The following is a 56953-nucleotide window of genomic DNA, read 5'->3' as shown; positions in this document are numbered from 1 at the left end:
GCCCGGAATGCCGTGCGCGGACATGATGTCCAAGGCCTGATGGATCCAGCCGTCCAGGTTGTCCGGATAGCTCGGCGCGGGCGGCGGGGGCGGAACCGGCGCGGGCGCGGGCGGCAGCGGTGCAGGCATCGGTGCGGGAGCCGGTGCGGCGACGGCCGCGGGCTGCACCGGCGCGGCGGGCGCCGCGGGCGCGGCTGCGGCGGCCGGGTGGGCCGCCTGCTCGATCGTCGAAGCCAGGGCGACGGGCTCCACGTGCGCGGCGCCCTGACCGGCCGCCGAGGTGATGGCGGCGAGCGCGGCCACGGCCAACGTGGCGGCTCCGGCGGTGCGCGCGACCGACTTGACTCTCATGCTGTTGCTGGACATTCGAAGTGGGTTCCTACTCTGGGTTTCGGCCGTTGCCGACCTGGCAGCAGGCAGCGCGGAACAGGGCGAACACCGTTGTTTCTCGGTGCGCTCGCCCGAGCGCTGGATGCTGTTGGGCTCAGAAGAGGGGAGACGGGACTCCCCGCTGATGCGACGCGCCTCAGCGGTTGCCGGGTGGCGCGGCTACACGGCGGACGATCGCGGCCCCAGCAAACGCTGCGGCTGTGGCGCCGAGTGGCGCGACAAGCGCGGTCGTAACCTGCATAGCGTTGACAACTCCTCGTGTAATCCGGACACGCGGTCCGATAACCAACGAGGTCACAGGATGATTGCGGTAGGTTAACGTAAACCTAACCGAAGATGAACAGATAATGTTTCTCCGAGCGTTTACGCATGATCAACACTCGCTATCAAGCCCTGAGCGGGGAGTTTGATCGTTAGCGGCAAGTGCGCCAGATCACAGAAAAAGTTAGCGTGTCGTGATGAAAGAGCCTGTTTTGTCCGATTTACGTACCCTTTCGGACACGGCGGGATAACAAAAATTGCCGGACCCTCGAACCATGTCGAGGATCCGGCAACCGGTGGGCGATCGCACACTCAGTGCACGGCGGGAATCCCGGAGGCGCTCAGGAAGCCGAGCAGATCGTGCCGGGTGATGACGCCGATCGGCTTACCGTCCTCGACGACCATCAGCGCGTCGGTGGACTCCAGTTCCTTGGTCAGCGCCGAGACCGACTCGCCGGAACCGATCAGCGGGAACGACGGGCTCATATACTTCGACACCGGATCGGTGAGATGTGCGCGTCCCTCGAATACGGCCGAGAGCAGATCGCGCTCGCTGACGCTGCCCGCGACCTCACCGGCCATCACCGGCGGCTCCGCACCCACCACGGGCATCTGCGACACGCCGTACTCGCGCAGGATCTCGATGGCGTCGCGCAACGTCTCCTGGGGGTGGGTGTGCACGAGATCCGGGATTGCGCCGGATTTGCCACGGAGCACATCGCCAACGGTCGACTCGGCTGTGCTGCCGTCCAGCCGGGACTGCAGGAAGCCGTAGGAGCTCATCCACTGGTCGTTGAAGATCTTCGACAGGTAGCCGCGGCCGCCGTCGGGCAGCAACACCACCACGACCGCGTTCGGATCGCGTTCGGCGACACGCAGCGCCGCCACCACGGCCATACCGCAGGACCCGCCCACCAGCAGGCCCTCCTCGCGAGCCAGGCGGCGGGTCATCTCGAAGGAGTCCGCGTCGGAGACCGCGATGATCTCGTCCGGAACAGCCGGATCGTAGGCGCTGGGCCAGAAATCCTCGCCGACACCCTCGACCAGGTACGGCCGGCCGCTGCCGCCGGAGTACACCGAACCCTCCGGATCCGCGCCGACGATCGTGACCTTGCCGCCGGAGACCTCCTTGAGATACCGGCCGGTGCCGGTGATGGTGCCGCCGGTGCCGACACCCGCGACGAAATGCGTCACCGTGCCGTCGGTGTCACGCCAGATCTCCGGGCCGGTGGTCTCGTAATGGCTGGCCGGGCCACCGGGATTGGAGTACTGATCCGGCTTCCACGCGCCCGGGATCTCCCGGACCAGGCGATCGGAGACCTGGTAGTAGCTGTCCGGATGCTCGGGCGGGACGGCGGTCGGGCACACCACGACCTCCGCGCCATAGGCCCGCAGCACGTTCCGCTTGTCCTCGCTGACCTTGTCCGGGCAGACGAAAACACATTTGTAGCCGCGCTGCTGGGCGACCAGCGCCAGCCCCACGCCGGTGTTGCCGGAAGTCGGCTCGACAATCGTGCCGCCCGGGGCCAGCAGCCCCTGTTCCTCGGCGGCGTCGATCATCTTGACCGCGATGCGGTCCTTGGAACTGCCACCCGGGTTCAGATATTCGATCTTGGCCGCCACCAGGCCGGACTCGGGCCCCACCACCGAGTTCAACCGAACGAGCGGGGTGTTGCCGATCAGCTCGACGACATGGTTCGCGATGCGCATGACGCCCATCGTTCCAGAGATAGCCAACAGTCCTGCTGGGACCCCGGCCTACGCGTACGTCCCGAAGAGCCGGTTCCTGCTTTATCATCTCCGGCGTGAGGATGCCCCGGACTGCCCGCAATGCCGCAATTCTGCTCGGCTCCCTCGGAGCCGCAGCCGCGATCGCGTCGCCCGCCGTCGCGGACGCGCAGAGCGTCGAATTCCCCCAGACACCCAGCCTGTTCTACGGCGGGCTCTGTGCCGGAAATATCCGGACCTGGGCCGATACCAGCCCCGACTACGCTGGTCGGGCCGTGTTCAACGTCCAGGCTCTGGCCATCCAGGGCCTCGGCTCGGGCTCGTACCCACTGGCCCCGCTGTGCAATGTGGACACCACCGTCGCCTGGCGGAATCTGAACACCGGCGCCACCGGACAGTGGCGCGTGAACGTCGTTTCGGGCATCTACGGCAGCATTCTCTACGCCGTGTACCAGAACACCGGTCCGGGCCGCATCGACGTCACCGTGACGACCAACAATCTGAGCGTGCCCAGCCACGCCACCATCGACGTCCCGGCGCCTCCCGAACACTGACCAGACGGCTCCCTTTCGTATTGACGATTGACGCACCTCGTTCGGCTCGTCGAACGAGGTGCGTTCGGCTGGACGAGGCCCGGAGGTTACGTCATCGCTCGGGGCCGCTCGCTCGCGCCGCACATCCTCGCCGGCCGGCCCGGGGCGGCGCGCACGAGAATTCCTCGGACGGCCTGCTCGCTGATGCCGCCGGAGGAAGGATCTGCGCACACGGTCGCTGAATCCGCATCCGATACCAAGTGCTGGAAGGTGTGCGAGGCCGGGTAACGGGTGCGGCTGCCAATTCGAGGGGTGCTCGCGGGCGGGTGATGGGGCACCATGGATGCGAACGATCGAGCGGGCCGATGAACTGGGACGAATCGGATAACGAGGACGGAGAGGCACTGCCGTGGTAAAAGGCTGGCGCACATTCGCGGTGACGAGTGCCGCGACAGTCGTGGCGGGGTCCGGGGCCGGAACCGCCTCGTGGGCAACCTACCGCCTGCTGATGTCGCAGGCACAGGCCGCGCGCACGGTGATCGGGCGGGACACCTCCAAACCTCCGGAGGCCGACGGCGTGTACACCGCGGGGTGTATCGCACCCGAAACATGGCGCACCGGAACACCTTTCGATATCCACCTGATGATCTTCGGCGATTCCACCGCGGCCGGAGTCGGTTGCCGCAGCGCCGAGGAGGTGCTCGGCGTGCGGATCGCCCGCGGTGTGGCCGAGGCGTCCGGGCGGCGGATCCGGTTGAGCACCAAGGCCATTTCCGGCGCCACCTCCAAAGGCCTGGCCGGACAGGTGGATGCGATGTTCGTGGCCGGCCCGCCGCCGGATGTGGCGGTCATCCTGGTCGGGGCCAACGACGTCACGAAGAAACATTCGGTCCTGCAGTCCGCCCATCGATTGGGCAGCGCGGTCGAACGCCTGCACAAGGCCGGAAGTGTCGTCGTGGTCGGCACCTGCCCGGATCTGGGTACGGTGGCGGCGATTCCGCAGCCGCTGCGCGCCCTGGTGCACAGCTGGAGCGTCCGGCTCGCTCGCGCACAGGCGTCGGCGACCCGGGCCGCGGGCGGATGTGCAGTGCGAATGGGCGATCTGCTGGGTCCCGATTTCCGCAGCACCCCTGAGATCCTGTTCTCCGCCGACGGTTTCCACCCCTCGGCCGCGGGCTACCAACTCGCGGCCGGACATCTGCTGCCCGCGGTCCTGCGGGAGATCGCCGATCGCGAGGCCAACGCCATGGCCACGGTCTCGGACGGGTAATCCGCCCGTGGCCGACACGCCGGACCAGGCACGGCCGGATTACCGCATACCGGGTGTCGGACCTTCGATCCGGGCGACGTAAATTCGGAGGGGAATTCCGCACTCGAGTACCGAATGACCGGCCGGTCGTTCACTCGCCCGACAAAGGAGTCCTCATGCCAGAGGCCGTCATCGTTTCCTTCGCTCGCTCCCCCATCGGCCGCGCGGGCAAGGGTTCCCTCGTGAGCATGCGCCCGGACGACCTCGCGGCGCAGATGGTCCGCGCCGCCCTGGACAAGGTTCCGGCGCTGGATCCGACCCAGATCGACGACCTGATGCTCGGCTGCGGCCAGCCCGCTGGCGAGGCCGGTTTCAACACGGCCAAGGTCGTCGCCACCAAGCTGGGTTACGACTTCCTGCCCGGTGTCACCCTCAACCGGTACTGCTCCTCCTCGCTGCAGACCACCCGCATGGCACTGCACGCGATCAAGGCCGGTGAGGGTGATGTGTTCATCTCCGCCGGCGTCGAGACCGTTTCTCGTTTCCCGAAGGGCACCTCGGACGGTTGGCCCGACACCCACAACGGCCAGTTCGCCGAGGCCGAGGCCCGGACCGTCAAGCGTGCCGAGGGCGGTTCCGGCGGCTGGACCGATCCGCGCGAGAGCGGTGAGCTGCCCGATATCTATATCGCGATGGGCCAGACCGCCGAGAACGTCGCCCAGTACACCGGGATCTCACGCGAGGACCAGGACCACTGGGGCGTGCGGTCGCAGAACCGCGCCGAGGAGGCCATCAAGTCCGGCTTCTTCGAGCGTGAGATCAGCCCGGTGACGCTGCCGGACGGCACCGTCGTCTCCACCGACGACGGCCCGCGCCCCGGCACCACCTACGAGAAGATCTCCCAGCTCAAGCCGGTCTTCCGCCCGGACGGCACGGTCACCGCCGGTAACGCGTGTCCGCTCAACGACGGCGCCGCGGCGCTGGTCATCATGAGCGACACCAAGGCCAAGGAGCTCGGCCTGACCCCGCTGGCGCGCATCGTGTCCACCGGCGTGTCGGGTCTGTCCCCGGAGATCATGGGCCTGGGCCCGATCGAGGCCGTGCGCAAGGCGTTGAAGATCGCCGGTAAGACCATCGACGACATCGATCTCTACGAGATCAACGAGGCCTTCGCCGTGCAGGTGCTGGGCTCGGCACGCGAGCTGAATATGGACTTGGACAAGCTGAACGTCTCCGGCGGCGCGATCGCCCTCGGCCACCCGTTCGGCATGACCGGCGCCCGCATCAGCGCCACCCTGATCAACAACCTGCAGACCCACGACAAGCAGTTCGGTCTGGAGACCATGTGCGTCGGCGGCGGCCAGGGTATGGCCATGGTGCTGGAGCGCCTGAGCTAGAGCCACCGCCGGACTCGCGGTAATAAGCCGCGGCCGACAGCACATTCGACGAAGGGCGGTCGCCTCGAGCGAACGCCCTTCGTCATGCTCGAGCAACAATTCGTCACGCCCACGGCGGCGATCCAACCACGGCAGGACGCAGGGCGCCCGCGCCGGCGCCTGCTATGCAGTGCTCTGCTCGGGGCGTGCACGGGCGTATAGCAATCTCGGTGGCGGTGAATTCGCCGGCCAGGCAGGCGCGGCCGACGGCGACGGCGGTCGAGCCGGTGCGGGTCGGTCGCAGGCAGTGGATGTCGGCGCGAGCGGCGACCTCACGCGATGGCCGAGGCGAGGAAGTCCCGGACCAAAGGGCTTGCGGTGGAACGGAATTCCTCGAAGTAGGCATGACGTGCTCCGGGGATCAGCTCGAGGCGCGCACCCGGAATGCGTTCGGCGAGCAGAGGGGCGTTGGCTGCGGGATTGAACCGATCGTCCGCGCCGTGCACCACCAGTGTCGGCGCGATGATGGTGGGCAGCACATCCCACGCGTCGTGCCGATGACTCGCGATCAGGTGACGACGCAGCGCGTACGAGGGCATCGTCGGATCGCCGAGCGTCTGATACGGGCCGGCGGTGCGGGCCAGCCAGTCCGGCGTGTACATCAGATCCAGCAGCGCTCGTTGTGCGGTGGCCGGGTCGGCGAGCAGACCGCGGATATCGTTTCCGCGATCCACACCGTGCCGCCCGCCCGGTGAGGTACAACCCAGTACGAGGGCCCGCACCCGTCCGGGATATTCCGCCGCGATCCACTGCGCCACCCGACCGCCCATCGAGGTGCCGTACACATCGACCCGATCGACCCCCGCGCCGTCCAGCACGGCGATCGCATCTTCGGCGAATCCCCTTGTGCTGTAGGGAATATCGGGCTTGTCACTGTCACCGGTCCCGCGGTAGTCGAACGTGATGGTGCGGTGCGACCCGTGGAAGTCCTCGCGAATGCCGTCCCACCAGTGGTGGTTGTTGGACTGCCCGGCCAGCAGCAACAACGGAAATCCGTCGCCCTGGCTCTGATAGGCGATGCACACCCCGTCCCCGGCCTGTATATACGGCATCGCCGAACCCCTTCCTCACCCAACCGAAAATCGGCCGACCGCCAACAGTACTGCGGGTGACCAGCCGATCTCTCAGGCAGCCCCGGGGTCCCGACCGGCACGGCGAACACGCGAACGCTCACGCCGATGAGTTTGCGCACTCCTGCGGATCTACATCAGTGACCAGTACAGATCCGAAGGAGTTCGACGTGGACAGAACAGTGGTGGTGCGATATCGGACCCGCGATGACGCCAGGGCGGAGAATCGGCGGCTGATCGAGGAGGTATTCGCGCAGTTGCATCGCGAACAGCCCGCCGACGTGACCTATTCGGCCTTCGAGCTGGGCGATTCGGGGCAGTTCGTGCACACCGCGACCGCTACCGGCGACGTACTGTCGGAGCTCGACTCGTTCCGGCGGTTTCAGCGCGATATCGGGTCGCGGGTGGTCACCGGGCCCGAGGCGCAGGCGGCGACGGTGATCGGCGCGTATCGGCCCGTCCCGGCGAGCGTTGCCGTCGCGGTGACGTATGTCGAGGCATTCGGACGGCGGGATCTGCCGACCGTGACCGGCCTGCTGCACGACGATGTCGTATTCGACAGTCCCCGAACACATCTCACCGGCGCCGCGGATGTATCCGCCGCCATCGGGAAATTCGCCGAGGCAGTGACCGGGGTCGAGGTCATCGACGCGTTCGGCGACGAGGACCGCGCGGTGGTCGTCTACGACATGCACACCGGCCCGTTCGGCACACTGCGCGCCGTCGACCACGTCACCGTGCGAGGTGGGCGAATCGCCTGCGACACAGTAGTTTTCGATACGGCGCGGTTGCCGCGGTGACCACCGAACCGTTCGATATCGCCGCACAGTGATATCGCACCGAACTGTTCGCCTACTGCTACCGCATGCTCGGCTCGCCGCACGACGCCGACGACGCGGTTCAAGAAACCTATCTGCGCGCCTGGCGGGGTTACCACGGATTCCAGGGCCGCTCCTCGTTGCGGACCTGGCTGTATCGGATCGCCACCCGCACCTGTCTGCGGGCGATCGAGCGCCGAACGCATCGCGCGTATCCGTCCGGTCTGGGCGGACCCGTGACCGACCCGACCGGGCCGCTGCACGCGCGTCGACTCGAAATCGCCTGGGTGGAACCGGTTTCCGATACCGAGCTGGATCCTGCGGAGGTGGCGGCGGCCCGGCACACGCTGCGGTTGGCGTTCATCGCCGCACTACAGCATCTGCCCGGTCGGCAACGTGCGGTGCTGATCTTGCGCGAGGTGCTGATGTTCCACGCCGACGAGGTCGCCGATCTGCTCGGCACCAGCACGGCGGCGGTCAACAGCGCACTGCAACGCGCGCGAGCACAACTGGCCAAGACCGCACCGCACGGTTACGACCTGGCCGAACCGAAGGATGCGCGGCGTCGCACCTTACTCGACCGCTATGCCGACGCGTTCACCCACGGCGATATCGACGGATTGGTGGAAATCCTCACCGAGGACGCGGTTTTCGAGATGCCGCCGGTGCCGTCCTGGTTCCGGGGCCGCGAGCATATCGGCCGATTCCTGGCGACCCGGCTCATCGAACCCGATGGCCGGATTCTGGTACCCGCCGCCGCGAACGGCCAACCGGCCTTCGGCCTCTACACCCGCGGCCACGGCGGAGTACACCGCGCACACGCACTGCAACTGCTCACCGTCGGTCCGACCGGGATCGCGCGAATCGACATGATTCATGATCCCGCCCTGTTCCCCCGTGTCGGCCTGCCCTATCTGGCACCGGACGACACCGCATCGAATCCCGTTCCCCCACAAGAAAAGAGCACACCATGCATCTGCTGACCGGCGTCACCGGCCTGTCCGGGTATATCGTCGTCCGGGAATTCGCCCGGCAGGCGGTTCCGGTCCGCGTCCTGGTCCGCGATCCGGACGCCGCCCCCTGGCTGCGCGACCTGCCGAATGTCCGGGTCGTGCGCGGCGATATGACCGTGGCCGAATCGTTGACCACCGCATTCGACGGCGTCGACCGCGTGCTGATGATCTCCTCCCCGCGCGGCGATATGGTCGAAACCCAATGCCGTTTCATCGATTTCGCCGCCGCGGCCGGGGTGCGCCATATCGTCAAGTTCAGCGGCAGGGAATCGGGGACCACCTTCGATCCGCAGGCATTCCGCGGCACCCGCTGGCATCTGGAGATCGAGAACTATCTGGAGAATTCCGGGCTGGCCTGGACACATCTGCGCCCGAGCCAGTTCATGCAGGTCTATCTGCCCGGCACACTCACCGGAGTGGATTCGAAGCACCGAGCGTTGGTCATGCCGATCGGGCAGAGTCGGCTCGCGCCGGTCGACATCGCCGATATCGCGCGGGTGGCGGTGGCCATGATGGGAGCCGATGGCATCGAGGGCCGGGCGTTCGACATGACCGGCCCCGAGGGGCTGACCATGTCCGAGATCACCGCCCGGATCAGCGCCGCCACCGGCCGCACGTTCGGCTACGAGGAGGTGACGCTCGAGCGCAAGCGCGCGCTGCACACCGCCGAAGGGCTGCCGCCGGAGGTCGTGGATCTGCTGGACGAGATCTACCGCGGCCGATACGCCTCGCCGGAGTGCCGGGTGGATCTGTCGACCCATCGCGAGTTCGGTGTCGAACCGACCACCTTCGCGGATTTCGCGCGTCGGCACGCGGACGACTTCGTCGCGGAGGCTGCGGCCTGAGCGCCGAGCCGCGAACAAGTACCCGGACACGTCAACGGGCGGCCGCCGATTTCGGCGACCACCCGTTGTGTGGATCAGTGCGATACCGCGCTAATTGCGTTGCAGGTAGCTCAGCAGGCGCAGGATCTCGATGTACAGCCAGACCAGGGTGACGGTCAGGCCGAGGGCCACGCTCCAGGCCGCCCGCTCCGGCGCACCGGCGCGGATGAGCTGATCGGCGGCGTCGAAGTCCAGCAGGAAGCTGAAGGCGGCGATACCGATCACGATGAGGCTGAACACGATCGACAGCGGGCCGCCGTCGCGCAGACCGAAGCCGCCGGGGGTGACGAATCCGGCGATCAGGTTGCCGACCATCAGCACGAGCACGCCGATCATCGCGGCGACCATCATGCGGGTGAATCGCGGAGTGACGCGGATCGCGCCGGTCTTGTAGACCACGAGCATGCCGAAGAACACACCGAAGGTCCCCAGGACGGCCTCACCGATCAGACTCGCCCCGCCGACGCCGCCGAACTTCACATTGGTGAAGACGAACGACAGCGCACCAAGGAACAGCCCCTCGAAGGCGGCGTAGCTCAGCACGATGGCCGGGTTGTCCTGCTTGCGGCCGAAGCTCGCGATCATCACCAGCACGAAGCCGACCAGCGCGCCGACTCCGACGAAAACGCCCGCGAGGCCATTGTTCATCGAGGTCAGGGCATAGGAGATGATCGCCATGACGGTGACCACGCCGAGCGTGATACCGGTCTTCGTCACGACGTCGTCGATGGTCATCGGCTGGGTGGCCTGGGCCTGCTGGTAAGGCTGCTGCTGATACAGCTGCTGCTGATACGGCTGGCCGTACTGGTCGAATTGCGTGGCGCCGGCAGTCGGCGAGCCGAACCCCGCGTAGCCGCCGCCGCGCTGGGGTTGCGGCAAGTTTCTGAAGATCGGGTTGCTTGTTGTGCGCACCGTTCTCGTGCCTTTCCGGAAGTCGCGGTCCACGGCGATCGTGGCCGTTCTGAGTATCCAACGTGCCGCACGGAAGGCAAGTTCCCAAGCGGACAGAAATCGGACAAATCAGACTGTACCGTCCGGAAAATCCGCGTGCACGAACCTAGTCCGCGCGCCCGTCCCGGATCCCGCGCACCGAGCGGGTCACCGTGAACTTCCGGTTCCGCCCCACCACGTCGGTCATTCCGACGAAACGCTCGACCACACCCCGGTAGTTCAGATGTGAGTTGTACACCGTCCACAGCTCCCCGCCCGGCCGCAGCACCCGGCCGGTCTCGGTGAACATCTTGATCGCCGATCCGGTGTGCACCGCGGCCCCGACATGGAACGGCGGATTGCACAGCACCAGATCCGCACTGTTGTCCGGCACCGCCGACATCGCGTCGTCGCGTACCACCCGCACCCGGTCCGCGACGCCGTTCACCGTCGCGGTCGCCCGCGCCGAGGCCACCGCCGCCGCGGATTGGTCCGTGCCGATCACGGTCACGTGCGGCCGCGCCTTGGCCAGCGCCACCGCGAGAATTCCGGTACCGCACCCCAGATCGATCGCATCACGGGCATCGGGTTTCATCCGGCGCAGATGTTCGATCAGGAATCTCGTGCCGATGTCCAGGCGCGGTCCGGAGAACGCCGCACCGTGCGCGACGACCTCGAGATCCAGTTCGCCGAGCTGTTTGCGAATCGGATACGGCGGCTCGCCGACGGTTCTGGGCCCGCGCGCCAACAGAATCCGCGACTTCTGCCGCCCCCGGCTGGCCTGAACCGACGAAAACGATTCGGCCAGTATCTCGTTCATCGCCGGGGTCAGATACTTGTCCCGCGCGCCGGCGAACACCTGCACCTCGGGATCGGCGTAACGGGCTATGGCGTCGGCGATCTCGGCCAATCCGGACAGTGCTCGCGGCAACCGCAGCAGGACCACCCGCACACCGTCGAGCAGGTCACGATCGAGCGCATGGGTGGTGTAGCGGTCGGCGAGCGCGACCGTACGAGCGTTGTGCGACAACGCGAGTTCACCGGTGAGCAGATCCTGATGCACCCGCACATCGCGTAGATCGTGTGCGGCGATGGCGCCCAGCGTGAGCGCGCCGTAACCGTCGTCCACCACCGCGACCCGGCCGTTGCCCGCCGCGGCCAGCGCATCGGCCGCGACATCGAGAATCAGCCGGTCTGCGGCGTCGACCGCATACAGGTTCACCGCTTCCACGTCGGGGTATCGCCGCAACCGGCCCAATACGTCGTCGAACTCCTGCACCCCTACAGTGTGCTAGATCGTTGCCATGCCGTCACGCCGACCCCGTTGGTTGACCCGTCCACCATCCGTCCCACCAGTACCAGCCGAGGGTCGATCGGGGTCCGGCGGCCTGCGCCGAAACGAGGTTGCTGGCACGAAGCTGAACACCTCGAAACGCTCGCCACCCGCGTGCGAACCGCGCCTCTTCCGGCTCATCGCGGCCTTCGTCGCCGTTTTCGTCCGCTGTTTGCGGAGTCCGAGCCGTGACCGATCGCAACCCGGGACTCACCTCGGCGACCGACCTCGGATCCGGTCGGCGACACTTTGTCCGGGCCATACCGGCAGGGGGTATCAAAAGGCCGCTACACTGTCCGCGTGAGCCATCGGCCCGAACATCTCGCCACCGGATACGTCCGGGTGGCGGGTCTGCTCACGCTGTTGATCGGGATCGCGGTGATGCACGTTCTCATCGTCGTACATACGACGGGCCATACCATCGAACACGCTGCGGCGCAGTCGTTCACGCATCGGTCGACACCGCCCGACATCCCCCGCGGTCCCGCGATGCCGATGGCCGCCCACCGGACCCCGGACTCCCCCGGACAGCAGTCGATGACCACCGAAGCGGCTCCCCCCGCCGCGCCATCGATGCCGGACACGACCGCCACGCCCATTGCCCGGCATCATCAGCCGAGCATGTTGGCGGCGCTCACCCCGATGATGATGCGGGGCGACGGTATGGACCCCGGATGCGCCGACGGCTGCTGCCTGATGTCCGGCGGCACGCATGCCTGCGTATTCATCCTCACCGCACTGATACTGCTGCTGGGTCTGGCGTTCGTGGGCCGGGTCGGTGACGAAACAGACGCATCCACCCGAACGGTGCGCGCCTGGGCGGCCCGGCATGCCCGGCCGCCGCCCTGGACGACGCCCTCGTTGGCCGAATTGTCGATTCTGCGGATCTGACGGACCGCCGTGTCGGCGTGGAATCGCCACGCGGACACGGGCTTTCCGGACCTCAGTTCAGATCTTCACAATTCCCCAGGAGGACAACCATGTTCATCTCACGTACACGAATCACTTTGGCGGGTACCGGAATCGCCGTCGCACTGCTCATCGCCGGCTGCAGTAGCGACTCCGGGAGTTCCACCTCCGGCACGACCACCCCGATGGCCGATATGCCGGGTATGAACCACAGTGCCGCGAGCTCGACCGCACCCACCCGCACCGATTTCGACACCGCCGACGTGACGTTCCTGCAGATGATGTATCCACATCACGCACAGGCCGTGGAGATGTCGAAAATGGTGCCGAGCCGATCGCAGAATCAGCAGCTCATCGCGCTGGCCGCGAAGATCGAGGCGGCGCAGGCGCCGGAGATGACGAAATTCGCGGATCTGCTGCACAGCTTCGGCAAACCGGCCCCGTCGGCCACGATGGACCACCCGATGGGCGGTGTGATGTCGCAGGGGCAGATGACCGCGCTGGGGCAGGCATCGGGTGCGGCCTTCGACAAGATGTGGTTGCAGATGATGATCGAGCACCACAAGGGTGCGGTGACCATGTCCAACACCGAACTGGCCGATGGCAGCAACGCCGAGGTCAAGGCGCTGGCGCAGGGCATCATCACCGCTCAGCAGGCGGAGATCACGCAGATGCAGGACATGTTGCGGAGCTGATCACGTCGCGGCGCTGATCGGATGCTCGCAGGAAGGTCCCCCCGCAACCGGGACCTTCCTGCGAGCGGCTCGATCAACTGCCGATGACGGCGTTCATGATGGTTCCGGCGCTGGTGGCGACACCGCCGCCGACCATCGCGCCCGCCACCATCTTCGGCGATTCGAGGCTGCCACCGTTCCACTTCTCCCAGGCGAATTTACCGCCGCCGTAGGTGACGGCCGTGACGCCGGAGAGCAATACGAACCAGGTGAAATACCGGACGAGCTTGAGCAGCTTGTCCGCCGCCGGCGGTGTCTCCGGAGTGGGGTTGCCGACCTGGGCAAGCACAGTCATGTACATCTCGTGTGCGGCGAGAACCATGCTCACGTTCGTTGTCCTCTCGGATGCTGAGGTGATGCTGGTGTGACCACCCGCCCGAATGTCGCAGAGATGCGGCGGGAGCATGCAGGTAGAACTCGTCGATCTCTACTATTGAACCGCATTTGCCAGGCGTCGCGCAGGCGGACACACCAAATCACCCGCTAGAGCCGGCCGAGCCCGCCTCTCCGGGCGCGGCGGCGATTCCCACGGCCGCGAGGCGTACGGGCCGGCCTCGAAAAACCCCATGCGGCGACCAGCGCCGCCGCGGGTCGGAGCGAATCGGTCGAGCGGCGAGCAGGTGCGCGGTGAGGCGGGCCATGGCGCGGTGCCCGCGGAGAGCTCGGCGAGTGGCGGCGACCGAGCGGACCGTTCTGATGCCCGCGGAGGCGGGGACGGCGGCGAAGCGGTCGGCGATCCAGTCGAGCATGGCGGGAATGGCGATGAACTGCAGAGGGAAATGGAGGCTGAGGCGGTCGCGGAGATAGTGCACGTGGGCCCCCGCCGCGATGTAGCGGTCGACCAGGGCGTCGATATCGGCGACAGCGATGATCTCGTCGTTGACGCCCTGGACGATCAGAAGCGGCATATCGGGCGCCACCGCGCCGGGCCGGATGTCCGCGATGACGGGCAGCATCTCCGGCAATCGCAGCAGGGCCTCGACGTCGTGATCGGAATATCTGCCGACATCCCTGCGCGCCAAGCGGGCGAGAAGCGGAAGTGTCGCGCTCACCTCGGCTTTCGCGAGCATATCCAGATATCCGGCGCGCAGGTGCGTGCGGGCGAGCGGTTCCAGGCGCGGATACGCGCGCCGCAGCCCGGCCAGGAAGATCATGGCGAATCCGGCGAACAACGTGCCGTTCAAGCGCACGAATGCCGCACCCGGGTCGCCGACCGGGGATCCGGCCGCCGCGCCGACGATTTCGAGCTCCGGCGCGTACCGCGCAGCCACTTCGGCGGCCCAGACCGTCGCCAGCCCGCCACCCGAATATCCCCACAGCGCAACGGGTGTGCTCGTATCCAGGCCGAGCGGTTCGAATGACAGCGCGGCCCGAATCCCGTCCAGCGCACGGTATCCGGGCTCACGCGGTGCACCGAATCGCCCGGCCGGGCCGCCGTGGTCGGGCACCGATACCGCCCACCCCCGGGCCAGCGCCGCGGCGATGAGCGGCACCTCCAACTGCGGAATCGCCCCGAGCGCCCATGCTCCCCGCCGCAACGCGTACGACGGAAAACACTGCGGCGCTATGGCGTCGATCGCACACTGCAAGGACACCAGCGGACGCCGCCGATCCGGCGCCGCCCCGCGCGGCAGCAGCACGGTGGTCACCGACGCCTCCGGCTCGCCATTCAGATCGCAACTGCGGTACAGCAGCTGCCACGCCGAAACACGCAGCGGTACAACGCCGAAAACGGCCGGCTCGATCACCCGACTACGCAGCAGCGCACCCGGCGGACGATGTTCGAATCCGGTGGGCGGCCGGTAGAACGGATCGCGATCGGGCCGCAACGGCCGATACCCTCGCACAACCGACTCCCTCATCGACGAACCGCGGATCGAAGGTACACGCCCCTTCCGTGAACCCGAGACGAAATGTATGCCGGGGACCCGAGCACTGTCACTGCCCTCATATGCACAGATAATCCGGATAAGATTGTCTCGCAATACAAAATCCCGTGCCGCGAGGACGAGACCTTGCTCGGCCTGCTGTTTCCGGTAACAATCGGCGCCATGTCCGACGCCGGCTCCGCCCCACCTCGACGCGCCGGCATCGCCATGCGCATGCTCGATCGCCTGCCCTGGATAGCCGAGCGGATCCTGGCATCGGGTCTGGGCGCGACACCACCGGCGACGGATCTTCCGGAAGGGCATTTCCGCGAGGTCCTGCCCGCCATTCACGAATGCGCGCACGCCTTTCTGCGCTCGGTGGATCAACAGCGGGAATTCACGCACGACGAGGCCGCGAAATTCATCGTCCCGGTGGTGGAACGCCATGCGCAGGAACGGCTTCCGCTGCGGCTGCTGCTCGAGGCGGTGCACGCCTCGGCGCGACAGGTATTGCGGGAGGCGGCGGCGTTGAGCGAACCGGAGGATATGGATCAACTGGTGGATTTCGGCGATCGGATGCTGGGCCTGCTGATGCATATCAACACGATCACCGTGGACTCCTATGCGGAGACCGAACTGTCGATCCATCACGCGGAACGCGAGGCGCGCCGGGCATTGTGCCGGGCCCTGCTGCGTGGACTCGCCCCAGGTGATCTCGCCGTTCGCGCGGGAATCGCACTCGCCGAACGGTATTCGGTCCTCGCGATCGAGCTGCCGCCCGTCGGGCATCCCGCCGCGGCAGCGCATCTGCTCACCCGGCGACGCATCCGCGTGTTGCAGCAGACCCTGGATCAACTTGCTGGGGTTGCCGTGTTGAATACCTTCGACGGCTCGCACGGGACGATCCTGCTGCCCAGCGGTTCCGAGGCCGCCGACCGCGAATCCTCGCCATTGGCGGAGGAACTCGCCGCGCAGTTCGGCACGGACGTCGTGATCGCCGAAATTTCCAGCGTCCCACGTGAAGCCGTACCGGAGTCGGCGCAACTGGCCACCGAGCTGGCCGCACTGGCACGACTACTGGGGCGCCCCACCGGCGCCTACCTGCTCGACGACCTACTCCTGGAGTACCAGCTCACCCGTCCGGGCGCGGCGCGAGATCGGCTCGCCGAGCGCGTGGCCCCGCTGCTGGGCAGCCCGCATCTGCTGGAAACCCTCGACGCCCACCTGCGGCACGGCTCGGATCGCAAGGCCGCCGCCGCCGAAATCCACGTTCACCCCAATACTTTCAGTTATCGACTGCGCCGGATCGCCGAGCTGACGGGTACCGATCCGAACGAACCCACCGGTTCCCGGCTGCTGTCGGCCGCACTCATCGTGCACCGCATGTACCCGTTGCCGGAAGCCGCTTCCTGAGTTCGACGACGACTGGTACCCGACCGGACTTCCCGCCTCAGACAGCAATCAGACAGCATGCGTGGTAGCCAATCGACATGGCCCCGCCAAAGCGTCAACCAATTTCCTATATCAGCACATTAGTCGAGAAGCCTCGAAAATTGCCGACTCACACCTATGGGCAAATTGTTTGCTAAAAGGTAGCCTTTCGAAACGACAGGGCGGCCCTCCGCCTCGTCCGACGGATCTGTGCCCAGTAACGGCGGGGAAGCAGGTAGTGATGGCTACGAACGGACAGCTCAGAGCGGCCTTGGCGATTCTGCACGCCGATACCGACGCCGTCGAGGAGCAGGTGTGGCAGCGGGCGATGGGCGGCGCGGACAGCACCGGAGTCGAACATGCCATGCTGGCGGGGCTGCTCTACCGGGTGGTCGGCGCGGATCTACGGGATTCGCTGGCCACCGCACCCGATGTCGGCAGTCTGGAGGATCGCGCTCGCGCCGCCGGTCCCAGTGCGGTCGCGGTGCGAGGTGAGGATCTCTACGGTCAGGCGCATTTCGAGGCGTACTGGCTCACCGATCGCATCGCCGAACTCTACGGCGAACTCGACGCGGTCCCGCCGCCGCTGGCCGCCGCTGCCTATACCGCCGAGGTCACCCGCACCCTGCTGCGCATCCATCGTGACCTGCTGGAAAATCCCAGAACACAAGTCGCCCACCCGGGTTGGGAGAGCATTCTCGATCAACTGGACCGCGCCTGCGCATTGGCCCGCGCCGCGTTCGCGTCCGCCGAGACGGTCCCGCAACGCAACGTGGGCCGGCCGCCGACCCGGCTGGAATTCCCGTCCGCCCGATAGCTACCGGCGGCAAGCACTGTCACTCCCTGCTCATCGAGCAGCTTTGCGCAGCAGGGAATGCCGCACGCCATAGGTGAAGTACAGCGCGAAGCCGACGAACATCCAGATCACGAACCGCAGCCAGGTCTCCACCGACAGATTCAGCATCAGCCAAATGCACGCCAGCACAGCCAGAATCGGAATGACCGGAACCAGCGGCACCCGGAATCCGCGCGGCAGTTCCGGACGGGTGCGCCGCAGGATCAGCACGCCGATGGATACCAGCACGAACGCGAACAGCGTGCCGATGTTGACCATCTCCTCGAGCGTGCCGAACTGCACGAAACCGGCCAGCAGCGCGCAGATCACACCGACGATCACGGTGATCCGCACCGGCGTGCCCTTCTCTCCGGTGTGCGCGAGACCGCGCGGCAGCAGTCCATCGCGCGCCATCGCGTAGAGCACGCGGGTCTGCCCGAGGAACAACACCATCACCACGGTGGTCAGACCGGCCAGCGCGCCGACCGAGATGAGATTCTTCGCCCAGGTCACCCCGTGCACCGCGAACGCCGTGGCCAGGGTCGCATCCTTCGCGGCCAGATCGGTGTACGGCACCATGCCGGTCAGCACCAGCGAGACCACCACGTACAGCACGGTCACGATCGCGAGCGAGCCCAGGATGCCGCGCGGGACGTTACGTTGCGGATCCTTGGTCTCCTCCGCGGTCGTGGCGACCACGTCGAACCCGATGAACGCGAAGAACACCAGACTTGCCGCGGCCAGCAGTCCGTACCAGCCGAATTGGCTGTTCCCGGCCCCGGTCATCCAGGAGAACAGCGTCTGGTGGATGCCCGATCCGGCGCTTCCCGGCTTCGTCGGAGGAATGAACGGACTCAGATTCGACGCCTTGAAATACCGCAGACCCACGACGACAACCACGGCGATCACGGCCAGTTTGATCGCCACCGCCACCGCGGACACCCGCGAGGACACCTTCGTGCCGATCGCCAGCAGCACCGTGAGCACCGCGATCAACAGCACCGCACCCCAGTCGAAGGACACCGAGCCGAAGTGCGCGATCGGACTGTACGAGCCCATCACCTCACCCAGATACTGCGACCAGCCCTTGGCCACCACCGAGACGGCAAGGGCGAATTCCAGGATCAGGTCCCAGCCGATGATCCACGCGGCCAGCTCACCGAAGGTGGCGTAGGAGAAGGTGTAGGCACTGCCCGCGACCGGAACCGTCGAGGCGAATTCCGCATAGCACAACGCGGTCAGCCCGCAGGCGATCGCGGCGAAGACGAAGGCCAGCGAAACCGACGGCCCGGCGACGCCGCCCGCGGTTTGTGCGGTGAGGGTGAAGATGCCCGCACCGACCACCACGGCCACGCCGAAGATGGTCAGATCCCAGGCGGTGAGGTCCTTGCGCAGCTTCGAATCCGGTTCGTCGGTGTCGCGGATCGATTGTTCGACCGATTTGGCGCGGATCAGCGCCGCCCATCGCCCGGCCGGTGCGCTCGAGGTCCCCCGCTGTTCTGGCTGGTCAACCAACGTCTCTACCTCCCTCTGCGCCGCCGCCGCGACACGATCACATGGGGCCCGAACTTAGCAGAGCCGGTGGGGTTCGTATTCCCAGGTTGCTGCCGCGATGCGGAGTCATCGCGAAAGTTCGCTCAGCAGCGCTCGGAATTCTCGGCCCTGTGCCGATGCCGACCATTGCAGATGTCCCAGAAAATAGCTGCGATAAGCGATTTCGGCGTTTTCGCGGTTCGGCTGGATCAGTACCGAAAGGAAATAGTCGATCTCGGAGAGTTCGTAATGGATGTGGACGAGCGGGAAGACCTCCGGCAGGGCCGCACATTCGCGTTCGGAGAGCGGACGGACTTCGCGGTAAGCCCGCAGGAATGCGGCGAGCTGTTCGGTACGGATGCGGACCGGTTCGCCTCGGCGCGGTGCGAGCCAGTCGATCGCGAAACGCTCGATCGCGGTGGCGATGTCGAAGACCGCCGTGGTGCGGTCGGCGAGGCCGAAATCCAGCACCGCGGTGATCTCGTCGGCACGCCACAGCAGATTCGTGCCGTGCCAATCATTGTGCGTCCACAGTGGTTTCAGGTCCGAGAGGTCCACCGCACTCGGTGCGGCGGCCGCGCGCAGATCCGCGCGCCAATCCCGTTCGGCCAGAAATTCGGCGACTGCGGGCCGGGCGGCGCTGTGACGTTCGACCGCCGCGACCGGATCGGAGCACAGCGCGGCCCGCAGCGGCCGCAGCGGGCGGGCCGGGACATCGTAACCTTCAGCAGCGCAATGTATCCGGGCCAACATCGCGCCCGCCGCGGCGGCGTGCGCACACGACAGATACGGCGACCAGGAGAACGCGTCCCGATATCGATCGACTCCGGCGCCTGGAACGTGGAATTCGTAACTGAAGTCGGGGCCGGTGTACGACCACACCTCGGGCACCGGAATCCCCTGTGCCCGAAGATGTTCCATGAACGAATGCTCCTCGGCGAGCGCATCGGCGTCACGCAGGCCCACCGGCACCCGTTTGACCACCCGGCGCACACCGTCCGCGAACCGAACGAGGGCGGTCGTCGACAGCGGACGCGGGCTACGCCATTCTGTGTCTTCTGCCTTCGCTTCGCTCCGGCGGGGCCACACAGCGTTGATCTCAGCGACGGTCAGCGGCGGCCAATCGGGTTCGGCGGCCGGGGACGTTCCCATACCGAAGACCCGATGATCGTCGCCTTCACCCACGGGCGAACCGGCGTTCGACGAGCACCAGCACACCGGTGGACAGGCCCGCGACGACGAAGGAGAACAGCGATGCCGAGGACCACCAGCCCGGATGCACGTGCAGGGCGTTCTGGGCATGCGTCCACAGCCGTGCCCACCAACCGATCGATCCGGGATTGAGCAGCTGATAGACGGCGAAACCCAGCAGCCACGGCAGCAGCATGAGCGGCCGGGCCGGAGCGCGATCGTCCAGATTCCAGCCGCGCCGACCGCGCCCGAAGAAGTAGTCCACCACCAGCACCGCGCACAGCGGGACGAACACCGAGCCGATCAGCAGCAGGAAATTCGAGAATCCGGTGAAATCGTGCACGCCCAGCGCGAGTACGGTCGCCAGCGCGCCGACCGCGCCCGCGAGAATCCGGCGGTCCACCCGGGGCAGCAGGTTCTGCAGCGACATCGCCGTGGAATAGACGTTGGCGAAGGATTGATCCGATTCGCGCAGAACCAGAATCGCGAAGAACACCCACCCCGCCGCGACGCCCAGGAAGGTGTCGAAGATCCGGTTCGGATCACCGCCCACTTGGATCAGCGCTACGACACCCAGCAGATAACACCAGGTCTGAGCCACCGAATAACCGAGCATCGTTGCGCCCGAGGCCGCGCGGGCGGACCGCGCGTGCCGGGTGTAGTCCGCCGCCAGCGGTACGAAGGACACGGCCACGGCCAACGCGGTGTCCACGCCCGGAAAGAATCCGCTCCACGACGTTCCGTGCACCGGCGGCAGCGGGTTTCCCAGCAGTTGCACGGTGAAGTACAGCATCGAAATCGCCACGGCCACGGTCACATACCGCCGCAGAATATGCAGCACCCGCAGCGGCCAGATCGACATCGCGGTGCACAGCACGCCCGCCGCGATGATCACCGGCGCGTGCGCGACCCGTCCGTGAGTCAGCGCCAGAACTCCGCCCGCGATGACCGTGAGCTCGAATACGCCCCACCCGACGCACTGCACGATATTGGCCACGGTCGGTATATAGGACAGCTTCGTTCCGAACAGCCCGCGGAAATTCGCCATCGCCGGCGCACCCGTGCGCGCCCCGACCGCACCGGCCGCGACCACCATTCCGGTGCCGAGCACGGTCCCCAGAATCGTCGCCAGCAATGCGCCCAGAACCGGCAACTGCGGGTGCCCGGCGGGCTGCAATACGTACACCGCTCCGGTGAACCCGATGAGGCTCACCCCGAGGTTCGCCCAGAAGGCGGTCTGATCGGCGAAGGACAGGCTGCGCGGCGGCTCGGTCGTCAGCACCAGCGGCGCCTCATCGGTCCGGCGCCGTGGTCGGATGATCGTCATAGCCATTCCGATGCTACGGGTCCGACCCGCCCGCTCGGGCGGTGCGATCGATCCGACGGGGGTGCGGTGGCGCCGGTGGGCAGCAGGTAACCTCTTGCCGGATGGTTAGTGTCACGGCCTCCGTTCGTCAGCCACCCGCCACGCGCCGCATGCGTCGTGTCGCCTGGCTGGCTCCGCCGACTCTGCTCACCGTTTCGGTGCTATGGCTGGTCTTTCCGTCGTGGCCGATGAAGCCGATCAGCCGCGCGTTCATCGATCTGCAGGTGTATCGGCTCGGCGTGCAGGCCGCCATGCACGGGGTCGACATGTACGGGTCGCTGCCCAAGACCACGCTCGACATCAGTCTGCCGTTCATCTACCCGCCGTTCGCGGCGATCGCGCTGGGTCCGTTCGCACTGCTGCCGTGGAACGCCGCGCAACTCAGCTTCTTCGTCGTCTCGACGCTGGCGATGGCGGTGACGATCTATCTGGCCGCGCGACGCCTGTGGGGTTACGGCGGCACCGAATTGGTGCTGTGGGCGACGGCCTGCGCCGCGCCGCTGGGCATGCTGCTCGAACCGATCCATTCGACGCTGGACTTCGGTCAGGTCAACCTGATCCTGATGGTGCTCGTCGCCGCGGACTGCCTGACCGAACGTCCGAAATGGAAACGCGGTATCGGCGTCGGTCTCGCGGCCGCGATCAAACTCACCCCCGCCGCATTCGTGCTCTACTTCCTGATTCGCCGCGACTACAAGGCCGCCATCACCGCCGCCATCACCGGCGCCGCGGCCAGTGCGCTGGCCTTCGCGCTCATGCCGCGCGAATCGATGCGGTACTGGTTCGGCGGTATGGGCAACGTGTCCGGGCTCAGCGGCTCGGCGTTCCACACCAACCAGTCGATCCAGGGCGTTCTGGCGCGCCTGCGGGTCCCGGAACCGGCTTTCACCTGCCTGTGGCTGGTACTGAGCCTGGTCCTGCTGGTGCTGGTCGTCGCGGCCATGCGCCGCGCGGTCGACAACCCTCCGCTGGCGATGTCCTTCAACGCCGTCTTCACCCTCCTGGTCTCCCCCATCTCCTGGTCGCACCACTGGGTATGGATCGCCCCCGCCCTGCTCGCCGCCGTGGGCGCGGCCACCAGACTCCCCCTCCGCACAGCCCTGGTCTGGTACGCCGTAACTCTCGGCACCGCCGCGATCTTCGTGATCGGCCCCCAGAACCAGCTCCCCGGCGACGACAACCGCGAATTCGCCTGGACCGCATGGCAACACGTCTACGGGGACACCTACGTGTGGTTGAGCGTCGCACTGGTCGCGTGGTATGTCCTGGTCACCCCGCGCAACCCGGAACCGTTCCTGCCCACTTCGGTGCGCAACCTGCGTTCGCGAGTGTCGCCTGGGGCGTGAAGGGGCAATTCCATGGCGTAGGCGCAAAATCGCCCCTGCCCGAACGAGCTCTCCGAGCTGCCGGATACAGCGCGGAAACCGTATGGACGCACCGAGAGTCGCACGCCGAGCAGTGAGAGCCGGCTCGGCGCCGTTCGCCGGCGTGATCCCGGGGCGATTGATGACAGCAACGGAGGGGGTCTGGGCTGATTGCCGAGACTCCCTCCGCGCGTGGATATTCGGTCAGGGGCGGTCGAGACCGATGATGAACGCGTACTCCCTTGCCAACGAAGGGATTCAGGCGTGATCGAAGGTTCCGCCCTGGATTCCCTGAGTAAAAGCGTCCCATTCGGAAGGCTCGAAGACCAGCGCGGGGCCGGTGGGGTTCTTGGAATCCCGGACTCCGACCATGCCTGCTTCGAGAAGGGCTACTTCCACGCAATCCTTGGTCGAGCTACTGCGGCTGGACTTGAACCATTTGGCCCCGGACAGGTCGATGCTCACTCGCCATACTCCCTTGCTACCGCCAGGATGAACTCCCGGGATTTGCCTTTGTCCAACGATACACGGCGAATCTCCGCCAGAGCCTGACGATAACGCGCTATCTCCTCTTCACGCTCGAGGTACAGATCTCCTGCGTAGCCCTCCACATAGACGATCGGCGGCTCGGTCGCCTTCGAGTGCGGCAGCGGTGGAAAGTCGATGAACGTGAACGGACCTGCCAGCAAACCGACAATACTTCGTGCATCGAACGGGACAACATGGATCGAAACATTCGGCATCTCGGACACTTCCGCAAGATGACGGGACTGATCCTCCATTATCCCAGGACCCCCTACCCGGCTGCGCAACACTCCTTCCGAGAGGTAGATCTCAGCCCGGAAGTCCGAGTCTTCCAGCCGTGCTTGTCGTTTCGCAGCCCACTCGATACGCCGCTCGATCTCCTCCGCAGGGGCATTCGGTGCCTCCGCCCATGCGATCGCGCGTCGATACTCCGGTGTCTGAAGCAGTCCGGGAAGTGTGCTGAGCGACCAGGACGTGATCTGAGCAGCCGCTTCCTCCAGCGCCAGATAGTGATTGAAGTTCTCAGTGAAATTATCGAGATAAGCCCGCCACCACCCAGTCTTGCCTTCACGTGCCGCCCGCGCCTCTCGCGCGAGATCGAGCACCACGCGCCGTTCGTCGTCGGACGCCGCGTACACATCACACAGGGCGTTGATCTGGAAGCTGGTGATGCGAGTGTTCTGGCCCTCTTCCAAGCGGCCGATCGATTGAGGTGACATCTCGGCCGCCCGCGCCGCCCGAGACTGCCCGACGCCCTTGGCAATCCGAAGTCGGCGCAGTTCACGTCCCATGGCGCGGGAGGCGAGAGTGCTGCTGGTGACGGTCATTTCATTAGCCTCGCTATCGAGTGTGACGGGGTTTCTGGAAGCCCTCCCGAGGCAGCCTCCGCGATGGCACGGCCCGACGAATTCCCTCGGCCTGAAAGCGCCGAAATCGGACCACAAACGATGCGGGACCACGCCGATCGAGGGTGTACTGATGACACCCGACGGCCGAATATCCCTGATTGCCGAAACTCCCTCTACGGCAAGTTATATCAGCTCACGGCCAGCGGGTGCATCGAATTCCCGACACCACCGGAGTAGGCCGAGATGTACAACCTTCCGATCAGCGACCACAGTCGATCGCCCGCCATGACAATCGAATACGCGCATTCGGTCATGCAAATGCATCTGGAATGTTCCATTTCAATTTGTCCCATAAAAGCACAGGCCAAAGGAAAGTTGATCGACGCAGGACGTCTCATTCCAGCCGACGCGCCGCACGTCGGCAGTTGAGCCGATGGATCCGAGGGCTTGTCCTCGCGGACCCGAACTTGTCACAGCCCTCGGGTATGGTCCCCGGCAATCGAGAGATGAGGTTGTTATGCCAACGCCCGGTTTTGCGCCGAATACGCTTGACGACGAAGGCTTTCCGCTGTGGATCAGTGGCTTGGAGGTGGAGGACCCCAACCACTGCGTGCACGTGGTCAAGGGGCTCGAGCCGGCCGCTGCGCTGGAGGCGCTGGGCGCGAAGCCGCGCCTGTTCCAGCCGTGTGAGCTGCCGGACCACAAGCCAGAGAAGATATCCCTCCCGCAGGCCGCACTCGGAGAGTCACGAGGCGACGCATCGGCCGCCCTGCTGGCCGGCCGGATCGGCGAATGGACCTTCGTCTACGACGATTTCGGAGCCACCGACGAGGTGGCGGCACTCTCGGCCGACGGCCGGATCGCCGCCATGAGCTACTTTTCCATCAACGCCGACGCCAGCCTGACCTACTGCGCCGACGGCGACGAAATCGTCTGGGTCAATGTGGACGACCTCGAACTCGACACCGACCTCGCCGATATGCCGGCCGACCTCCGCGCCGCGTTCGAAGCAGCCGGAACCGTCGAATTCGACTACCTGGACCCGGGCGAGGCCGACTTCGCCATCTGCATGCGCGCGATCAGCGCTCTCGCGGGCATCTACACCCTCGACGACCTACGCCGAATCCCTTTGCTGGTAACGCCTTTCGGCTGAGCGGCCCCGATCGCCCGAGTGGCTGCGGCGACTGGCACGGTCGCCCAGGAGCCGGTCATATCCGTTCGAACCCGCAACTCCCACCGATACCGCAGACGAGCCGCGGTACGCTCCCGATTCCCGCGATCGATCCGCTGCCGATCCGCGGTGGAGGACCGCAGCGCCTCGACGATGGCGTCCGATCGGGGCCGCGGCGAGATGCCATCGCGGGTAACGCATTTACCGCTCGACCCGGCGGTCCACGCGGGGGCGCGCCATGATCTCGACATCGACCCACCCCGGGCGCCTCGGATGGCGACCGGGGGATGCAGCTGTCGTTCGCCCGATCCGACCGTGTGCCCATGTGATCGACGCCCCGGACGCAGTTCAGGCTCCGTTAGGGCAATGGTCACTTGCTTACAACCTCGCACTGGCAGCTTGGCGGCGTGCACGCTGTGGCGAAGCCGGAAACGGCGCGGGCGGTCGAGCGGTTTCACCGAGCCTGTGAGGTGGTGGTCGCGCGACTGCCTTTCGGGCTGAATTCCGTTGTGGCACCGACCTTCCTGGGTTTCGCGGTGATCAACAGCGGAACGTTCGGGGTCGATCTGCTGCTGTTGACGCTGCTGCGCAGCGGGCTGGGGTGGCCGGTGCCGATCGCGGTGACCGTCGCGTACGGCTGCGCGTTCGGGGTGAGCTACGTGCTGAACCGGACGCTGAACTTCCGCTCGCACTCCGCGGTGGGGCCGCAGCTCGCGGTGTATGTCGGGGCCGTCGTCCTGAACTATCTGGCGTTCATCCTCGGGGTGTCCGCGGCACTGTCGGCCCTCGGCGTCGAATACCACTTGGCGCGCATGGTCGCCGGCGCCTGCGAGGCGGTGTTCATGTACTGCGCGATGCGGTGGGTGGTGTTCCGCCGCTCAGGGGGAAACCGGCCGGAGTGAGCCCGCTCAGAGCTGTGCGGCCGCCTCGCGCAGTATTTCGCGGGAGTGATCGGGGGTCTCGGCCTGGACGCTGATGCGGTCCATGACGCGGCGGTAGTTCTCCAGATCGTTCTGGCGGTCCAGGTACAGCGAGCTGGTCAGCTGCTCGGCGTAGACCACGTCGGGGAGTTCGTCCTCGGCGAAACGCAGCATGGTGAACGAACCGCTTATCGCCGCATGCCCGCCCGCGGAATACGGCAGCACCTGGATGGTGACGCGCCCGTTCTCGGACATCCGCAGCAGATGTTCGAGTTGCGCGCGCAGCACGCTCACACCGCCGATCGGGCGATGCAGCACCGACTCGTCCAGGATGGCCCACAGCGTCGGCCCGGTGTCGCGAGCGAGCAGCTCCTGGCGACGTCTGCGCAGCTCGACGCGGCGAGCCGCCTCGATGTTCTCGTGTCCGAGCGCGACCACCGCGCGGGCATACGCTTCGGTCTGCAACAGCCCCGGCACCAGTTGCGCCTCGAACGTGCGGATCGAGAATGCCGCATGTTCGAGTCCGAGGTAGGTCTCGAACCAGGACGGCATCAGATCGCCGTAGCGATGCCACCAGCCGGGTTCGTTGGCCCGGCGGACCAGTTCGATGAAGGGCTCGACCTCGGCGGGATCGCGCACCCCGTACAGATGCAGCAGATCCCGGACGTCGCGTTCCTTGAAACCCGTGCGCCCCAACTCGAGTCGGCTGATCTTGGCATGTGAACCACGAATCCGGTCCCCGGCCTGCTCGGGACTGACATCGGCCGCAAGGCGCAGTTTGCGCAACTGTCCGCCGACGACGATCCGCAGTGCGGTCGGACCGCGTTCGGCCACACTGCTGTCCAAGCCTGAGATCCGGGAGAGGTCTGCGGCCATGAATCTGCTCCGATAGTCGAAGGTCCGGCGTAGACGCGCCAGAGAACCATGCTATCGCCCGGCAACGGAATCGGTCGAATCTCCCAGCGCGCCGCAACCCGGCGAGGTTCCCGAGACCGGGCTGTGGATCGCGCCCGAGGCCCACGCCGCGGACCCTGGGAAGATCGGCTGCTCAGTGCGTGGATGTCGATCCCGCACCCGAAAATCGAGTGACTCCGGCCAGTGGCGCTGGAATACTTTCGCGCGACCGATGAGTTGTGGGGGTCGACCCCGTCCGTACTCCTGTGGCACCGAAATCGACGCCGATCTCCGGCATCTGGCCACGCATCGTTCAACGCCCGATCTTCGCCCCGGAGGTACCCGATGTCCGCCCAACTAGACGTTCGCCCAACGAAGCGGCGGACGCCGGTCGTCATCCGGCTTCTGGTTCTCGCGACCTTCGTGGTGATCCTGAACGAGACCATCATGATCAACGCGATCCCGCGCCTGATGACGGATCTGCGCGTCACCGAGATCGCCGCGCAGTGGGTGTCCACCGCGTTCATGCTGGCCATGGCGGCGATCATCCCGGTGACCGGCTGGTTCCTGCAGCGGGTCAGCACGCGCCGGGCCTACGCGGTCGCGATGGGCATCTTCCTGACCGGCACCGCGATCGCGGCGGTCTCCCCCTCCTTCGCATTCCTGCTGGTCGGACGCGTCGTCCAGGCAGGCGGCACGGCGGTGATGATGCCCCTGCTGATGACCACGCTGATGACGGTGGTCGCCGAGCGCGATCGCGGCCGGGTCATGGGCAACGTCACCCTCGCCATTTCGGTGGCCCCGGCCATGGGTCCGGTCATCTCCGGCCTGGTGTTGCAGATCGCTTCCTGGCGTTGGCTTTTCGCGCTCGTGCTGCCGATCGCGGCGAGCGTCACGTGGCTGGGGCTACGGAAGCTGGAGAACATCGGCGAAACGGAGACCGGTTCGATCGACTGGATCAGCGTGGCGCTCGCGGCGCTGGGATTCGGTGGCCTGGTGTACGGGCTGAGCCTGTTCGGACGGGGCAGCGCCGCGGAACCGGTGCTGGTCGTCGTCGTGGGAATCGCGCTGATCGGCACTTTCGCCGGGCGGCAGATCTGGTTGCAGCGCAACGGAACTCCGCTGCTGGATCTGCGCACGCTGATGCACGGCGCGTATACCAAGGGCCTGGTCCTGATGTCGGTCGCCTTCCTGGCGATGCTCGGCGCGACCATGTTGCTGCCGCTGTACCTGCAGAATCTGCGGCATCTGAGCCCGCTGGAAACCGGTCTGCTGGTCATGCCCGGCGGGCTGGCGATGGGGGTGCTCGGCCCGAGCATCGGGCGGGTGTTCGACCGGTTCGGCGGACGCATCCTGGTGATTCCGGGCTCGATCGGAATCACCGTCGCACTGGCGGGCCTGACGCAACTGTCGCTGACCACGCCGTACTGGGCGCTGCTGGCGCTGCACATCCTGCTGATGCTCTCGCTGGCCGCGGCCTTCACGCCGGTGTTCACGCTCAGCCTGGGTGCGCTGCCGCAACATCTGTACTCGCACGGCAGTTCGATGCTCGGAACCTTGCAGCAGGTCGCGGCCGCCTTCGGCACCGCGCTGGTGATCACGGTGATGTCCAGCCGCGCGACCTCACTGATCGCGCACGGGTCGGATCCGATCTCGGCGAATCTGGACGGGTTGCGCCTGGCGTTCCTGGTATCGGCCGGACTGTCCGTGCTGGTCATCGTCACGGCTGTGCTGCTGCCGAACCGTTCCGGCAATACGCCGCTCCAAGAGTTGGCCGAATCCGGCTCCACCGCAACGGAACTGGTCGAGGACTGAGCCGAGCGGCGCGGCGAACCGGTCACGCTGTCCGCCCGATCGTCCGTGCATACCCCGCGGCGAATCGGAGTGCTCGATTCATCGCCGCACCGATCGGGCAGATGCTTGTGCGGCGGTCGAACAGGATGCCTCCCGGGGGTGTTCGAACGGCCGCATGCCCGGGAACGTCGCCGACGACGGCAGTATCCGGTAGACCGCGGAATCTCCCGGTGGTGATTCCGGCAGCCGTCATGCACAGAATCACATTCTCCGAATAGAAGAATGCTGCTCTATAATGGGCCGGGTGTCCACTTCAGACGTCGAGCCGGGTTCGACCATTCCCGAACTGCTTCGGCGCTGCGTGCGGGCGGTCGGCCCCGAACCGTATGTGGTGACCACGGACGACCGGCTCACCTATGCCGAGGCCGACGAGCGTTCCGCGCGAATCGCACGTCGCCTGCTGCACAAGGGGATCGGCAAGGGGGCTCGGGTCGGGCTGTTCTTCACCAACGGCCCCGAATGGGTGACGTGGTGGCTCGCGGTCGGCCGCATCGGCGCGGTCGCCGTGCCGCTGAGCACGATGTATGCCCCGGCCGAGATCCGGAAAGTGTTGCGGCTGGCCGATATTCAGCTGCTCGTCGCACCGGGCCGCATACTCGCCACCGATACCGCCGATACGTTCGAGGCGGCACTGCCCGGACTGGACTCCTCGACGGGCGGTGCACTGCGACTGCCCGAGACCCCGTACCTGCGGGAGATCGTCCTGACCGGCGGTCCCGGCCGTGACTGGGCGACCGATTGGAGTGATGAGCTGCCCGCGGTTCCAGCGGAGATCCTCGCCGCGGTCGAGCATGAGGTGTCACCGGCGGACCCGGCGATCATGATCCACACCTCGGGTTCCACCGCCGATCCGAAGGGCGTGCTGCACACCCACGGCACGCTGGTCCGGCAGACCAGCACCTGGCCCGCGGCGATCCGGCACGTCACCGGGGAGCCGGGTACGCCGAGCATCCTGTGCGCGATGCCGATGTTCTGGATCGGCGGCGTCCTGGCCGCCGCGGGGGCGTTGCACGAACCGGTCACGCTGCTGGTGCTGCCTCGGCTCGATCCCGGTGCCGCACTGGACCTGATCGAACGCGAACGCGCTGTCGGGGTGATCGGCTGGCCCGCGTTCACCCAGCGGCTGCGCGAGCATCCCACCTTCGGGGAGCGTGATCTGTCCAGCGCGCCCATGCTGCTGGACGGACCGCTCGATATCGCGATGTCCGGTGTGCCCGAACAGTTTCCGGTGCATCGCAGCCTGACCGAGACCGCGGGCAGCTTCGCGTACACCGAAATTCGGATCATCACACCGGACGACGCCCAGGTTCCCGACGGGGACGTCGGGGAACTGCTCATCCGCGGCACGGGGGTGATGGCCGGATACAACAAGCGCGAACGCTCCGAGGTCTTCGACGCCGACGGCTGGTACCACACCGGCGATCTGGTGTACCGCATCACCGGCGACCCCCGGCTGTTCTACGTCGGCCGCACCAGCGAACTGATCAAGTCCGCGGGCGCGAACGTATCGCCCCGCGAGGTCGAGGCCGTCGTCGAATCCTTCGCCGACGTGCGGCAATGCATCGTCCTGGGCATCGAGGACCCGGCCAGGGGCGAACAGGTCTGCGCCGTCGTCGTCCCGGCCACCCCCGAGATCGACCTGGACTCCCTGCGCGTTCGCACCCGCGAACAACTGTCCGCCTACAAGGTCCCCACCCGCTGGCATGTCTGTGCGAGCGACCGCATCCCGACCCTGCCCTCGGGCAAACTCGACCGCCGGCGACTGCGCGCTTTGATCGTCGAGGACGCGCTCAGCTAGCTGTACGGTCCGGACCGTACACCCTGCCCGGTACTGACGAACTCGACGAATGCCGAGGTGACGGCGGTATCGAGCCGACCTCGCGCGGTAACGTCCAGCTCCGCCGCCGCCGAGCCCGGCTGCTGGTCGGCGATACTGCGTGCACTGTGCGGCAATGTCGATCCGGTAACCATCGGGGGCGTTCTCGTCCCGCCGGGCTCCTCCCGTGGGAGGAGCCCGGCCCCGGATTTCCCTCGACCGGAGGAAGTGTTGCGCCGCAGCCTTTTTCGATACTGGGGTCATGAAAGCCAGGCTGGGACGCAACGGTAACCGCAGGAATCCGGCGCGTCATCGCGTCATCGCAGGAATCGCGGCCGTGGTCACGCTCCTGCCGTCGGCGGGGGTCGCGCATGCCATGGCGAACGGGACCCCCGTCACCGACCCGAACGTGGCGCAATGGGTCGCGACCATCGATCCGGTCGGGACGGGTGCGCTGTTCGACACCGCCGAATGCGGTGGAGCGCTGGTGGCTCCGGATCGCGTGGTCACCGCCGGGCATTGTGTGGCCGATATGGACCCCAGCCGGATGCGAATACACATCAACGCCCGGGTGTTGTCGAAGGAGCCCGGCATCGTGCGCGGGGTACGGGGCGTCGCGGCGGCTCCGGGTTACGAGATCCTGCCGACCCCGGTCGATCCCACCGTGAATTCCGGCAGCGCTCGCAACGACCTGGCGGTAATTCTGCTCGACCAGCCCGTCACCGGCGTGCCCGTGCTGCCGATCGCGCCGAGCCGTCCCACGCCCGGCACGGCGGTTTCGCTTTTCGCACACGGCAATACCGGCAAAGCCGTCGGCTTCGAGAATCCCGACTACCGCGATGACACGCTGAATCGGGGCGATCTGACGGTCGTACCGCAGCGCGACTGCGCGGCGGCCACCCCGGCGAAGGTCGACGAGAAGTCGGTGATGTGCGCCCAGGACACCACCGCCCACGCGGTCGGCGCCTGTTGGCGCGACAGCGGCAGTCCCGCAGTGACTTACCGGTCGGGACGGCCAGAACTGCTGGGGCTGTTCAGCTTCGGCGGCGAGACGCTCGGCAAGCCCTGCGGCCCGACGATCGCGGCCTTCGCCGATGCAACCGCGTTCCAGGATTGGATCTTCGGCGGACTCGGCCAGTTCGAACCGTTCCCCGTGGCGAAGCCGGTCGTCCGCCGCACGAACGGAACACTGCACTGCGATATGCCGCAGTGGGATCAGGTTCGCGGACGCCGTCCGTCGAGCACATCCATCGGCTGGTCGACCATCACCTGGATGGGGACCCTGCCGGGATTGACGCCGATCGTAGGGGCGACCACCGCTGAACTGCCGAATTCTGATGCCGCACAGCGAAAGAACGTGGTCTGCGTCGTGACGGCGACCAACTTCGGCGGCCGCATCCAGACCTGGTCCGACCCGGTACCGAGCGCGGGGTGATATCTGCGATTGCGATGTGATCGCGGTGCGAGCGAGCGCTGGAAGGCTCGTTGTCGAAGCGAAAAAGCGCTTCCGCGAAAACAATTGATGGAGAAAACCATGTCGGACTTCGATCTCGACTTCCAGGTGCGTTCGATCGGCCTGGACGGCCCGGCCAAGCAGGTCACCAGCGTCTCGCTGTGCACCCCCGGCTGCGTCACCGGCGCACTGCAGACCTGCCCCGCGCAGACCGCGACCTGCGGATGCCCGATCAGCAAGTGAGCTGACGCGTGAAGGCGGCCCGCCAGATCGGTGGGCCGCCTTTATCATTTCCCGGACAACAACTCATCACCGAAACCGGGGGGAAGATGGGCGCCGAGCCCCGCGCGATTGCTCGCGCGGACATCGTGCTGGGGATCATCGCGCTGCTGTGCGCGGGAGTGTCGTGGCTGCTGGTCGCTCTGACGGTGCACGAACATCCGATCGAGTACGTCAGTCTCGCGGTGCTGTCCACCGGCGTGGCGCTGGCCGTCTTCGTCCGACGCACCCGGCCCGTTCCGGCATTCGTGGTCACCTGCGCACTGTTCGGCTGCATGGCGCTGACGGCGCAGTTGTCGCCGATTTACCTGAGCGTCCCGCCGATCCTGATCTTCGCCCCGATCTCGTTGCTGGCGGTCACCGAATACGCACAGTCGTGGTGGTGGGGTCCGGCGGGTCTGATGGTGGGCATCGTGGAAAGTCTCGGCAGTCCCGCCATCAGGACCGAGAACTACAAGTGGTCGATGACCTACCACATCGTGGTGCTGTCGGCCGCGTACATCTGGGGCAGCCGCAGACGCGCGGTCCGCACCGCACACGAACGTGCGCTCGAGGCCGCCCGGACCAGCGAACGCAATCGCATCGCCGCCGAATTGCACGATGTGCTCGGCCACACCCTCGCCGCGGTGCGGGCACAGGCCAGCATGGGACTCGTGGTCGCCGAGCGCCGCGGTGAATCGACCGCCGAGGTGCTGCGCACGGTCGCCGACATCTCCAAGGACGCCCTCGGCGACGTCCGGCATCTGGTCGGCCTGCTGCGCGACGGCCATGACGGGACCGCGTCCGCGGATTCCTTCACCGACCTGCGCGACACCGTCCGCCGTGCCCGTGCCGCCGGAATCGCCGTCGAGGACGATCTGCCCTCCGACGACACCCTCACGGCCTGGCAGCGGGCCTGGCCCGCGGCCACCCGCCTGGCCGTTCTGCGCGTGGTCCGCGAGGCGGTCACCAACGTCATCAAACACGCCGGGCCCGCGGCCACCATGCGAGTGACGGTGGCGCTGGAGTCCGGAGAGTGCGTGGCGATCATCGAGAACGCAGGCGTCGTCCCGCACAACCTGGACGCGGGCCGCGGCCTGGCCGGGCTGCGCGAGCGGATGGCCTCGGTCGGCGGCACGCTGGATGTGGCCGCCACCGCGACCGGAGTCCGTTTGGCGGCGCGGCTTCCGGTCGACATCCAGCACGCCGACCCGGCCGACACCTGGTGACCTGCTATTCGAACCCCTTGCCGCACTTCACATCCCGGATAACCGCCGCGCGAACGCGCGATTGGCCAGCAGTGCGCAGGCGATCGCGATCGCCATCGCGATCGGAATGGTGACGATCGCCCGCGCCGGGGTCAGCAGGACCGCCCACGCCCACGGCACGACGAGTCCGAGCTGCCCGGCCAGGCCACTGCCGCCGACCAGCGCCCCGAACACCGTTCCCACGACGCCGACCAGCAGCCCGGCCGATCGTCCGGCGGCCGCGGTGACCGCCGCGCCCAGCATCACCAGCATCGCCCCGATCACCGCCGAGACGAACGTGCATTGCACCGCGAGCCCCAGGCGCTGCCCCGCGGCCATCGCACCGGCTCCGACCGCGACGCACACCAGCGATTCGGTGGCCAGCAGGATCGCGGTCAACCGGACGACCAGCTTGCGCGGATCGTAGGGACGGCCGGCGAGTGCCCGGAAACCGTTGCGCAGGCGAGGAATCCAGATCGCCGGAAGGACTGCACAGCCCATCGGCAGGATCAGCAGGGCGAAGAATTCGTACGCCACGCCGGGCTGATACCGCTGCTGCGCCACGATGACCGCCAGCACCGCGGCCACCACCAGCGCGACCACCCAGGAACTGCGCAGGATCAACACCAGCGCGCGAATCGGACTGTTGTGCAGGTGATCTCGGCCGCCACGGCCGGATCGGGTGAGCGGTCCGGGCAACCGATACCGCACGGCTTCGACGGTGGCGCGCACGCCGGGCGCGAGCAGCAGCACGATCAGCGTGCCGAGAGCGCCGAGCACAACCGCCGCCCAGCCGTGGGCTATCCGATCGCTGCCCAGGCCGACGCCGTTCGCATGCGTGCCGATCAGCGGCAGGGCCGGGCGGACGATCCACGCCGGCGGGACCAGGTACCAGCTCGGCGACTCGGCGTACAGCGTGCCGAGCGCGCTGAAGATCAACCCTGCCGCAAGGCATCCCGCCATACCGGCGATCTCGCCGAGCACGGTCAGCACCGCGCAGTAGCCCAGATAGGACACCCACAGGACGACCAGCAGCCGCACGCCGTCGAGGACGGCGGTTCCGGCGCCGGTCTGCCCCGACAGCACGCCCGCGGCGCACGTGGTGATCACCACGACGGCATGGGCGAGCAGACACCAGGTCGCGGTCACCGCCAGTCTCGCGTTGCGCAGCGTCGACGCCGCCAGGGCACGGGATTCGACTCCGCCCGACCGGGCGCGTCGGTCGAACGCGGCCATCGTGCCGGTCTGGACGGCCACGAACAACGGCCCTACGGCGACCACCCACATGTTCAGATGGGTGAGTGAACCGGTCCATGTCGTTGTGCCGGTGGCCATTTGCAGGCCGACGGCCAGCGCCACGTAGACCACCGCCGCCGGCGGCAGCGCGATCAGCGGTGAGCGGATCCAGATTCGGGCCTGCGACCGCAGTGCCTCGGAGAATCCGGGAACCAGGACACCCATCGGATTCATGCCCGCACCCCGCACAACTCGAAGTACGAATTCTCGATATTCCCGGTGGGCGCGAATTCGGCCAGCGTGCCCTCGAAGACGGTGCGCCCGGCCACGATACAGCCGATGTGATCTGCCGTCGCGGCGACCTCCGAGAGCACATGACTGCTGAACAACACCGTGCGCCCCTGGGCGGCGATGGACCGCATCAGCTCGCGCATCTGCCGGATACCGGCGGGGTCCAAACCGTTCTGCGGTTCGTCGAGTACCACCAGCGGCGGATCACCCAGCAGTGCGATCGCGGTCGCCAGCCGGGTCTTCATACCCGTGGAATAACCTCCCGCGCGGCGGTCCGCGACCGTGGTCAGATCCACCAGCGCCAGTGCGCGATCGATCTCCCGGTCCCCGGCGCCGATCAGGTGGGCGTGCACCCGCAGATTCCCGCGGGCCGACAAATGCCCGTAGAAGCTGGGACCGTTCACCGAGGCGCCGATGCCGGCCAGTGCCTGGCGATTCCACTCCCTGCCGAACAGCCGCAGCGTCCCGGCGTCTGGCCGCAGCAGCCCGAGCAGGATGGACAGCGTCGTGGACTTTCCCGCCCCGTTCGGCCCCAGGAGCCCGTATACGGTCCCCGGCGCGACGGACAGGGTGATGTCGGCGAGCGCCTGCGTGCGACCGAACCTCTTGCTTATCTGCTGCATATCGACTATCACCCGAAAAGTGTGCGGGCACACGGGGATTCGCCGCTTCCTCCGCCGGGACGAATCCGGCGTCCGGCTCCTCCCACGGGATGAGTGCTCAGCGCACCAGACCCGCCGCGTGCGCGAGTACCACCAGTGCGACCCGATCACGACACCCGAGTTTGGTGAGCAGATTGCGGACGTGCGTCTTGACCGTCGTCTCCGCGATGCACAGCTGGCCGGCGATCTCGATGTTCGTATGCCCGGTACCGATCAAACCGAGCACGTCGAGCTCGCGCGGACTCAGCCGGACCAGGGCCTGATGCGTCCCGGTGTCCCGTCCCGCGGGCGGCTGCTCGGTTGCGGTGTGGCCGCGCCGATACGCGTCGAACAGGTGCGTGGTCGCCGTCGGGGAGATCACCGCGCCGCCCGCGTGCACCGCGCGAATGGCGGCCAGAAGTTCGTGCGGCTCACAGTCTTTGAGTAGAAACCCGGCGGCTCCGGCCGAGACCGCGTCCACCACATAGGCGTCGACGTTGAACGTGGTCAGCACGATGACCCGCGGGCGCGGGCCCGCGCGGGTGATCTCCCGAGTCGCGGTGACGCCGTCCATATCCGGCATGCGGATGTCCAGCAGCAGCACATCCACCGGTTCGGTGCGGCACAGCCGCACCGCGTCGCGTCCGGTCCGCCCACCGGGGAGGACCCGGAAATCCGGCTCGTCGGACAGCAACATCTCGAATGCCGAGGCGACCAGCGGTTGATCGTCCACGACCGCGACGTTGATCGGGCTCACTCCGCCCCCTGTACGGCTCGTCCGGAGGTCCGGTCCGGTGACCGGCGGTGCTCGCTAGGAAAGGATAGCGTCAGTACTGGCCGAGCGAGCCTCGTCGCCGGCTGGTGTGCAGACCCCAGCGGAGTAGCAGTGCCCCGGCGGGCACGCTGAGACATGCCCAGAGGGTCAGCGGCAACGCCGCGGCCAGCACACTGCGGATACTCGCACCACCGAGCAATGCGGCCCGCAGCAGATCCAGAGCGGTCGTGGTGGGCAGGAAATGCGCCACCGCACGCATCCACCCGGGGAGGGCGTCGACCGGGTAGAGGACGCCGGACAGCAGCGTCATCGTCGTCACCACGAACCAGGTCACCGGATCACCGCGCTTGGTGACCAGCACGGTTCCGCATCCGGCCATACCGAATCCGCCGAGGGCGATCAACGTCAGGAGCAGGCTCACGATCACGCCGCCGACGTTCACATCGAGATGAAATCCCAGCAGCACCTCGAAAAGCCCCATCATCGCGAACGATCCGATCGCGGTGGCCGCACAGCCGGTGAACGCGGAGAAGATCATCATCCGGGTGATGCCCGGAGGGGAATCCGCCACCGATTCCAGCGTCCCGGTCATCTGTTCCTCCTGCACGTATCTGCTGAAACCGTGCAGGGCCACCGCGACGAATCCGGTGAACACCGTGCCCGAGAGGAAGTACGAGACGATATTTCCGCCGTATCGAGTTATCTCCGGAAAAGTGTTGCCGCGCTGCAGGAATGTACCCATGAAGGCGAATTGCGCCAATCCGACGACGCTGGTCACGCCGCCGAGCACCATGGCCGTGCGGTAGGTCCGCCGTTCCCAGTACAGCCGCAGCAGATAGACGCCGTATTGGCGAAACCAGTTGTGCCGGTCCATCTTCTCTCCCGGATCTAGCGCAGCCATGGGGTATCCACCACCTGTTCCACCGCCATGCCGGTCGCTTCCACGAGACCGACCACCTCGGACATCTTCATATCCGTCGGCACCTCGATCGCGAGTTTCCGCCCCTCGACGGCCGTGACGTACCTGGCCGACAGCGGGGTCGGGTCGAATCGCAGCTTGCGCGATCCGACGACCGTCACGGTGCGCACCCGCTCGGCGTCGTCCCCGCGCTTGTATGCCGGATCCGTGATCTCGGCGGCGCCGTCGGCGAGGGTGACCACCTTGTTGACCACGCCTCGCACATCGGCCATCTCGTGTGTGGTGAACACGGTGGTCAGGCAGTGCAGGCGACGCTGTTCGACGACGTCCACGACGACGGCCGTTCCGTCGTCGTCCAGATTGGCGAACGGCTCGTCCAGGACTATCACCGGCGGAGTTCCGATCAACGCCCGCGCCAGGCCGAGTCGTTTCCGTTGTCCCAGTGACAGTTCCATGAACTTGGTCCTGGTATGCGCGGTCAGGCCGACCTGTTCGATCAGGTCGGCGCGTTCGCGAGACGCACTGGGGCCGAACCGATTTCGCAGCGATTGGAAGTACCGCAGATTCTGGTCCACGGTCAGCCGGAAGTAGAAGGCGCGCTCGGAATACATGCTGACACCGATCAGTTCGGCGATCTGCCGCCGATGCCGATCGGTGGCGAAGCCCGCGACCAGCACACTTCCGGAGGCGGGCAGGATATTGCCGGTGATCAGGCGCAGCAGCGTGGTCTTGCCGGAACCGTTGCGGCCCAGGACCGACACGCAGTCGCCCGACTCGAGACTCAACGACACGTCCCGCAGGACCCGGATGTCGCCCGCGAAAACCACCTCGGCGTCCCGGATCTCGATCAGTGGGCTCATGACGGCCACCGTCCGGTGAACATGCGCACCGCGTGCAACGCATCCGGCGGCGCGGCCAGTGACACCAGCGCCACGGCCGAACCGCCGGATCCGTCCAGCAATCCGGGTGAATCCAGAGTCGGACAACTGGTTTGGACGTTGTCGAAGCCGAAGACTCGCTCGGGATTTCGTTGCGCGAGGAGTCCTGCGACGTTGTCGTGCACCGTCTCCGCACCGAGCATCGCCCGCTCCAGCACCAGCTTTCCGGCCGTGCCGTGACACAGCGTCGGGTTGTCCAGGCCCATATCGTCGGCGGTCCGGCCGGAGGTGTCCAGCAGGCGGGCGAGCAGGCCGGGATGGCGGGCCGCGAGATACCGGCTGTTGTGGAACGGCAGGGCGGCACCGAGATTGCCGTAGCACCAGGCGTATCGGGAACGTGCGCAATCGGATCCGCGATCACCCGCGCGAAAGCGATGCAGCGGCACGTTCGCCGGAACGTCCAGCCCCGCCGGGGTCGTGGACACCTCGACGAGCAGATCCGCGAGCCGATCGGTGGCCTCGACGACGAGATCACCACCGATCCCACGATCACACGCCTGCCCGAGAAGGTTGAGCACTCCCGCGATACCGTGCGCGAATCCACAGTTCAGATAACCGGCCCACAACTCGGGCCGCAACCGTCCTTCCAATTCACCGACCTTCTCCGGCGGAGTCCACAATCCGCCCGGCGAATCCACCAGAGCCAGGGCGGCCAATTCGCCGATCGCCCGCACCGCCGGCTCGCGCAGCGCCGTTTCCGCTGCTGCCGTGGTCATCACGTACGTCACGGCTCCGGCGAGGCCGACGATCACGTCGTAGAAATCGGTCGCCACACCGGCATGCGCGTCGACCCGCTGGAGTTCGCGCCGCAGTTGTGCCGCCAGCACCGCATCGACGTCGACGATCGCGCGCACGTAGCGTTCGCCCTCGCGGGACAGCGCTCGCAGGCAGAAGGCCAGAGCGCTTGTGCCCGAGAACAATCCGATACCGGCCGTCGGAGTGTCCGGGAAGCTGTCCGCGGCGGCGCGCACGTGTTCCATCGCGCTGCGATCCCAGCCGCCGTCCGGATCCAATTGATCGGCGGCCGAATACACCAGGGCCATACCGAGATCGCCGTGCCCGATGCCGAGGGGCTGCCAGGTGATATCGAGTTCGGGGTCGAACCCGTAGGGGAACGACATCGTCCTGGCTCGCTCGGCATTCGACCGGAACAGGTCCATCAGTTCCCAGCCCTGGTCCACCGCGAGCCGTTCGGCCGGGCAGTGCGCTGTCATCGCCGATCTATCGCCCGGCATCGTTCTTCCATCCCTTCGTCGTCATTTCGGTGTTGATCAGCCACATCGCCGCGAACTCCTCGGCGCGCGTCAGGCCGAGCCGGTTGCACATCAGATGGCTCGCGCTCTGCAGTATCTCCGGTGTCCGGACAGCGCCGACCAAAGGCGCGGCCCAGAATTCGCGCACCGCGGATTCCATTCGCGCACTCGCCTCGTCGCGGACGACGGTTCGCCCGCGCAGGTTCTTCTTGACGTGGTGGGCCGCCTCGGCGAGTTCGTCGAGATATCCGGTGACCGCGACGCCGACCGTGGCCCGCAGCATGTCCTCGTCGGGCGAGATACCCGTCAGCCAGCCGGACAGGACTCCCGCCGCCCGTTCGATGCCGTCGCGGATTCCGGTTCGCTCGGCCGACGGCTCGGCCATCACCGGCAGCAACGGCAGCATCACGCCGGTCTCGAGACAGAACAACCGCTCGTAGCTCGGCAGGCTGGCGACGCCGCCGTATCGTTCCAGTTCGCGGTGATGGATCGGGAGGCAGAACTCGCCGATCGCGCCCGCGAGCCGGGCCTCGGTCAACCACTCGAGCGCGCGGTCCAGTTCGGACAGCGGCCGATGTATCCGCACCCTGAGCTGCCCGCCGGTGTTCTCCCGGTACCTGACGAAGTACCACTGCCCGTCCAATTCGGGAACCGCCGCACGGAAGTCCGTGAGCACCCGATCGGTCAGCGTGGCCGCGAGCCGCACGGTGAGGTAGGTCCACGCCCCGCCCGGAGCGAGCAGACGCTGGGCGTCGGAACGACCGTCGAAGACCGGATGCCGCACGGCCCGTTGCGGTTTCACCGCCCTCGTCGAGCTCGCCACGGTGACGACGACCTCCGTCGCATGCCGCCGCCCCGCGCTGTCGGGGACCACGCCCAGGGCATCCGGATCGGGTGCGTCGTGAATCCAGCGGTGCCCCTTGGCGATTTCCTCCACCAGCAGATCGAGGTGCAACGGGTGGCGGGTGTCCAGATGCAGCCGGTTGTCCATCTCGCCGACCAGGATGTACCGGCCCACACCGGCTTCCGACAGCCAGGCCGCCACCGTATCCGTCTCGGCGGCAACCGATTCCGGGCACCGCCACCGTCGTTCGGCGATAACGACGCTGCCGTAGCGCACCTCGGGAAAATAGTGCAGGGTGTCGTCCAGGTCCCCCCACCCCCAGTACGGGCGGACGATCCCGTCGTCGGAGATGTCCCGGAGCAACCGGACCAGCTTGGCGCTGGTCTGCACCGCCACCATGTTCAGCTGCTGGCAACGCAGCGGGGTCCCGTCCGCGAGGAAAAGCCGGACTCGGTCACCGACCAAGCCGAGATGAACGTCGGCCAGGCGAAGCGTGCGCCCCGAACTGCCGGTGGGATCGGAATTCACCACCAGCGTCGCGGGAAAGAACTTTCCGGTGGCGGCGACCTCGTTGACGCCGTCGCGACTGCACGCGTAGTCGATATCCGCCACGAGCCCGGTCCCGCCGGTTCGCTCCGTCGACCACCATCGGGTCTCCCAGGCCGCACACCGCCGCGCATGAGCGTCCGCCCGAACGATTCCGGGAGTGAAGCGACCCACAGCCGCGCCGCCGGGGAAATTCGCCCCGACCACGGTCGAGGTCGGGCCCGCCGAATCCCGGTGCAGCCGAAGGAAGATGTCGTATCCGGAGGCGAGTTGGTCGGGTTCGGGCAAGTCGGACAGGTCGTCATCGGTGATGACGACCGTGTCGGCGTCGGCGCGGCGGGCCCGATCCAGCAGGCGGCCCCGCAGCTCTCGCTGTTTGCGCTCCTCGGGAGTCGGGACCCGTCGGGGCACACTGCCGGGATCGTCGTAGCCACGCGGGAAGCCGATCCCGAGTTCCTCGTCCACCACCCGCACAAGCGGAACCAGGGTGAAGCCGTAGCGTTCCTGGAACTGTTCGCAGAACTCGTCCAGCGTGATGTCCCGGCTACCGAACAGCGCGGTGCGGGTGAGTACGTGCACAGCGTTGGCGGCATCATCGGCGCAGGTGGCCGGAATACCGCCCCGCGCAGCGAGTTCCACATCCACCCGCACATCCTGCTGAATCTCGCCCTCGGACCGGCAGGCGTCCAACAGGGCTCGCAGTGCGTCGGCCGACTCGGTGGGCCGCGCGCTCGCGTAACGATCGATCGCCGCGCGGATCTCGGACACCCGCGCGGTGTCCGGCAGCCGATCCAGCACGTCGACGTCGAAGAACGTGGCATCCGCGGTGCTGAGCAGAACCTCGGCGTCGATCAGCTGGGTGACGAGTTTTTCCACGGTCTCCCGCGAAACGTCCGGATAGCGCGCCGCGATTCGGTCCTCGATATCACGGCGCGGGCGCGGCGTCGCCGCGAACTCCCGAGCCAGAGTGACCGGCCCGGTCGCCCGCACCGAGGCCACATCGTGGGTCGAAACACTGCCGCGCATCACCGCGACGACATAGCGCCCGCCGCGTTCCATGACGGCCGGATTGGCGACGAGATCGACCGCGGGACCGCCGCGGACACTCTCGGCCAGTCGTCGCCCCAGTGCCCTGGACGCGAATACCAACCGGCGATGTTCGCTCGCGAGCACCGGTTCCTCATTTCCCAACGGCAGCATCGCCATACCGGCGAATGTGCCGAAAGGAGTACAGCGCGAACTCAGGCGCAGCGCGTATTTGAGCAATCCCCGGTGAATTCGCCGGCGTTTCTTGAGCGGGATTCCCGATTCCCCGGTTTCGAGCGCCCGCGCGGTTCGCTCGGCGAGTACCGGGCTGGCCAACAGGACCGCCTCGCGCAACGTCGCGTCCGACCACAGTTCCCCGATCGCCTTCGGATCACCCCATTCCGCGGGAAAATCCGGATATCGGTCCACCGCGCCGATCGAGCAGCGCAGCGCGGCGAGTTCGCTCACGGATTCCGGAAGAGGCCGTTCATCAGCAGACATCGGCAATACTCCACTCCGACAGGATTTCTCGTACGTCATTCAATGCCTCGCCGACACCGTGACAGGCCGCCACCGCCGCGATGTGCAAGGCGATTTCATCTATTCCGCATCGGGCGTATGCGCGCATTCGCTCGGCGATCTCCGCCGCCGAGCCGTAGCAGAACAATCCGGAATCCAGCGCGGCCGCGGCGGCTCGCGGAGCATTTCCCGGTTCGACCGCGACACCGCAGCGTCGCGCGGTCGACACGTAATGTTCCAACGCCAGGTGACCGCCGATTCCGATATGTGCCAGGCGCCGGGCGTCACGACCGGGCCGAGCCACCGCGACATGCAATGTGGCGACCAGATGCGGCCGCGGCCTGTTCGCCCGAGCCGCGGCCGATGCCATCGGCCCGATCAGGTGGTCGCGAATGTATTCCGGTGTGCCGAGCCAGCTCATGGCTACGTCCGCACACGATCCGGCGACTCGCGCCATCGCCGGGCGCAGCACCCCGACACCGATTCGAATGTCCGGAGCCGCAATGGAGTACAGCAGGGGCGGCTCGGCGATTCGGGCATGATCGCGCCGGGCGGCCGCATCGGATGCCACCAGCATCGCCCGCATATCGCCGAGATAGCGGCGCGTACTGGCCACGGGCGCGGGGTCGGGCGCGCCGCGCAGCAGACGCTGCACGTTCCGGCTTCCGGGCCCGACGCAGTACATCATCGGCTGCCCGCTGATCACCGCCAGTGAGCGCGCCTCCAGCGCCGCGCGCGCCGGGTGCTGCAACGTCGTGAGCATGACAGCGGTCCCCAGCGCGGGGCGGATGCCGCGCCCCGCCAGATGGGCGAAGGTCGTCGCGGTGTCCACACCGTAGGATTGGCCCTGCCAGAGCCGTTGCAGAAGTGGAGATTCCGCCACCAGCCGGGCCGGTTGTTCGGCCTGCTCCGGGACTGCGGGCGCGTTCGGAAGCACCAGGGATACGCGCATCGGCGGCTACCGGCCCGACCGCAGTTCGACCGCGTCGAGCTTGGTCGCCGCGAACTCGATGAATGCCCGGTCTCCGGTCGCCAGCACCGCCCGTATCAGGCGCATGTCGATCATCTCGCGCGTCTCGATCGCCAACGGCGATCGACTGTTCGCCAGACAAGGGCCGCCGTAGAGCCACAGCGCTGTGCGGACGTCACCGGCCCGCAGTGCGGCGAGCAATTCGACCGCATCGATGACCATCGGCGTCAGCACCCGATAACTCCCTCGCACGGGGATGAATTCGGTCTCTATTCCCAATTTCCGCGCGCGATAGGCCAGGGTCGGGATGGCCGATTTCGACGCGCAGTCGGAGAACAGATCGCGAAGCAGCGACGACTGTCTGCGTTCGCCACCGGCCAGTGCGATGGCGAGCAGGAATTCGAGTGTCCTGGTCGAGACGGACCGATGCCCGTCGACCGACTGATTGCCGAGCACCGTGATGTTGCAGCATCGGCGAGTTCCGGGTTGTCTCACCCGAAAATCAGTCGTCGTCATCTCCGGTGCTCACATATACAGCTCGGACCGTTCGGGCAGGACGCCGCCGAGCACATCGCGAACATGCTGTAATTCCTGAACGTGCCATCCGCACTGGATCGCATGACGATATCGAGATCGAATTCGGTGGTCATATTTCCCTCCGGCGCGCCGACTCGTATTGGTTTGCCGGCGTCTCACGCAGGCACTCTCACACGGCGATCACGGCAGCGGCAATGGAATGTCCCGCTTTCCGAGGAGAATCCGCAGGTCAGAACCATTCGCCTGACGTCCGTTCCGGACGTCGGGATATTTACCTGCTCGATGTACGCCGTCGTGTTCCGCGCTTGGCTATGAGCGCACTCATCGCTTTCACAGGAACGACAGCGGCAGATCGTCATGACCTATCGCGGTGGGCCGGGTCGCCCGGGGCCTGCTGGCGCGACTCTTGCGGCGCGGGTCACCGATGACGCTCCTCGGGCGACGGCTCAGCCGACGCGCGCTCGGCCGAGGGCGTCCACGGGATCGCTTCCGAGCTGTTCGGCGAGGGCGCGCTGCACCCCACCCGGCGCACCTCGAATGTTGCGGAAACGGTTGCGGTACTTCATATTTCGTGCTATGGTGGAGTTCTGGTCTGATAGCGTTGCGCGCATGAGCATCAACGCGCGGGACATCGCCTATTCCGATCTCGATACCCAGCTCACCGGAATGCACTGCTGGGACGACGAACAAACCGGTGACCGGCCGGGAATCCTGCTCATCCACGGCGGCGCCGGACTGGACGAGCACGCCCGGGGCCAGGCCCGCCGCTATGCGGCGCTCGGCTACGTCGTCTTCGCCTGCGATCTGCTCGGCGACGCGGCCGGCGACCGCGACCGGGTCGTCGCCGCCCTCACCGCACTCCGGGACGATCCCTCGTTCATGGTCCGCCGCACCCGAGCGGGCCTGGCCACCCTGCTCGACCTGCCCGGCACCAACGGGAGCGCCGCTGCCGTCGGGTTCTGTTTCGGCGGCCTGGCCGCCCTGACACTCGCCAGATCAGGGGCCGGGATCGCCGGGGTGATCAGCATGCACGGCAGCCTGACCACCGTGGCCCCGGCGAAACCCGGCTCGATCCGAGCCCGGCTGCTCATCTGCCACGGCGACGCCGACCCGCATGTTCCGCAGGCCGATGTGGCGGCCTTCATCGAGGAGATGAACAACGCCGAGGCCGACTGGCAGCTGAATATCTACGGCAACGCGCAACACGGTTTCACCCACCAACACGCCGTACCCGGCGCTATCCCCGGAGTCGCATACGACCCCGCCGCCGACACCCGCTCCTTCGCCGCCGCCCGCGACTTCCTGGCCGAGATATTCGGTTGATGCCACCCGCGACAACCCTTGCGGCGCACTGCGAACCAGCCTCGAACCAGACCTGCCGAACCCGGACGCGGGGCGACCGACAATGCGATCTACCCGCGGTGTCGTAGTGCCCCCGGTCGGGCTCGAACCGACACTGGGCGGACTTTAAGTACCTCCGGCCCGCCGTGCGGGCACCGCGCCTACCTGCACCGTTACGCCGCGCTCAGTCGCATCGTTGCAGGTGAGAGCCACTAATTCGCCAGCTATTGCGCACCGCCGGCCACCGCCTGATCACCGTTGACAGCCCGCCGGGTGCCGGTGTGACGCCGGGGCGAATACCTCCGTCAGTGTCAGTCCCGCCGACTAAGATTCGACGGTTCCGTCTATGACCTTCACGAAAGGCATCCGCTCATGTCCGATGACGATATGGAGCCGTTCTATTCTGCGTTGCTGATCCGCGAGGATCCGACCGGTGCCACAGCCGCCGTGTTCGAGCCTCTCCACGAATTCTCCGGGGAAGAGGCCGACAGATATGGCTCGGCCTACACCACAGTCGATCAAATCTTAAATGTCAACGTCTTTACATACGTCAAAGCAATGCTGGGCGACCTTGTCCGAACCATTCAGCAGGACATGGAAGAACTCGAAACGGGACAGCATTCGCCTGTATCGCCCGATGGGATCATTAAAGCCGGCGTCCGAATGAGAAATTCCATACTCTCGTTCTGTTCATCACTGCACTTCCATCAAGAACATAACTACAAGCAGATATTCATCAAATTCGGAGAAGGCAGTAGCGAACATAAACAAATGCAAAAGATATTCAACCGATTGTTCGAGAAATGCCCTGAGTACCGGCTGCTGTACCACTTACGCCACACGATGGTTCACTACGCAATGGACGTGGTCAGGATCTCCGCTGGCGCAGCCCTTGTTGACGGCGAACCGAAAGGCTGGACAGATCCCAAGATTGACATCTCCGCCATGATCGAACTAAACACCGAGCTCAAAGAAAAGTACGTAGAGAAACTACGCGCCCTGCCCGAGGACCCAAGCATCATTGGGTTAGTTCCTGCCGCCATCAAAGCACTCGTCGAGGCCAACGAGAAAGTCATTAGAATTCTCCATCCAGAAGTAGATGCGGCCTGTGCCACGGTACGCGAGTTCGACAGACTTTTTGGAGATCGGACCGGCGTACGTGCCCTTTCGACCGGAAGGACAACAGCCCCGCCACCGCCCCTGCAATTCGCCTATGCCCCGTGGGCATCCAACGTTCTGCAGTACGCCAAGCAGCAACCCTAGCCAAGGCCATTCCCCGGCCGCTGCGTGGCGGCTGGTCGGATTGCCGTGGCTGCGGCAAGCACTTACCCGACCGCGCCGTGGTCAACGGCTACGGCCGACGCACAGCCCGGTTCATATCGCCGTTTCTTGCGGCCTGCGGCGTCGGCCGACGAGGCAACCGCGCTCGCCTTGGTGGCCTTGGTTCCGGCTGGCGAACTGCGCGCCGGACTGGGCTTCACGGTCAGGGTGAGCATTCGGCTGGACTTATCCAGCTTGGGCGTGACATCCAACCGCCGGTCGGGCTTGCCGTGGTATCCCACAATCGCATTCGTGAGCAGACCACGACCGCCGGGTGCGCGGAATTCCGCCCCCACCTCCACACCCTTGTAATCGCCGCCCTGCCCGACCTCCAGGTACTTTTCGAAGCTGCCACCAAGCGGTACGAGGTGGCCTGGCGTGAACCGGTGCGAGACGAATTTGGATTGCCCATCCCGGTAGACCCTGGCCGCACGGATGTACGCCTATATCCACGACGGACCGGGCACTGATCCGGCCATGCGGCATCTGCGCTCCGCGGAATTGACCGCGCCGAGGTGGCCCGGTCGGCAAAACGGCGGCGGACACCGCCCGCCGGGCAGCGCTACGCGGTGCCGCTGGACTGGTTCGAGCCGATGGCAATGGGCTCGTTCTACGAGACCATCTTCCGCCCTGCACTCGTCGCGGTCGGACTGCCAGCCAGCGCGCCCGCTGTCCCCGCCACCCCGAACGCTCCAGCCATCCCAGCGACGCGCGGCGTGCGACTGCACGACTTTGCGGCACACCTTCGCTGTGATGCAACTCATGGCGGGTACGCACTACATGCAGGTATCAAAGTGGTTGGGGCACAGCACTTTCACGCTCACGTTGAACACCTACGGCGATTGGATTCCCGATGAAGAAGGGGGCACCGGCAACGACCTGCCCGAACCACCCAAGCCGCAGGCCAACACACCGGCCGTCATTGATTCGCCTGCGCCGGAGTCCCTGCCGGGGAACGTGGTTCCGTTCCGGCGTCGGTCAGCGGGGTAGCTGGATAGAGGTCGAGCGCAGACCGGGCAGCGGCAATGACCTCGGTCTGCGCTTCGATTACCTGATCGAATGGTTGGGGGCACTTCTGCCGCGCCTCGACAAGCTCTGGGCCGGAAATCCGGTGGCGGTCCTCGGCAAAGTTCAGCGCATTGAACAGTGCTCGTGCAGTGCCTTCCGGTGCGCCTCGGCCAGATCGGCGAAGCCGTCGCCAACGAGGATACGGAACGCAGCGACATGCGGGGCCATGTCGTCGATGCGCGCCCGGAGCCGACGGTCCAGTGACCGGAGGTCATCATCAGGCTTCCAGGTCATATACCCGAGCAATTCGCGCACTACATCGTTCGAGATTTCCAGTTCAGCCGCAACAGCTTTCAACACGGCATCATTGCGCCACTTGTCGCGCTCCCGCATGTTCGCCGCCGCGATAGCGGCCCTGTTTGTGCGGTTGGTCACGCAAAGCGTGATCATCGCCCCGACGAACAGCAGCACGCTCGCCGAGAAAGACACCCACGTCGGCCACACGGGCGCGGCCTTCTGGGTGATCTCAATAATCTGTGGATGCACATGACGATCATCGCAGGTAGCCCACGGGAATTGCTCGTATATGCGCCTACGCGTTCGCCTCGCGTTGCTTCAACGCCGACGTCAACAGCGTGCGAGCAGCGTCACCGTGGACGGCGTGCTCGGCCAGCCGGTTGAACACCTTCTCGTACAGAGCAATCTCGCGCGGCTGCGTTACGGCCGATTCGGCGGTGATGGTCTCCACCAACACCTTACGTTGGTCGTACAGAACGAAATCCGTCGTACGGCGGAAGAACGCGCTGTCAGCCGGGATGATTCCAAATACCAAGCGCGGCAAGGACATTAGATCCAAAACATGCCGGAGCTGCTCGGCCATCACGGCGTCGTCTCCAACGGTGGTTCTGAGCGCCTGCTCGCCCACCAGGAAGTAGAACCGATGCCGACCTTCTCGCAGTACCCGTTGGCGTTCCACGCGGGCGGCAACTGCGGCGTCCAGGTCACGGGTTGTGTTCAGGAACTCCATGCCAGCGGCCATCAGCGCCCGCGCGTAGCCAGGCGTCTGCAACAGCCCGTGGAACACCTGTGGGTCGTACCCGCGCAGTAGTTCGCTGCGGTCTTCCATTCCGCTGATCTGGCGTTGGTGGTTGCTGTACCCGTGGCCGACGATGCGTCGCCATTCCATCCACGCCGCACTGATATTGCGCAGCGTGGCTAGCAGATCCGAGTATTCGTCTTCGGCGTCGGTGAGGCGGCACCACACGGCCAAGTCGTCTTCGCTAAGCGCCTGCGAGCCGTGCTCAATGCGCGACACCTTGGCCGCGTGCCAGCCCGCTTGCTGGGCGAGCTGGTACCCGCGCAGGCGCGCCGCAACCCTCAACCCGCGCAGGCGGGCTCCAAGGTCACGGCGCGCCTCACCGGCGTTGGTCACTTGGCGTACTCACGGTGCGGTATCGCCTTGGTCCACAGCTGATCTCGAAGATCAGCGTAGTGCCGCACTACCTCTGGATCGGTGATAGCAACCCAGCCCGGCAACGCCGAGCCGTCTCGCTCGAACACGGTGTAGGCGGCCAACTCGTCGTTGAACAGCCACCAGTCATCATCCGGAAGATCTGTCGGTGCGTCCTGCCGGGGCAACCACCGAATATCCTCGCCCGCTTGTAGATTGGCGTCCGTCGTGCCAATCGCGAACCGGGCGTAATCGCCGTGCGGCTCGGAGATCACCCGGACCCGCTGTACCGCACACCCCGCACCGGTGACCTCCCGCATGAGCGCGTGCCACCGCGCGCTCGCCGCCGGGTCTTGCTGCTCCCCGTTCAGAAACCGTTGTACCCGGTCGGCTTCTCCGGCTACGCCGCTGTAGTCGTCGCGGACCTCTAGATGGAACGCCCGGCGATGCGTCCGAAAAGCTTGTGCCAGATCATCAAACGTGAGGTGCAGCATCGCGCCTCCGCTCCGTACCAATCGGCACCTCCACGGCCGACTCGTGGTCCGGCGGCCGAATCTGTTCCAGCGCTCGAACATCCGTCACCGGCTCGCCCGTGAGCAGGAAGGTGCCGTACCCGGTGTCGTGCAGCAGCGCGCCGAAGCACGTCCCCGGTACGAGATGCCGGACCAGCCGGTGCGGAATCTCGATCGTGTCGGACCTGTCGGTACGCCAGCCCTGCGTGACGTAGGTCCCGCGATCACTGCGGAAAAGTGTGGGCGACTGCCCGTCTGTGCTGTCGCCGCCGAGCCGTTCCAGTTCCATTGTGTCTCCTCTGAAGTGGGTGGACACCTTCATCATCAGTCCGATGACGTCGCATTGCACGACCTTTCGGCGCAATATTGCGCAATTTTCTGGTTCGACCTCGGAGCATACAAATAGCGTTCAATCCGGCCCCACCGCCGGGTTGACGCCAGCGACCCCGATCCGGAATCCCCGGCGGCGGGTGCCCTCCATATGACGACGGACGGGGCACGCAATGGACCGGAGCAATGAACTGCCGCAACGAATGGTGAAGGTGGACTTCGGCAAAGCGCGACCGCCGACGGTCATGTACACCGCCAGTCCGGATGTAATCGTGAAATTTCTCCGGGCACTGCGGAACTGGAACCCGGACTACACGGTTGAGGTCGAACCGCTCGAGTACGAGGCCCGCCCGCCGTCACAACCGATGTGGTGCCTGCGGGCGTGGGAAGACCGATGAGCGCCGACACCTTCGGTTTGGTTGTCGCTGTCGGCCTGCCGCTCGCAGTGCTGCTCATTGGCGCGATTTTCTGGCCTGAGCCGATGCCAAGGGAGCGCACGGTAAAGGCGACCCGCCAGCACATCCAGGACGAAGACAGCAGCACGTAGCCGTTTACGCACCGGGATGGTGCCGGGCTGGCAAGCTTTCCCGACCTGCCACAACCCACCGAAAACAGCTCTACCTGCACCGATAATGTGCCCCCGGTCGGGCTCGAACCGACACTGGGCGGATTTTAAGTCCGCTGCCTCTGCCAATTGGGCTACGGGGGCGACCTGGTTAGCGTACCGAAGTCGTACGTCCGTCTCGGAATTCTGCGTAGGTTGGGTGGTACGGAGTTAGTGAACTCCTTCCATGAGGCGGCTGACGCGGGGGGCCAGGAGGTGGACGACGATGCCTACCACGATGGTGACCAGGCCGATGATGCCGAAGTAGGCGACCTCGTGGTGCGGGCTGTAGTAATCGGACAACACGCCGGACATGGATGTGCCGATGCCGACGGAGAAGAAGTACAGGGCCATCATCTGTGCGCGGAAGGCCTCGGGCGCGAGTTGCGTCGTCACGGCCAGGCCGATCGGGGAGATCATCAGCTCCGAGATGGCGAAGACGCCGAGGATGAAGAAGACCAGCAGCGCGGGCACCGTTTTGCCGTCGAATCCGGCCAGCAGGACGAACAGCAGGAACGCCACGCCCATCCCCATCACGCCGTAGGCGAATTTGCGTGGCGTGGTCGGAGCCCGGTTGCCCAGCCGCGTCCACGCCAGCGCGAACAAGGGTGACAGGGCGATCACCCAGACCGGCTCCTCCGAGCCGATCCAGTTCGACGGCGCGGTCCAGCCGAAGATCGACCAGTTCATCCGCTCGTCGGAGTACACCGCGAGCACGGTGAAGATCTGCTGGAACAACGACCAGAAGACGGCGTTGGCGATGAACAGCGGAATGAACGCGCGCACCCGAACCCGCTCGAGCTGGGTGACTTTCGGGCTCGTCAGCATCAGGTAGAAGTAGACGATCGATGCGACGGCGATGACGCCGGTGATCCACCATGCCACGGCGGAGAGCTCGACCAGTCCGGTCAGGCCCGCGATCGCGACCACGACGACGACCGCGGCGACGAATCCGATCACCATCGGAATCTGTCCGCGCGGCAAGGGGTTCGGGACGATACGTCCGTGCGTGCCCAGATTGCGCCGGAAGACCACGTACTGAATCAGCCCCAGCGCCATACCGATCGCCGCCGCGCCGAAACCGTAGTGGAAGCCAAGATCGGTCTGCAGGACGCCGGTGATCAGCGGGCCGATGAACGCACCCAGATTGACGCCGAGATAGAACAGCGTGAACCCGCCGTCACAACGCGGGTCCCCCTTCTCGTACAGGGTGCCCAGAAGTGAAGACGCGTTCGCCTTCAGCGCGCCGCTGCCGAGCGCGACCAGCGTCAGGCCCGCGCCGACCCCGGCCAAGCCGGGCAGTACGGCCAGCGCGATATGCCCCGCCATCACGACCACACCGCCGTAGAAGACCGTGCGTTCCATGCCCAGGACCCGGTCGGCCAGCCAGCCGCCCAGCACGGTGGACATGTACACCGCGCCGCCGTAGGCGCCGACGATGCCGGTCGCGGTGGTCTTCTCGAGCCCCAGCCCACCCTCGGTCAGGGAGTAGTACAGGTAATAACCCAGGATCGTGACCATGCCGTAGAACGAGAATCGTTCCCACAGCTCGACCCCGAACAGATTCACCAAACCGATCGGATGTCCGAACACGGTACGTTCGGACGCCCGTCCGGGCTGGTAGCCCACCTCCGTCATGCATTCGACCTTTCCACGACACGCGATTTTCCAGCAACCAGGGTGGCGGTTGCGGCGCATGATGCGAACCGGCTGCCGGTCCGCCGCCGAAGGAAGAGTAGTCAGTTCGTCGGGTCTGTGCCGATATTTGCGAGCAGAATGATCAGACTCTGAGCATTCTGCTCGCATTGGGTCAATCTCCGGAGCAATTGACTGAGCATTGTGCATCCTCGAAAACCGCATATGTGAACGCTCACAGGTGGCCGGGGGATGTGCCGACGGCCGATTTCGACCGACCGCCGACTCGGCCCGGATCACGGCCGGGAAACACGCAGCCACGCATGCGGCGCCGACTGCCGGTCGGACGAAATCCCCTGACGGCACCCCCGGGAACAACTCGCACCGCCTTCCCGTCGGCTACCGGAAACCGTTGCCGCGCACCAGGATTCAGAACAGTGACAACGCGATTCCGTCGAGGATGTCGTGTTCGCTGACGATGAGTTCGTCGATTCCCGCCCGGCGTGCCAGATCGTCCGCCAGCACTTCGGCGATCACCGCACCGCCGCCGATCACATCGACCCGGCCGGGATGCATCGGGCCCAGCGCCGCGCGCTCGTCGTGATTCATACCGATCAGCCGATGACACACCGTGCGAAGTTCGCCGAGGCTCATCCGCGTGAGATGCACTTTCTCCGAATCGTATTCGGGCAGGTCGAGCGCGACCGCGGCGATCGTGGTCATGGTTCCGGCGACGCCGACCCAGGTGCGCGCACGCTCGACCGGCACGACGCCGAACGCCTGAGCCAGCTGCTGCTCGGCGAAGAACCGCGCGGAGGCGACCTCTTCCGGAGTCGGCGGATTGCCGTGCAGGTGACGTTCGGTCAGGCGCACACAGCCGATATCGGCCGAGTAGGCGGCATGTACGCCCGCCGCGTCGCCGAGGACGACCTCCGTGGATCCGCCGCCCAGGTCGACAACCACGAAAGGCCCTTCGGCACTGGACAATTCACCGACCGCACCGGCGAAGGACAGCCGGGCCTCCTCGTCGCCGGTGATCACCTCGGCCTGCGCGCCCGGTACGACACGTCCCAATTCCGCGGCGGTCATGGCGAAGAAGTCGTCACGATTGCGAGCGTCGCGTGTGGCGGAGGTGGCGACCATGCGGACCATGGAAACCCCGGCCTCGAGCATGAGGTCCACATAATCGTGCAAGGCGACGCGGGTGCGTTCGATCGCCTCCGGATTCAGCTCTCCGGTGGCATCCACCCCCTGCCCCAATCGCACGATGCGCATCTCCCGGTGCAGATCGGTCAGCTTCGGCCGGTCCGGCGGCCCGGCCGCGACGTCCGCGATCAGCAAACGGATCGAATTGGTGCCGCAGTCGACCGCGGCCACCCGATCATTCGTCGCCATCCGAGCCTCCTGTCGAATCCGCCTGGTACTGATCGTATTTCGGCCAATCGGCCGGGATCGCGGTGCCGCGCAGACGGCCCTCGGCGGCCAGGGCGACCGCCTCGTCGCCGAACGGGTTCACCCCCGGCCCCTTGGCCAGGGCGTGCGCGATCAGCACATGCAGGCACTTGACCCGCTCGGGCATGCCACCGCCACTGAAATCGGTATCCAGCGATTCGATGGCGTCGCGCTCGGCCAGATAGCTCTCGTGGGCGCGGCGATAGGCGGCGGCCAGCCCTGGATCGGTGACGATCCGCTCGGTCATCCCGCGCATCAGACCTTCGGCCTCCTGACGGCTCGCCTCCGCGGTCAGGCGTGGATCTGTCAGGTAGTACAGGGTCGGAAACGGAGTTCCGTCGGGGAGCCGGGGCGCGGTCTTCACCACCGCGGGCTGCCCGTCCGGGGTGCGGTATGCGATGGCGAGTACGCCGCGCGGCGAACGGCCCAGCTGCCGGGCGACGATCTCGAGATCGGCGGCGCTGGGTGGGATGTCGGTCACCGGGGCTGTCCTTCCGGGGTCGGGGGTGGCGGCGTGCCGGTCTGCGGCGCGGCCGCCGGAGCCGGTTGCGGGTTGTTCATACTGCGCCACAGCTCGGTGTACCAGGGGTCGGGTTTGCGGGGTGCGGCGGTCGGGGCGGGCACCGCGGGTTGTTCGATGCCGGGGACCTGCACGATGTACGCGGTGTCCCCCGGCATCACCAGCCGCAGCCGCTCCCGCGCTTCGGACTTGATGTACGCCGGATCCTGTTGCTGAGCACGGCGATCGCGCAAGCGGGCGACGTCCTCCTCGAGCTCGCGGCGCTGCTGAGCCAACTGGGTCGCCTCGGCGCGCTGACTCAGGTAGGTGCGCATCGGCACGGCCAGGGTCAGCGCCAGCGCGCAGAGCACCGCCGCCAGCAACACCGCACGCCCGGTCGAGATACCGAGGAACCGGCGCTCGCGCTTGTCCTTCGCCTTCCGGGCGCCGGTGCGGCGCGACGACTTCTGCACGGCCAGGCCGGATTCGGACCTCGAGCCCGTGGTCCGCCGCTGCGCGGCGCGCTTACCCGCGGCCGTGCGGGCCGGCGGAGTGGAGACGGTCCGTTCCGGACGGGTGTGGGCCGACCGCGACGAGCGGCGGTCACCACGTCCGCCCGGACTGGTGCCGCGCGCCCGCCGTTCGGTCATCTCTCACACCTCCGCCGCCACAACGACTCCGACGGTACTATCCCTCGACGGCAAAGCGCGGGAACGCAACGTCCCCGGCGTAGCGGGCCGAATCGCCCAGCGCGTCCTCGATGCGCAGCAACTGGTTGTACTTGGCGACGCGCTCGCTGCGGGCCGGGGCGCCGGTCTTGATCTGACCGCTGCCGACCGCAACGGCCAGATCCGCGATGGTGGTGTCCTCGGTCTCGCCGGAGCGGTGGCTCATCATCGTCTTGTAGCCGTTGCGGTGGGCCAGGTCGACCGCGTCCAGGGTCTCGGTGAGCGTGCCGATCTGATTCACCTTGACCAGCAACGCATTCGCCGCACCCTTGGCGATACCGTCCTCGAGTCGTTCGGGGTTGGTGACGAACAGATCGTCGCCGACGATCTGGATCTTGTCGCCGATCTCGTCGGTCAGCGAGACCCAGCCCGCCCAGTCGTCCTCGGACAACGGATCCTCGATGGAGACCAGCGGGTACGCCGAGAGCAGCTCGTTGTAGAAGGCCGTCATCTCCTCGGCGGTGCGCACCGAACCCTCGAAGGTGTAGCCGGTTCCGGCGGTGTAGAACTCGGTGGCCGCGACGTCCAGGGCCAGCGCGACCTCGCTGCCGACCTTGTACCCGGCCTTGCCGATCGCGGCGGCGATCAGATCCAGCGCCTCGCGGGTGCCGCCGGCCAGATCGGGGGCGAATCCGCCCTCGTCACCCAGACCGGTGGACAGACCCTTGGCCTTCAGCTCGGCCTTGAGCGCGTGGTAGACCTCCGCACCCCAGCGCAACGCCTCCCGGAAGGTGGGCGCGCCGATCGGGGCGATCATGAATTCCTGCACGTCGACACTGGTGTCGGCGTGGGCGCCACCGTTGAGGATGTTCATCATCGGCACCGGCAGCACGTGCGCGTTCGGTCCGCCCAGGTAGCGGAACAGTTCCAGGCCCGAGGACTCCGCGGCGCCGCGTGCCACCGCGAGCGAGACGCCGAGCAGCGCGTTCGCGCCCAGGCGAGATTTGTCGGGGGTGCCGTCCAGATCCAGCAGAACCTGATCGACGGTGCGCTGCTCGACCGCGTCCAGGCCGATCACAGCCGGAGCGATCTCGTCGAGCACGCCCTCGACGGCCTTGTGCACGCCCTTGCCGCCGTACCGATCACCCCCGTCGCGCAGTTCCACGGCCTCGTGCTCGCCGGTGGACGCGCCCGAGGGCACGGCCGCACGGGTGAGCGTGCCGTCGTCGAGAGCGATCTCGACCTCGACGGTGGGGTTTCCGCGCGAATCCAGGATCTCGCGAGCTCCGACCTGTTCGATGATGGCCACGAAAACGACACTCCTTCGGCAGCAACAACGGCCCTGCTCACCGCCGTTCATGAGCAGGTCGCACGGCGATCCCGTGCGAAGCGAGCCTAACCCAGGCAATGCACGTCCACCCGAGCCACATGCCCACCAGCACCCCATACCTGCATATGCACCCACAGCAGCCCCTACAACGTATGCGGATCCACGCAAGCGGTGCGGCATCCGCCGCACCCGAAACACGAAGCAGTTCGCCACCCGACCGCCGCACGACACACTCAGCGGCGAAGCATCTCCACCCGCTCCCCACCCGACCAACCACCTCGCACCCCGCCCAGCGACCAACCACCCCCGACCCACTCTCGACCCAACCAACCACCTCGTTACGTGCCCAGCGGCGAAGCGTCTCCGTCCCGCTGGAAGTCGCCCGCGAAGCGAAAGGCTCAGCAAGACCAGCTCCAAGGTTTTCGGCGCGGGCTCGTCGTTCAGCCC

55 protein-coding genes and 1 tRNA gene (1 of these 56 cut by a window edge) are annotated in these 56953 nt (G+C 66.5%); 22 read left to right on the top strand and 34 right to left on the bottom strand.

What is annotated here, in order from left to right:
- A protein-coding gene (locus NV1_RS18505) for a transglycosylase SLT domain-containing protein (protein WP_067892926.1) crosses the window boundary here: on the bottom strand, window positions 1-366 show its 5' portion. 255 nt of this gene lie to the left of the window's left edge; only the first 366 of its 621 coding nucleotides appear in the window; the start codon lies at window positions 364-366; its stop codon lies beyond the left edge, outside the window.
- A gap of 597 nt (window positions 367-963) precedes the next feature.
- Window positions 964-2361, bottom strand: a complete 1398-nt coding sequence (locus tag NV1_RS18500) for a cystathionine beta-synthase (RefSeq protein ID WP_067892924.1) — start codon at window positions 2359-2361, stop codon at window positions 964-966.
- 101 nt (window positions 2362-2462) lie between these two features.
- Between NV1_RS18500 and NV1_RS18495 the strand changes: the two genes are divergently transcribed.
- The 3 genes from NV1_RS18495 (at window position 2463) to NV1_RS18485 (ending at window position 5558) form a co-directional block, all read left to right on the top strand.
- Window positions 2463-2933: a hypothetical protein gene (locus NV1_RS18495; RefSeq protein ID WP_169813348.1), complete on the top strand. Its 471-nt coding sequence runs from the start codon at window positions 2463-2465 to the stop codon at window positions 2931-2933.
- A gap of 388 nt (window positions 2934-3321) precedes the next feature.
- Window positions 3322-4182 carry an SGNH/GDSL hydrolase family protein gene (locus tag NV1_RS18490; RefSeq protein WP_067892920.1) on the top strand — a complete coding sequence of 287 codons (861 nt, stop codon included), beginning with the start codon at window positions 3322-3324 and terminating at the stop codon, window positions 4180-4182.
- Window positions 4183-4337: 155 nt separating this feature from the next.
- Window positions 4338-5558: an acetyl-CoA C-acetyltransferase gene (locus tag NV1_RS18485; RefSeq protein ID WP_067892918.1), complete on the top strand. Its 1221-nt coding sequence runs from the start codon at window positions 4338-4340 to the stop codon at window positions 5556-5558.
- 311 nt (window positions 5559-5869) lie between these two features.
- On the opposite strand, the gene NV1_RS18480 is transcribed toward NV1_RS18485, so the two are convergent.
- Window positions 5870-6649 carry an alpha/beta fold hydrolase gene (locus NV1_RS18480; protein WP_067892916.1) on the bottom strand — a complete coding sequence of 260 codons (780 nt, stop codon included), beginning with the start codon at window positions 6647-6649 and terminating at the stop codon, window positions 5870-5872.
- A 188-nt stretch (window positions 6650-6837) separates the two neighbouring features.
- Between NV1_RS18480 and NV1_RS18475 the strand changes: the two genes are divergently transcribed.
- Genes NV1_RS18475 through NV1_RS18465 form a run of 3 tightly spaced genes read left to right on the top strand, consistent with a single transcriptional unit; the run spans window position 6838 to window position 9343 of the window.
- Window positions 6838-7467 carry a nuclear transport factor 2 family protein gene (locus NV1_RS18475; RefSeq protein ID WP_169813347.1) on the top strand — a complete coding sequence of 210 codons (630 nt, stop codon included), beginning with the start codon at window positions 6838-6840 and terminating at the stop codon, window positions 7465-7467.
- A 44-nt stretch (window positions 7468-7511) separates the two neighbouring features.
- Window positions 7512-8468, top strand: coding sequence for a sigma-70 family RNA polymerase sigma factor (locus NV1_RS18470; protein WP_281181853.1), 957 nt, complete (start codon window positions 7512-7514; stop codon window positions 8466-8468).
- Window positions 8456-9343, top strand: coding sequence for an NAD(P)H-binding protein (locus tag NV1_RS18465; RefSeq protein WP_067892911.1), 888 nt, complete (start codon window positions 8456-8458; stop codon window positions 9341-9343). The genes NV1_RS18470 and NV1_RS18465 overlap by 13 nt, the downstream gene beginning before the upstream one ends.
- A gap of 90 nt (window positions 9344-9433) precedes the next feature.
- Here NV1_RS18465 and NV1_RS18460 read toward each other — a convergent pair whose 3' ends face one another.
- The gene (locus tag NV1_RS18460; protein ID WP_067892960.1) at window positions 9434-10294 is read right to left on the bottom strand and encodes a Bax inhibitor-1/YccA family protein; all 861 of its coding nucleotides are present in this window, start codon (window positions 10292-10294) and stop codon (window positions 9434-9436) included.
- Between the two features lie 145 nt (window positions 10295-10439).
- A complete protein-coding gene (locus tag NV1_RS18455) occupies window positions 10440-11591 on the bottom strand; it encodes a class I SAM-dependent methyltransferase (protein ID WP_067892910.1) in 1152 nt (383 codons plus the stop codon).
- 354 nt (window positions 11592-11945) lie between these two features.
- Here NV1_RS18455 and NV1_RS18450 point away from each other — a divergent pair, with 354 nt between their 5' ends.
- Window positions 11946-12536, top strand: a complete 591-nt coding sequence (locus NV1_RS18450) for a DUF6153 family protein (protein ID WP_067892909.1) — start codon at window positions 11946-11948, stop codon at window positions 12534-12536.
- 89 nt (window positions 12537-12625) lie between these two features.
- Window positions 12626-13249 carry a DUF305 domain-containing protein gene (locus NV1_RS18445; protein ID WP_067892907.1) on the top strand — a complete coding sequence of 208 codons (624 nt, stop codon included), beginning with the start codon at window positions 12626-12628 and terminating at the stop codon, window positions 13247-13249.
- Between the two features lie 73 nt (window positions 13250-13322).
- Here the strand turns inward: NV1_RS18445 and NV1_RS18440 are convergent, their stop codons facing one another.
- Complete coding sequence (locus tag NV1_RS18440) at window positions 13323-13610, bottom strand: hypothetical protein (RefSeq protein ID WP_067892904.1); 288 nt, start codon at window positions 13608-13610, stop codon at window positions 13323-13325.
- 154 nt (window positions 13611-13764) lie between these two features.
- Entirely contained in the window at window positions 13765-15150 is a 1386-nt protein-coding gene (locus tag NV1_RS18435; protein ID WP_084525501.1) for a lipase family protein, read from the bottom strand.
- A gap of 189 nt (window positions 15151-15339) precedes the next feature.
- Between NV1_RS18435 and NV1_RS18430 the strand changes: the two genes are divergently transcribed.
- Together NV1_RS18430 and NV1_RS18425 are read left to right on the top strand one after the other, a co-directional pair.
- Complete coding sequence (locus tag NV1_RS18430) at window positions 15340-16569, top strand: PucR family transcriptional regulator (RefSeq protein WP_067892959.1); 1230 nt, start codon at window positions 15340-15342, stop codon at window positions 16567-16569.
- 259 nt (window positions 16570-16828) lie between these two features.
- On the top strand, window positions 16829-17404 hold the full coding sequence (locus tag NV1_RS18425) for a hypothetical protein (protein WP_157117112.1): 576 nt from the start codon (window positions 16829-16831) through the stop codon (window positions 17402-17404).
- Between the two features lie 30 nt (window positions 17405-17434).
- Here NV1_RS18425 and NV1_RS18420 read toward each other — a convergent pair whose 3' ends face one another.
- From NV1_RS18420 to NV1_RS18410, 3 genes are all read right to left on the bottom strand, one after another.
- On the bottom strand, window positions 17435-18937 hold the full coding sequence (locus tag NV1_RS18420) for an amino acid permease (protein ID WP_067892897.1): 1503 nt from the start codon (window positions 18935-18937) through the stop codon (window positions 17435-17437).
- Between the two features lie 105 nt (window positions 18938-19042).
- Window positions 19043-20107 (bottom strand): phosphotransferase enzyme family protein, encoded by a 1065-nt coding sequence (locus NV1_RS18415; protein ID WP_067892957.1) that lies wholly within the window; start codon window positions 20105-20107, stop codon window positions 19043-19045.
- Between the two features lie 25 nt (window positions 20108-20132).
- Entirely contained in the window at window positions 20133-21473 is a 1341-nt protein-coding gene (locus NV1_RS18410; RefSeq protein WP_067892895.1) for a purine-cytosine permease family protein, read from the bottom strand.
- A gap of 101 nt (window positions 21474-21574) precedes the next feature.
- Here NV1_RS18410 and NV1_RS18405 point away from each other — a divergent pair, with 101 nt between their 5' ends.
- A complete protein-coding gene (locus NV1_RS18405) occupies window positions 21575-22858 on the top strand; it encodes a glycosyltransferase 87 family protein (RefSeq protein WP_084525500.1) in 1284 nt (427 codons plus the stop codon).
- Between the two features lie 276 nt (window positions 22859-23134).
- On the opposite strand, the gene NV1_RS18400 is transcribed toward NV1_RS18405, so the two are convergent.
- Together NV1_RS18400 and NV1_RS18395 are read right to left on the bottom strand one after the other, a co-directional pair.
- Window positions 23135-23341 (bottom strand): DUF397 domain-containing protein, encoded by a 207-nt coding sequence (locus NV1_RS18400; protein ID WP_067892891.1) that lies wholly within the window; start codon window positions 23339-23341, stop codon window positions 23135-23137.
- On the bottom strand, window positions 23338-24228 hold the full coding sequence (locus tag NV1_RS18395) for a helix-turn-helix domain-containing protein (protein ID WP_245713792.1): 891 nt from the start codon (window positions 24226-24228) through the stop codon (window positions 23338-23340). The genes NV1_RS18400 and NV1_RS18395 overlap by 4 nt, the downstream gene beginning before the upstream one ends.
- 538 nt (window positions 24229-24766) lie before the next feature.
- Between NV1_RS18395 and NV1_RS18390 the strand changes: the two genes are divergently transcribed.
- Window positions 24767-25402 carry a DUF6461 domain-containing protein gene (locus tag NV1_RS18390; protein ID WP_067892888.1) on the top strand — a complete coding sequence of 212 codons (636 nt, stop codon included), beginning with the start codon at window positions 24767-24769 and terminating at the stop codon, window positions 25400-25402.
- Between the two features lie 425 nt (window positions 25403-25827).
- Entirely contained in the window at window positions 25828-26322 is a 495-nt protein-coding gene (locus NV1_RS18385; protein ID WP_373864624.1) for a GtrA family protein, read from the top strand.
- 6 nt (window positions 26323-26328) lie between these two features.
- Here NV1_RS18385 and NV1_RS18380 read toward each other — a convergent pair whose 3' ends face one another.
- Window positions 26329-27216, bottom strand: coding sequence for a Sco1979 family transcriptional regulator (locus NV1_RS18380; RefSeq protein WP_067892884.1), 888 nt, complete (start codon window positions 27214-27216; stop codon window positions 26329-26331).
- A 363-nt stretch (window positions 27217-27579) separates the two neighbouring features.
- Here NV1_RS18380 and NV1_RS18375 point away from each other — a divergent pair, with 363 nt between their 5' ends.
- Together NV1_RS18375 and NV1_RS18365 are read left to right on the top strand one after the other, a co-directional pair.
- Complete coding sequence (locus tag NV1_RS18375) at window positions 27580-29049, top strand: MDR family MFS transporter (protein ID WP_067892882.1); 1470 nt, start codon at window positions 27580-27582, stop codon at window positions 29047-29049.
- Between the two features lie 283 nt (window positions 29050-29332).
- Window positions 29333-30886: a class I adenylate-forming enzyme family protein gene (locus NV1_RS18365; protein WP_245713791.1), complete on the top strand. Its 1554-nt coding sequence runs from the start codon at window positions 29333-29335 to the stop codon at window positions 30884-30886.
- Here the strand turns inward: NV1_RS18365 and NV1_RS43620 are convergent.
- Window positions 30883-31059: a hypothetical protein gene (locus NV1_RS43620; protein WP_157117110.1), complete on the bottom strand. Its 177-nt coding sequence runs from the start codon at window positions 31057-31059 to the stop codon at window positions 30883-30885. The genes NV1_RS18365 and NV1_RS43620 overlap by 4 nt on opposite strands.
- A 107-nt stretch (window positions 31060-31166) precedes the next feature.
- On the opposite strand from NV1_RS43620, the gene NV1_RS18360 reads away from it, so the two are divergent.
- The 3 genes from NV1_RS18360 to NV1_RS18355 all read left to right on the top strand — a co-directional run bounded on the left by NV1_RS18360 (window position 31167) and on the right by NV1_RS18355 (window position 33844).
- Window positions 31167-32339, top strand: a complete 1173-nt coding sequence (locus NV1_RS18360) for a S1 family peptidase (protein ID WP_067892878.1) — start codon at window positions 31167-31169, stop codon at window positions 32337-32339.
- A gap of 99 nt (window positions 32340-32438) precedes the next feature.
- Entirely contained in the window at window positions 32439-32600 is a 162-nt protein-coding gene (locus tag NV1_RS42200) for a gallidermin/nisin family lantibiotic (RefSeq protein ID WP_084525506.1), read from the top strand.
- A gap of 86 nt (window positions 32601-32686) precedes the next feature.
- Window positions 32687-33844: a sensor histidine kinase gene (locus NV1_RS18355; RefSeq protein WP_067892877.1), complete on the top strand. Its 1158-nt coding sequence runs from the start codon at window positions 32687-32689 to the stop codon at window positions 33842-33844.
- Between the two features lie 27 nt (window positions 33845-33871).
- Here NV1_RS18355 and NV1_RS18350 read toward each other — a convergent pair whose 3' ends face one another.
- From NV1_RS18350 to NV1_RS18310, 9 genes are all read right to left on the bottom strand, one after another.
- Window positions 33872-35332, bottom strand: a complete 1461-nt coding sequence (locus NV1_RS18350; protein ID WP_157117106.1) for an ABC-2 family transporter permease — start codon at window positions 35330-35332, stop codon at window positions 33872-33874.
- Window positions 35329-36024, bottom strand: coding sequence for an ABC transporter ATP-binding protein (locus NV1_RS18345; protein ID WP_245713790.1), 696 nt, complete (start codon window positions 36022-36024; stop codon window positions 35329-35331). The genes NV1_RS18350 and NV1_RS18345 overlap by 4 nt, the downstream gene beginning before the upstream one ends.
- 85 nt (window positions 36025-36109) lie before the next feature.
- Window positions 36110-36787 carry a response regulator gene (locus tag NV1_RS18340; RefSeq protein WP_067892872.1) on the bottom strand — a complete coding sequence of 226 codons (678 nt, stop codon included), beginning with the start codon at window positions 36785-36787 and terminating at the stop codon, window positions 36110-36112.
- Between the two features lie 70 nt (window positions 36788-36857).
- Window positions 36858-37706: an ABC transporter permease gene (locus tag NV1_RS18335; protein ID WP_067892870.1), complete on the bottom strand. Its 849-nt coding sequence runs from the start codon at window positions 37704-37706 to the stop codon at window positions 36858-36860.
- Complete coding sequence (locus tag NV1_RS18330; protein ID WP_157117104.1) at window positions 37694-38584, bottom strand: ATP-binding cassette domain-containing protein; 891 nt, start codon at window positions 38582-38584, stop codon at window positions 37694-37696. The genes NV1_RS18335 and NV1_RS18330 overlap by 13 nt, the downstream gene beginning before the upstream one ends.
- Window positions 38581-39897: a lanthionine synthetase C family protein gene (locus NV1_RS18325; RefSeq protein WP_067892866.1), complete on the bottom strand. Its 1317-nt coding sequence runs from the start codon at window positions 39895-39897 to the stop codon at window positions 38581-38583. Before NV1_RS18325 ends, NV1_RS18330 begins: the two co-directional genes overlap by 4 nt.
- The gene (locus NV1_RS18320; protein WP_169813346.1) at window positions 39884-42832 is read right to left on the bottom strand and encodes a lantibiotic dehydratase; all 2949 of its coding nucleotides are present in this window, start codon (window positions 42830-42832) and stop codon (window positions 39884-39886) included. The genes NV1_RS18325 and NV1_RS18320 overlap by 14 nt, the downstream gene beginning before the upstream one ends.
- Window positions 42822-43802, bottom strand: coding sequence for an LLM class flavin-dependent oxidoreductase (locus NV1_RS18315; protein ID WP_067892862.1), 981 nt, complete (start codon window positions 43800-43802; stop codon window positions 42822-42824). Before NV1_RS18315 ends, NV1_RS18320 begins: the two co-directional genes overlap by 11 nt.
- A 6-nt stretch (window positions 43803-43808) precedes the next feature.
- Window positions 43809-44336 carry a hypothetical protein gene (locus NV1_RS18310; RefSeq protein WP_169813345.1) on the bottom strand — a complete coding sequence of 176 codons (528 nt, stop codon included), beginning with the start codon at window positions 44334-44336 and terminating at the stop codon, window positions 43809-43811.
- Between the two features lie 630 nt (window positions 44337-44966).
- On the opposite strand from NV1_RS18310, the gene NV1_RS18305 reads away from it, so the two are divergent.
- Window positions 44967-45680, top strand: a complete 714-nt coding sequence (locus NV1_RS18305; RefSeq protein WP_169813344.1) for a dienelactone hydrolase family protein — start codon at window positions 44967-44969, stop codon at window positions 45678-45680.
- Window positions 45681-46070: 390 nt separating this feature from the next.
- Window positions 46071-46961 (top strand): hypothetical protein, encoded by an 891-nt coding sequence (locus NV1_RS18300; protein ID WP_067892853.1) that lies wholly within the window; start codon window positions 46071-46073, stop codon window positions 46959-46961.
- 62 nt (window positions 46962-47023) lie between these two features.
- Here NV1_RS18300 and NV1_RS18295 read toward each other — a convergent pair whose 3' ends face one another.
- Entirely contained in the window at window positions 47024-47314 is a 291-nt protein-coding gene (locus tag NV1_RS18295; RefSeq protein ID WP_157117101.1) for a hypothetical protein, read from the bottom strand.
- Between the two features lie 457 nt (window positions 47315-47771).
- Here NV1_RS18295 and NV1_RS46825 point away from each other — a divergent pair, with 457 nt between their 5' ends.
- Window positions 47772-48008, top strand: coding sequence for a hypothetical protein (locus NV1_RS46825; protein ID WP_169813343.1), 237 nt, complete (start codon window positions 47772-47774; stop codon window positions 48006-48008).
- 141 nt (window positions 48009-48149) lie between these two features.
- Here the strand turns inward: NV1_RS46825 and NV1_RS18285 are convergent, their stop codons facing one another.
- Genes NV1_RS18285 through NV1_RS18270 form a run of 4 tightly spaced genes read right to left on the bottom strand, consistent with a single transcriptional unit; the run spans window position 48150 to window position 50277 of the window.
- Complete coding sequence (locus NV1_RS18285) at window positions 48150-48572, bottom strand: hypothetical protein (protein ID WP_067892848.1); 423 nt, start codon at window positions 48570-48572, stop codon at window positions 48150-48152.
- Between the two features lie 46 nt (window positions 48573-48618).
- The gene (locus tag NV1_RS18280; protein WP_067892846.1) at window positions 48619-49458 is read right to left on the bottom strand and encodes a helix-turn-helix domain-containing protein; all 840 of its coding nucleotides are present in this window, start codon (window positions 49456-49458) and stop codon (window positions 48619-48621) included.
- Window positions 49455-49970, bottom strand: coding sequence for a DUF6879 family protein (locus tag NV1_RS18275; RefSeq protein WP_067892844.1), 516 nt, complete (start codon window positions 49968-49970; stop codon window positions 49455-49457). Before NV1_RS18275 ends, NV1_RS18280 begins: the two co-directional genes overlap by 4 nt.
- Window positions 49951-50277, bottom strand: a complete 327-nt coding sequence (locus NV1_RS18270; protein WP_067892953.1) for a hypothetical protein — start codon at window positions 50275-50277, stop codon at window positions 49951-49953. Before NV1_RS18270 ends, NV1_RS18275 begins: the two co-directional genes overlap by 20 nt.
- Before the next feature lie 435 nt (window positions 50278-50712).
- Between NV1_RS18270 and NV1_RS43615 the strand changes: the two genes are divergently transcribed.
- Window positions 50713-50865, top strand: a complete 153-nt coding sequence (locus NV1_RS43615; protein WP_157117099.1) for a hypothetical protein — start codon at window positions 50713-50715, stop codon at window positions 50863-50865.
- A gap of 88 nt (window positions 50866-50953) precedes the next feature.
- Here the strand turns inward: NV1_RS43615 and NV1_RS18260 are convergent.
- From NV1_RS18260 to eno, 6 genes are all read right to left on the bottom strand, one after another.
- Window positions 50954-51027, bottom strand: a tRNA-Leu gene (locus NV1_RS18260).
- A gap of 66 nt (window positions 51028-51093) precedes the next feature.
- Entirely contained in the window at window positions 51094-52560 is a 1467-nt protein-coding gene (locus tag NV1_RS18255; protein WP_067892841.1) for a peptide MFS transporter, read from the bottom strand.
- 426 nt (window positions 52561-52986) lie between these two features.
- On the bottom strand, window positions 52987-53952 hold the full coding sequence (locus tag NV1_RS18250) for a Ppx/GppA phosphatase family protein (protein ID WP_067892839.1): 966 nt from the start codon (window positions 53950-53952) through the stop codon (window positions 52987-52989).
- Window positions 53939-54481, bottom strand: coding sequence for a DUF501 domain-containing protein (locus tag NV1_RS18245; RefSeq protein ID WP_373864625.1), 543 nt, complete (start codon window positions 54479-54481; stop codon window positions 53939-53941). The genes NV1_RS18250 and NV1_RS18245 overlap by 14 nt, the downstream gene beginning before the upstream one ends.
- Before the next feature lie 5 nt (window positions 54482-54486).
- Window positions 54487-55158 (bottom strand): FtsB family cell division protein, encoded by a 672-nt coding sequence (locus tag NV1_RS18240; protein ID WP_067892835.1) that lies wholly within the window; start codon window positions 55156-55158, stop codon window positions 54487-54489.
- Between the two features lie 37 nt (window positions 55159-55195).
- Window positions 55196-56485 carry a phosphopyruvate hydratase gene (gene eno / locus NV1_RS18235; RefSeq protein ID WP_067892834.1) on the bottom strand — a complete coding sequence of 430 codons (1290 nt, stop codon included), beginning with the start codon at window positions 56483-56485 and terminating at the stop codon, window positions 55196-55198.
- Window positions 56486-56953: the final 468 nt, after the last annotated feature.

Origin of the sequence: Nocardia vaccinii NBRC 15922 (assembly GCF_001613305.1) — a bacterium.
Lineage (GTDB): Bacteria > Actinomycetota > Actinomycetes > Mycobacteriales > Mycobacteriaceae > Nocardia > Nocardia vaccinii.
The sequence above is the reverse complement of the archived record's forward strand: the minus strand, read 5'-3'. Positions and strand labels throughout refer to the sequence as shown.

Excerpts from the sequence above, each read along its gene's own strand:
- NV1_RS43615 (WP_157117099.1), top strand. The coding sequence starts at position 50,713 with ATGAGCGCCGACACCTTCGGTTTGGTTGTCGCTGTCGGCCTGCCGCTC.
- NV1_RS18390 (WP_067892888.1), top strand. The coding sequence starts at position 24,767 with ATGCCAACGCCCGGTTTTGCGCCGAATACGCTTGACGACGAAGGCTTT.
- NV1_RS18355 (WP_067892877.1), top strand. The coding sequence starts at position 32,687 with ATGGGCGCCGAGCCCCGCGCGATTGCTCGCGCGGACATCGTGCTGGGG.
- NV1_RS42200 (WP_084525506.1), top strand. The coding sequence starts at position 32,439 with ATGTCGGACTTCGATCTCGACTTCCAGGTGCGTTCGATCGGCCTGGAC.
- NV1_RS18300 (WP_067892853.1), top strand. The coding sequence starts at position 46,071 with ATGTCCGATGACGATATGGAGCCGTTCTATTCTGCGTTGCTGATCCGC.
- NV1_RS18240 (WP_067892835.1), bottom strand. The coding sequence starts at position 55,158 with ATGACCGAACGGCGGGCGCGCGGCACCAGTCCGGGCGGACGTGGTGAC.
- NV1_RS18500 (WP_067892924.1), bottom strand. The coding sequence starts at position 2,361 with ATGCGCATCGCGAACCATGTCGTCGAGCTGATCGGCAACACCCCGCTC.
- NV1_RS18310 (WP_169813345.1), bottom strand. The coding sequence starts at position 44,336 with ATGACGACGACTGATTTTCGGGTGAGACAACCCGGAACTCGCCGATGC.
- NV1_RS18480 (WP_067892916.1), bottom strand. The coding sequence starts at position 6,649 with ATGCCGTATATACAGGCCGGGGACGGGGTGTGCATCGCCTATCAGAGC.
- NV1_RS18350 (WP_157117106.1), bottom strand. The coding sequence starts at position 35,332 with ATGAATCCGATGGGTGTCCTGGTTCCCGGATTCTCCGAGGCACTGCGG.
- NV1_RS18405 (WP_084525500.1), top strand. The coding sequence starts at position 21,575 with ATGGTTAGTGTCACGGCCTCCGTTCGTCAGCCACCCGCCACGCGCCGC.
- NV1_RS46825 (WP_169813343.1), top strand. The coding sequence starts at position 47,772 with ATGCAACTCATGGCGGGTACGCACTACATGCAGGTATCAAAGTGGTTG.
- NV1_RS43620 (WP_157117110.1), bottom strand. The coding sequence starts at position 31,059 with ATGGTTACCGGATCGACATTGCCGCACAGTGCACGCAGTATCGCCGAC.
- NV1_RS18250 (WP_067892839.1), bottom strand. The coding sequence starts at position 53,952 with ATGGCGACGAATGATCGGGTGGCCGCGGTCGACTGCGGCACCAATTCG.
- NV1_RS18495 (WP_169813348.1), top strand. The coding sequence starts at position 2,463 with ATGCCCCGGACTGCCCGCAATGCCGCAATTCTGCTCGGCTCCCTCGGA.
- NV1_RS18320 (WP_169813346.1), bottom strand. The coding sequence starts at position 42,832 with ATGTCTGCTGATGAACGGCCTCTTCCGGAATCCGTGAGCGAACTCGCC.
- NV1_RS18395 (WP_245713792.1), bottom strand. The coding sequence starts at position 24,228 with ATGACCGTCACCAGCAGCACTCTCGCCTCCCGCGCCATGGGACGTGAA.
- NV1_RS18465 (WP_067892911.1), top strand. The coding sequence starts at position 8,456 with ATGCATCTGCTGACCGGCGTCACCGGCCTGTCCGGGTATATCGTCGTC.
- NV1_RS18415 (WP_067892957.1), bottom strand. The coding sequence starts at position 20,107 with ATGGGAACGTCCCCGGCCGCCGAACCCGATTGGCCGCCGCTGACCGTC.
- NV1_RS18445 (WP_067892907.1), top strand. The coding sequence starts at position 12,626 with ATGTTCATCTCACGTACACGAATCACTTTGGCGGGTACCGGAATCGCC.
- NV1_RS18255 (WP_067892841.1), bottom strand. The coding sequence starts at position 52,560 with ATGACGGAGGTGGGCTACCAGCCCGGACGGGCGTCCGAACGTACCGTG.
- NV1_RS18315 (WP_067892862.1), bottom strand. The coding sequence starts at position 43,802 with ATGCGCGTATCCCTGGTGCTTCCGAACGCGCCCGCAGTCCCGGAGCAG.
- NV1_RS18440 (WP_067892904.1), bottom strand. The coding sequence starts at position 13,610 with ATGGTTCTCGCCGCACACGAGATGTACATGACTGTGCTTGCCCAGGTC.
- NV1_RS18325 (WP_067892866.1), bottom strand. The coding sequence starts at position 39,897 with ATGCCGGGCGATAGATCGGCGATGACAGCGCACTGCCCGGCCGAACGG.
- NV1_RS18425 (WP_157117112.1), top strand. The coding sequence starts at position 16,829 with ATGGCTACGAACGGACAGCTCAGAGCGGCCTTGGCGATTCTGCACGCC.
- NV1_RS18380 (WP_067892884.1), bottom strand. The coding sequence starts at position 27,216 with ATGGCCGCAGACCTCTCCCGGATCTCAGGCTTGGACAGCAGTGTGGCC.
- NV1_RS18360 (WP_067892878.1), top strand. The coding sequence starts at position 31,167 with ATGAAAGCCAGGCTGGGACGCAACGGTAACCGCAGGAATCCGGCGCGT.
- NV1_RS18430 (WP_067892959.1), top strand. The coding sequence starts at position 15,340 with ATGTCCGACGCCGGCTCCGCCCCACCTCGACGCGCCGGCATCGCCATG.
- NV1_RS18435 (WP_084525501.1), bottom strand. The coding sequence starts at position 15,150 with ATGAGGGAGTCGGTTGTGCGAGGGTATCGGCCGTTGCGGCCCGATCGC.
- NV1_RS18375 (WP_067892882.1), top strand. The coding sequence starts at position 27,580 with ATGTCCGCCCAACTAGACGTTCGCCCAACGAAGCGGCGGACGCCGGTC.
- NV1_RS18330 (WP_157117104.1), bottom strand. The coding sequence starts at position 38,584 with ATGAGCCCACTGATCGAGATCCGGGACGCCGAGGTGGTTTTCGCGGGC.
- NV1_RS18305 (WP_169813344.1), top strand. The coding sequence starts at position 44,967 with ATGAGCATCAACGCGCGGGACATCGCCTATTCCGATCTCGATACCCAG.
- NV1_RS18485 (WP_067892918.1), top strand. The coding sequence starts at position 4,338 with ATGCCAGAGGCCGTCATCGTTTCCTTCGCTCGCTCCCCCATCGGCCGC.
- NV1_RS18410 (WP_067892895.1), bottom strand. The coding sequence starts at position 21,473 with ATGACGATCATCCGACCACGGCGCCGGACCGATGAGGCGCCGCTGGTG.
- NV1_RS18270 (WP_067892953.1), bottom strand. The coding sequence starts at position 50,277 with ATGGAACTGGAACGGCTCGGCGGCGACAGCACAGACGGGCAGTCGCCC.
- NV1_RS18275 (WP_067892844.1), bottom strand. The coding sequence starts at position 49,970 with ATGCTGCACCTCACGTTTGATGATCTGGCACAAGCTTTTCGGACGCAT.
- NV1_RS18335 (WP_067892870.1), bottom strand. The coding sequence starts at position 37,706 with ATGGCTGCGCTAGATCCGGGAGAGAAGATGGACCGGCACAACTGGTTT.